Origin of the sequence: Filomicrobium sp. (genome assembly GCF_025698805.1) — a bacterium.
GTDB classification, from domain to species: Bacteria; Pseudomonadota; Alphaproteobacteria; order Rhizobiales; family Hyphomicrobiaceae; genus Filomicrobium; species Filomicrobium insigne.
Genome location: NZ_JAILWT010000001.1, coordinates 657,672 through 715,342, shown reverse-complemented (window position 1 = coordinate 715,342; position 57,671 = coordinate 657,672). Strand labels below are relative to the sequence as shown.

52 protein-coding genes and 2 tRNA genes (2 of these 54 cut by a window edge) are annotated in these 57,671 nt (G+C 58.4%); 33 read left to right on the top strand and 21 right to left on the bottom strand.

Features of this window, described 5'->3' with window-relative positions; translation table 11 throughout:
* From K5845_RS03195 to K5845_RS03170, 6 genes are all read right to left on the bottom strand, one after another.
* Positions 1-972 carry the 5' end (the start) of a molybdopterin-containing oxidoreductase family protein gene (locus K5845_RS03195; RefSeq protein ID WP_287958379.1) on the bottom strand. 1,164 nt of this gene lie to the left of the window's left edge, so 972 of the gene's 2,136 nt are visible here — the first part of the coding sequence; its start codon is at positions 970-972; its stop codon lies beyond the left edge, outside the window.
* An 82-nt stretch (positions 973-1,054) separates the two neighbouring features.
* Positions 1,055-1,834 (bottom strand): TonB family protein, encoded by a 780-nt coding sequence (locus K5845_RS03190; RefSeq protein WP_090226994.1) that lies wholly within the window; start codon positions 1,832-1,834, stop codon positions 1,055-1,057.
* Between the two features lie 9 nt (positions 1,835-1,843).
* Positions 1,844-2,341, bottom strand: a complete 498-nt coding sequence (locus K5845_RS03185; protein WP_046477272.1) for an ExbD/TolR family protein — start codon at positions 2,339-2,341, stop codon at positions 1,844-1,846.
* Positions 2,341-3,036, bottom strand: coding sequence for a MotA/TolQ/ExbB proton channel family protein (locus K5845_RS03180; RefSeq protein ID WP_046480001.1), 696 nt, complete (start codon positions 3,034-3,036; stop codon positions 2,341-2,343). The genes K5845_RS03185 and K5845_RS03180 overlap by 1 nt, the downstream gene beginning before the upstream one ends.
* A gap of 13 nt (positions 3,037-3,049) precedes the next feature.
* On the bottom strand, positions 3,050-3,577 hold the full coding sequence (locus K5845_RS03175) for a hypothetical protein (protein ID WP_052743720.1): 528 nt from the start codon (positions 3,575-3,577) through the stop codon (positions 3,050-3,052).
* A 752-nt stretch (positions 3,578-4,329) separates the two neighbouring features.
* Positions 4,330-5,232, bottom strand: a complete 903-nt coding sequence (locus K5845_RS03170; RefSeq protein WP_052743721.1) for an SDR family NAD(P)-dependent oxidoreductase — start codon at positions 5,230-5,232, stop codon at positions 4,330-4,332.
* Between the two features lie 198 nt (positions 5,233-5,430).
* On the opposite strand from K5845_RS03170, the gene K5845_RS03165 reads away from it, so the two are divergent.
* Positions 5,431-7,062, top strand: a complete 1,632-nt coding sequence (locus tag K5845_RS03165) for an FMN-binding glutamate synthase family protein (RefSeq protein ID WP_046477273.1) — start codon at positions 5,431-5,433, stop codon at positions 7,060-7,062.
* 8 nt (positions 7,063-7,070) lie between these two features.
* On the opposite strand, the gene K5845_RS03160 is transcribed toward K5845_RS03165, so the two are convergent.
* The gene (locus K5845_RS03160) at positions 7,071-8,105 is read right to left on the bottom strand and encodes a LysR family transcriptional regulator (RefSeq protein WP_287958378.1); all 1,035 of its coding nucleotides are present in this window, start codon (positions 8,103-8,105) and stop codon (positions 7,071-7,073) included.
* 40 nt (positions 8,106-8,145) lie between these two features.
* On the opposite strand from K5845_RS03160, the gene K5845_RS03155 reads away from it, so the two are divergent.
* The 11 genes from K5845_RS03155 (at position 8,146) to K5845_RS03105 (ending at position 22,258) form a co-directional block, all read left to right on the top strand.
* Entirely contained in the window at positions 8,146-9,408 is a 1,263-nt protein-coding gene (locus K5845_RS03155) for a sarcosine oxidase subunit beta family protein (RefSeq protein ID WP_046480004.1), read from the top strand.
* 26 nt (positions 9,409-9,434) lie between these two features.
* Positions 9,435-9,734, top strand: a complete 300-nt coding sequence (locus K5845_RS03150) for a sarcosine oxidase subunit delta (protein ID WP_287958377.1) — start codon at positions 9,435-9,437, stop codon at positions 9,732-9,734.
* Positions 9,734-12,739, top strand: a complete 3,006-nt coding sequence (locus K5845_RS03145; RefSeq protein ID WP_502814117.1) for a sarcosine oxidase subunit alpha family protein — start codon at positions 9,734-9,736, stop codon at positions 12,737-12,739. Before K5845_RS03150 ends, K5845_RS03145 begins: the two co-directional genes overlap by 1 nt.
* A complete protein-coding gene (locus tag K5845_RS03140; RefSeq protein ID WP_052743722.1) occupies positions 12,732-13,319 on the top strand; it encodes a sarcosine oxidase subunit gamma in 588 nt (195 codons plus the stop codon). The genes K5845_RS03145 and K5845_RS03140 overlap by 8 nt, the downstream gene beginning before the upstream one ends.
* Positions 13,320-13,414: 95 nt before the next feature.
* On the top strand, positions 13,415-14,098 hold the full coding sequence (locus K5845_RS03135; protein WP_046477279.1) for a helix-turn-helix domain-containing protein: 684 nt from the start codon (positions 13,415-13,417) through the stop codon (positions 14,096-14,098).
* A 94-nt stretch (positions 14,099-14,192) separates the two neighbouring features.
* A complete protein-coding gene (locus tag K5845_RS03130; protein WP_287958376.1) occupies positions 14,193-15,092 on the top strand; it encodes a class II glutamine amidotransferase in 900 nt (299 codons plus the stop codon).
* 36 nt (positions 15,093-15,128) lie between these two features.
* Positions 15,129-15,872 (top strand): GltB/FmdC/FwdC-like GXGXG domain-containing protein, encoded by a 744-nt coding sequence (locus K5845_RS03125; RefSeq protein ID WP_090226978.1) that lies wholly within the window; start codon positions 15,129-15,131, stop codon positions 15,870-15,872.
* Positions 15,796-17,217, top strand: coding sequence for an FMN-binding glutamate synthase family protein (locus tag K5845_RS03120; protein ID WP_210184000.1), 1,422 nt, complete (start codon positions 15,796-15,798; stop codon positions 17,215-17,217). Before K5845_RS03125 ends, K5845_RS03120 begins: the two co-directional genes overlap by 77 nt.
* Positions 17,218-17,298: 81 nt before the next feature.
* Positions 17,299-18,594 (top strand): type III glutamate--ammonia ligase, encoded by a 1,296-nt coding sequence (gene glnT, locus K5845_RS03115; protein ID WP_090227432.1) that lies wholly within the window; start codon positions 17,299-17,301, stop codon positions 18,592-18,594.
* 310 nt (positions 18,595-18,904) lie between these two features.
* Entirely contained in the window at positions 18,905-20,788 is a 1,884-nt protein-coding gene (locus K5845_RS03110; RefSeq protein ID WP_046477283.1) for a J domain-containing protein, read from the top strand.
* Positions 20,789-21,202: 414 nt separating this feature from the next.
* Positions 21,203-22,258 (top strand): PAS domain-containing HWE histidine kinase family protein, encoded by a 1,056-nt coding sequence (locus K5845_RS03105; protein ID WP_287958375.1) that lies wholly within the window; start codon positions 21,203-21,205, stop codon positions 22,256-22,258.
* A gap of 65 nt (positions 22,259-22,323) precedes the next feature.
* Here K5845_RS03105 and K5845_RS03100 read toward each other — a convergent pair.
* From K5845_RS03100 to hemC, 5 genes are all read right to left on the bottom strand, one after another.
* Positions 22,324-22,399: transfer RNA gene (locus tag K5845_RS03100), tRNA-Thr, on the bottom strand.
* Between the two features lie 188 nt (positions 22,400-22,587).
* Positions 22,588-24,357, bottom strand: a complete 1,770-nt coding sequence (locus K5845_RS03095) for a heme biosynthesis protein HemY (protein ID WP_287958374.1) — start codon at positions 24,355-24,357, stop codon at positions 22,588-22,590.
* Between the two features lie 14 nt (positions 24,358-24,371).
* Positions 24,372-26,153, bottom strand: a complete 1,782-nt coding sequence (locus tag K5845_RS03090; RefSeq protein WP_287958373.1) for a hypothetical protein — start codon at positions 26,151-26,153, stop codon at positions 24,372-24,374.
* Between the two features lie 112 nt (positions 26,154-26,265).
* The gene (locus tag K5845_RS03085; protein ID WP_287958372.1) at positions 26,266-27,000 is read right to left on the bottom strand and encodes a uroporphyrinogen-III synthase; all 735 of its coding nucleotides are present in this window, start codon (positions 26,998-27,000) and stop codon (positions 26,266-26,268) included.
* 6 nt (positions 27,001-27,006) lie between these two features.
* Entirely contained in the window at positions 27,007-27,945 is a 939-nt protein-coding gene (gene hemC, locus K5845_RS03080; protein WP_090226966.1) for a hydroxymethylbilane synthase, read from the bottom strand.
* Positions 27,946-28,111: 166 nt separating this feature from the next.
* On the opposite strand from hemC, the gene tsaD reads away from it, so the two are divergent.
* From tsaD to acs, 6 genes are all read left to right on the top strand, one after another.
* On the top strand, positions 28,112-29,173 hold the full coding sequence (gene tsaD / locus K5845_RS03075; RefSeq protein WP_287958421.1) for a tRNA (adenosine(37)-N6)-threonylcarbamoyltransferase complex transferase subunit TsaD: 1,062 nt from the start codon (positions 28,112-28,114) through the stop codon (positions 29,171-29,173).
* 87 nt (positions 29,174-29,260) lie between these two features.
* Complete coding sequence (locus K5845_RS03070; RefSeq protein ID WP_090226963.1) at positions 29,261-30,256, top strand: NAD(P)H-dependent glycerol-3-phosphate dehydrogenase; 996 nt, start codon at positions 29,261-29,263, stop codon at positions 30,254-30,256.
* Positions 30,257-30,421: 165 nt separating this feature from the next.
* Positions 30,422-30,859, top strand: coding sequence for an EVE domain-containing protein (locus tag K5845_RS03065; protein ID WP_090227426.1), 438 nt, complete (start codon positions 30,422-30,424; stop codon positions 30,857-30,859).
* Positions 30,860-30,907: 48 nt separating this feature from the next.
* Positions 30,908-31,573 carry a class I SAM-dependent methyltransferase gene (locus tag K5845_RS03060; protein ID WP_287958371.1) on the top strand — a complete coding sequence of 222 codons (666 nt, stop codon included), beginning with the start codon at positions 30,908-30,910 and terminating at the stop codon, positions 31,571-31,573.
* Positions 31,574-31,628: 55 nt separating this feature from the next.
* Positions 31,629-32,048 (top strand): DUF1761 domain-containing protein, encoded by a 420-nt coding sequence (locus K5845_RS03055; RefSeq protein WP_046477292.1) that lies wholly within the window; start codon positions 31,629-31,631, stop codon positions 32,046-32,048.
* Between the two features lie 117 nt (positions 32,049-32,165).
* Entirely contained in the window at positions 32,166-34,118 is a 1,953-nt protein-coding gene (gene acs / locus K5845_RS03050) for an acetate--CoA ligase (RefSeq protein WP_090226960.1), read from the top strand.
* A 127-nt stretch (positions 34,119-34,245) separates the two neighbouring features.
* Here the strand turns inward: acs and K5845_RS03045 are convergent, their stop codons facing one another.
* Entirely contained in the window at positions 34,246-35,487 is a 1,242-nt protein-coding gene (locus K5845_RS03045; protein WP_090226957.1) for a pilus assembly protein, read from the bottom strand.
* Between the two features lie 228 nt (positions 35,488-35,715).
* Positions 35,716-35,892, bottom strand: a complete 177-nt coding sequence (locus K5845_RS03040; RefSeq protein ID WP_046480010.1) for a DUF1674 domain-containing protein — start codon at positions 35,890-35,892, stop codon at positions 35,716-35,718.
* Positions 35,893-36,091: 199 nt separating this feature from the next.
* Here K5845_RS03040 and htpX point away from each other — a divergent pair, with 199 nt between their 5' ends.
* The 5 genes from htpX (at position 36,092) to K5845_RS03015 (ending at position 42,727) form a co-directional block, all read left to right on the top strand.
* Entirely contained in the window at positions 36,092-37,066 is a 975-nt protein-coding gene (gene htpX / locus K5845_RS03035; RefSeq protein ID WP_046480011.1) for a zinc metalloprotease HtpX, read from the top strand.
* 5 nt (positions 37,067-37,071) lie between these two features.
* Complete coding sequence (locus K5845_RS03030) at positions 37,072-38,526, top strand: RsmB/NOP family class I SAM-dependent RNA methyltransferase (protein WP_287958370.1); 1,455 nt, start codon at positions 37,072-37,074, stop codon at positions 38,524-38,526.
* A 164-nt stretch (positions 38,527-38,690) separates the two neighbouring features.
* Positions 38,691-40,472 (top strand): heparinase II/III family protein, encoded by a 1,782-nt coding sequence (locus tag K5845_RS03025; RefSeq protein ID WP_046477295.1) that lies wholly within the window; start codon positions 38,691-38,693, stop codon positions 40,470-40,472.
* Positions 40,473-40,567: 95 nt separating this feature from the next.
* Positions 40,568-42,160, top strand: a complete 1,593-nt coding sequence (gene purH / locus K5845_RS03020) for a bifunctional phosphoribosylaminoimidazolecarboxamide formyltransferase/IMP cyclohydrolase (RefSeq protein WP_287958369.1) — start codon at positions 40,568-40,570, stop codon at positions 42,158-42,160.
* 33 nt (positions 42,161-42,193) lie between these two features.
* Positions 42,194-42,727, top strand: a complete 534-nt coding sequence (locus K5845_RS03015; protein WP_052743723.1) for a GNAT family N-acetyltransferase — start codon at positions 42,194-42,196, stop codon at positions 42,725-42,727.
* 75 nt (positions 42,728-42,802) lie between these two features.
* Here K5845_RS03015 and pqqA read toward each other — a convergent pair whose 3' ends face one another.
* The gene (pqqA, locus tag K5845_RS03010) at positions 42,803-42,892 is read right to left on the bottom strand and encodes a pyrroloquinoline quinone precursor peptide PqqA (protein ID WP_046477297.1); all 90 of its coding nucleotides are present in this window, start codon (positions 42,890-42,892) and stop codon (positions 42,803-42,805) included.
* Positions 42,893-43,383: 491 nt separating this feature from the next.
* Between pqqA and K5845_RS03005 the strand changes: the two genes are divergently transcribed.
* On the top strand, positions 43,384-44,295 hold the full coding sequence (locus K5845_RS03005; protein WP_287958368.1) for a ParA family protein: 912 nt from the start codon (positions 43,384-43,386) through the stop codon (positions 44,293-44,295).
* Between the two features lie 9 nt (positions 44,296-44,304).
* Here K5845_RS03005 and K5845_RS03000 read toward each other — a convergent pair whose 3' ends face one another.
* Both K5845_RS03000 and K5845_RS02995 read right to left on the bottom strand, forming a co-directional pair.
* Positions 44,305-44,736 (bottom strand): SAM-dependent methyltransferase, encoded by a 432-nt coding sequence (locus K5845_RS03000; RefSeq protein ID WP_090226950.1) that lies wholly within the window; start codon positions 44,734-44,736, stop codon positions 44,305-44,307.
* Positions 44,737-44,876: 140 nt separating this feature from the next.
* Positions 44,877-44,951, bottom strand: a tRNA-Gly gene (locus tag K5845_RS02995).
* A 169-nt stretch (positions 44,952-45,120) separates the two neighbouring features.
* Between K5845_RS02995 and K5845_RS02990 the strand changes: the two genes are divergently transcribed.
* From K5845_RS02990 to pyrE, 7 genes are all read left to right on the top strand, one after another.
* Entirely contained in the window at positions 45,121-45,645 is a 525-nt protein-coding gene (locus K5845_RS02990) for a prolyl-tRNA synthetase associated domain-containing protein (RefSeq protein WP_046477299.1), read from the top strand.
* Positions 45,646-45,741: 96 nt separating this feature from the next.
* A complete protein-coding gene (gene trxA, locus K5845_RS02985; RefSeq protein WP_046480015.1) occupies positions 45,742-46,659 on the top strand; it encodes a thioredoxin in 918 nt (305 codons plus the stop codon).
* A 51-nt stretch (positions 46,660-46,710) separates the two neighbouring features.
* The gene (locus K5845_RS02980; protein WP_046477300.1) at positions 46,711-47,391 is read left to right on the top strand and encodes an LON peptidase substrate-binding domain-containing protein; all 681 of its coding nucleotides are present in this window, start codon (positions 46,711-46,713) and stop codon (positions 47,389-47,391) included.
* Between the two features lie 29 nt (positions 47,392-47,420).
* Positions 47,421-47,651: a Trm112 family protein gene (locus K5845_RS02975; RefSeq protein WP_046477301.1), complete on the top strand. Its 231-nt coding sequence runs from the start codon at positions 47,421-47,423 to the stop codon at positions 47,649-47,651.
* Positions 47,652-47,813: 162 nt separating this feature from the next.
* On the top strand, positions 47,814-50,249 hold the full coding sequence (locus K5845_RS02970; protein ID WP_152024959.1) for an ATP-binding protein: 2,436 nt from the start codon (positions 47,814-47,816) through the stop codon (positions 50,247-50,249).
* 350 nt (positions 50,250-50,599) lie between these two features.
* Positions 50,600-51,523: a l-ornithine N(alpha)-acyltransferase gene (olsB, locus tag K5845_RS02965; RefSeq protein WP_046480017.1), complete on the top strand. Its 924-nt coding sequence runs from the start codon at positions 50,600-50,602 to the stop codon at positions 51,521-51,523.
* 23 nt (positions 51,524-51,546) lie between these two features.
* Positions 51,547-52,119, top strand: coding sequence for an orotate phosphoribosyltransferase (pyrE, locus tag K5845_RS02960; RefSeq protein WP_046477302.1), 573 nt, complete (start codon positions 51,547-51,549; stop codon positions 52,117-52,119).
* Positions 52,120-52,142: 23 nt separating this feature from the next.
* Here the strand turns inward: pyrE and cysK are convergent, their stop codons facing one another.
* The 3 genes from cysK to coaBC form a co-directional block, all read right to left on the bottom strand.
* Positions 52,143-53,156, bottom strand: coding sequence for a cysteine synthase A (cysK, locus tag K5845_RS02955; RefSeq protein WP_046480018.1), 1,014 nt, complete (start codon positions 53,154-53,156; stop codon positions 52,143-52,145).
* Between the two features lie 111 nt (positions 53,157-53,267).
* The gene (dut, locus tag K5845_RS02950; RefSeq protein ID WP_046477303.1) at positions 53,268-53,891 is read right to left on the bottom strand and encodes a dUTP diphosphatase; all 624 of its coding nucleotides are present in this window, start codon (positions 53,889-53,891) and stop codon (positions 53,268-53,270) included.
* A gap of 22 nt (positions 53,892-53,913) precedes the next feature.
* The gene (coaBC, locus tag K5845_RS02945; RefSeq protein WP_287958367.1) at positions 53,914-55,137 is read right to left on the bottom strand and encodes a bifunctional phosphopantothenoylcysteine decarboxylase/phosphopantothenate--cysteine ligase CoaBC; all 1,224 of its coding nucleotides are present in this window, start codon (positions 55,135-55,137) and stop codon (positions 53,914-53,916) included.
* A gap of 189 nt (positions 55,138-55,326) precedes the next feature.
* Here coaBC and K5845_RS02940 point away from each other — a divergent pair, with 189 nt between their 5' ends.
* Positions 55,327-55,971, top strand: a complete 645-nt coding sequence (locus K5845_RS02940; RefSeq protein ID WP_139165289.1) for a tetratricopeptide repeat protein — start codon at positions 55,327-55,329, stop codon at positions 55,969-55,971.
* 76 nt (positions 55,972-56,047) lie between these two features.
* Here K5845_RS02940 and K5845_RS02935 read toward each other — a convergent pair whose 3' ends face one another.
* A complete protein-coding gene (locus K5845_RS02935) occupies positions 56,048-57,025 on the bottom strand; it encodes a shikimate kinase (RefSeq protein ID WP_052743725.1) in 978 nt (325 codons plus the stop codon).
* A gap of 464 nt (positions 57,026-57,489) precedes the next feature.
* Here K5845_RS02935 and K5845_RS02930 point away from each other — a divergent pair, with 464 nt between their 5' ends.
* Positions 57,490-57,671, top strand: partial view of an HpcH/HpaI aldolase family protein gene (locus K5845_RS02930; RefSeq protein ID WP_046477305.1) — the 5' end (the start) only. 604 nt of this gene lie beyond the right edge of the window; 182 of the gene's 786 nt are visible here — the first part of the coding sequence; the start codon lies at positions 57,490-57,492; its stop codon lies off the right edge, out of view.

The following is a 57,671-nucleotide window of genomic DNA, read 5'->3' as shown; positions in this document are numbered from 1 at the left end:
TGAACCGGCCAGCGCCGGAATAGCACATACGGCGCGGATGGTTTGGCCCCCGCCGTGATGACGTTCCAGAGCGACGCCCATGCGAATGACAGAAGGCTGCGCCGTTGCGAATTCCCGCGCGAATGTTGAGATGTCGGCTGCGCTGACACCGGTAATCCGCTCGACATACTCCGGCGTGAAATCACGCGCACGATCCTTCAGCTCGGGAAAGCCGACGGTATACTTGTCCACCCAGTCTTGATCGACGAGGTCTTGTTCAATCATCGCGTTGATGATGCCCATGGCCAATGCGCCGTCTGTGCCTGGCTTGGGACAGATATGCCAATCGGCGGCCTTGGCAGTTCGCGAGCGATAGGCGTCGATCACGACAACCTTCGCACCCTTCTTCTGTGCTTCTAAAACGAAGGGCCAGTGATGCAGATTGGTGGAGATCGAATTGCACGCCCAGATGACGATGTACTTGGCGTGCACAAAGCTTTCTGGATCTACGCCGCCCGTGGGCCCGACGGTGAGCAGCCAAGCCGTGGATGATCCCGAGGCGCAAAACGTCTTCTCGCAAACGCTGCTACCTAGCCGATTGAAGAACGCATCGCCTGATGTAAGTCCCTGGACGAGCCCTTCGTTGCCGAGATAGCTGTACGGCAGGATTGCCTGAGATCCGTACTTGGCAATGATATCGTCCCAGCGAGATTTAATTTCACTGAGCGCTTCGTCCCATGAGATCTGCTCATAAGCGCCACTGCCCTTTGGTCCTGTACGGCGCAAGGGATGAAGCACGCGATCGGGATTGTAGTGGTGGTCGTGATAGTCCTTAAGCTTGACGCAGAGGCCGCCGCGCGTCATCGGGTGGCTCTTGTTGCCGCGGACATCGACGAGACGGTCATTCACGACCTCGTAGATCATCGCGCAGGTATCGGGACAATCGTGGGGGCAACCGCCGAAAAAGACCTTCCCCTTGGGCAGTTCATTCATCGTACGACCTCCGTGAGGATCATGAATTTTAATTCACGGTGGACAGTACACGAGCGACATTTCCGCGCAAGAGACGAAGAAATTATCGGGTCAGGAATCGAAAGGGAACGGAAACGGCCAGTTCCCGATTCACGACGCCCTTTGGAAACGGCGGGAACGGCGCAGCTTTATCGAGGGCTGCAAGGGCCGCTTTGTCGAGCTGCTCGGAGCCAGAGCTTTTTGTAATTTCGCGCGACAGCAATTGCCCTGTCGGAGAGACTGTAAAGCGTACGATCACCGTGCCGCGCCGATTTGTACGCGGATTGACCTTGTGCGCACTGATGTGTCTTTGAAGCTTACCGAGGTAAGCAGTGCGAGCGCTCGCATCCCCACCTTCTTGTGCCTGCGCGGCGGCCTTTAGCTCCTTGACCGATATCTCTTCGACACTTGCCGCGGCCGCGATTTGTTGAGGCTTGATTTCTTTAATGGGCTCTGGCCGCACCTCTTCGGTCACGACCGATTCCTCAACCTGTTCGGCCTTCGCGGTGATGACGTCGGTCAGCTCAGGAACGTCTTTGACTTCGGGCTGATCTGGTGGCGGTTCTTCCTGTGGCGGCTCTTCCGGCTTCAGTTCTTCGATGGTCTCGGGAACCGCTTGCGATGCAACCGCAGTTTGCCCCTCGATCGCTTCGACGTTCTGAGCGTCCATTCCGGTTTGGGCAACCCCTTCCAAGGCAAGCCCCTGCTCGATCTTTAAAAGATCGGCGCCGACACCTTCTTCAAAAGCAGATTGATCTCCGCCGGCCCAGGTAAGGAACGGCAATGCTAGGGCGGCATGCAGCGCCAACGAAATTGCCCACGTTGCAAGTCTCAATCCGCCCATACATCAATCTCAATTCTGCGTAGCGGCATCGTTCCCGGGTGCACTCGCCGGTGCATCCAGCACGCGGCTACCGGTCGATGGCGATGGCTGAGACAGCAATGAAACGCGTTGGTAGCCGCTTTCTCCGACGCGGCCGAGCAACTGCATCACATCCCCATAGGCGCGCGATTTGTCCGCCCGAACGTAAACGACAGTGTCGCCTTCCTGCGCGCGGAGCTGTTCGAGCTGGCTCACAAGTCGTTCCGGTGCGACGGGATCCTCTCGGATATAGAGCGCTCCCTCCGCGTCCAGGGTGACGATCATTGGAGTTTTGGGCTGGCTCAAGCGAGCCGCCGAGGTGTTTGGCAGCTCAACCGGAACACCGGCAACCATCAGTGGCGCAGCAACCATGAAGATGATCAGCAACACGAGCATAACGTCGACCATCGGCGTTATGTTGATCTCGGCGAGGGGCCGATAGGCAGCCTCATCATCGTCGTTAGAAATCGGGTTGATTGAAGCTCCCATTAGGCAGCCTCCTCCCGCGCTCCGGGTCTCTGTCCACGCCGTGCCATTTTCTTGGCGAGAACCGCGATCGAAATGCTTAGTTTTTCCGACGCGCCTCCAAGCCCCACCGCGAACTGGTTATAGGCCATGACGGCGGGAATAGCGGCAGCGAGACCGAGCGCCGTTGCAAATAGCGCCTCCGCAATGCCAGGCGCCACCACAGCAAGGCTGGTGTCCTTTTGCTGGGCGATAGCGGTGAAGCTGTTCATGATGCCCCATACCGTGCCGAACAGACCGATGAAGGGTGCAGCCGAGCCGATCGTAGCGAGGAACGGCAAACCGCCTTCGATGCGCTTCAATTCACTTCTCATCGCGGTTCGCATCGCGCGCTCAAGGCGTGCGCGACGGTCGTTCTGGCTCTCATCCGGCGCAGCACCCTCAGTTGCTTCCGCATAAGCGGCAGCATGGATCGCCCGTGCGATCCGGCTACGCTCATGTCCGGTGAAGCCTTCGCCCTTCGCAGCGGCTTCGAGCTCCCGGCGTGCGCGGCGCACAGACGACATGCGGATGATTTTCTCGAAAATGATTGCCCAGCAAGCGATGGAGGCCAGGACGAGACCGGCCATGACCGACTGAACGACGATATCCGCGTTCAGGACCAAACCGATTATTGAGAGATCGTGAGCAGCCGCGGAAGTTTCACCCACCTGCTTTATCCTCTTTGACGCGTTACTTGGAGAGTTTGGCTTTAGCGAGCGAGGACACCGACATGCGCGATAGGCAGTTGTCGACGCTTTCCGTCGTGTTGCGGCATTCCACGACGTCGTTGACGAGGAAGCTGCCAATGTCGTTGCATGCAACTTTGCTGAGTTCGAACAGCTTTACGATCCGCTTTTCTTTGCGCAGTGGCGCAAGGTCGACAAAGAACCTCTGGTCGACAATTCCGTCCGTGCGGAACAACACGAGATCGAGTTTCAAGGTCTTGAACTCGGTATCCGATTTGTTGTTGACCACAACGTAGATACGGCAGCCGGTGTCAATCGTTTCGAGCTTGTTGAGCTCAACTTCAATTTGACCGTTTTCCGTAGAGGGCGCGGCCTTCGCAGGCTCTTGTTGGTCCTGTGCCATCGTTGAAAGTGGTGCGAAGGCCGTCAGGCACGCGGCCAGTGCGCTCAAGAACGCAAGACGCCAAGATCCCGAATCCGCGACGTTGCGCAGGAATGAACGAACGTCACATTGAAACTGCTTGTGGCTCACTCTGATCCTCCCTTCGTGGGCTCGCTTGGGCGCGGGCGCCGGTGAACATAGATTTTTTCAAGTAATTCGAACCGACTGACCGGAACGAGCGCAACTAATCGATAGCCCGAGTGTTCTGTAGAGCGCAACATAGATGCCGCCTATTTCAGAGCACATCAATAACCGTAAACATCCTTTGCGGGTGCCGTGTCCCATCCTCATGCCTATGAAGTTGGGCATAGTTGGAGCAATTAACCGAGCGCTGAATTGCGTCAGCGAACAACCGCTTGTCGGCTTAAGAGCCCGATTCTGCAAACCAATTGATCCCGACGGAGGGGACGAGAAGCTACGAGCTCAACGAAGCTTAACATCTCCAGAGCAGTCGTAACGCACATCGAATATATGAAGCAATTCAACTTGATCGCCGCTGTGCGGGTTGGGAAATATTCCCAACCATATATGGGAAATATTCCCTAATGATCGCTGCTGCTGATGCAATCCGAGACATGGACCCTCGGCAAGATGCGCGTTGATAAGGGCAATCCGACTCGCGCGGCTCCATGCCAAAACCAAAAAAGGCCGCTTAAGAGCGGCCCTTTACGGGAAGCGGCATTGACACCCTGGCCACGAAGCCCGGCAGCATACGCACCTCAACGTTGGCACCCGATACGCAATACCTAACTCATGGTGCTGAGGCAGTTTACGCCAATAATCGTTGCGGTTTTGCGAAAAAGGCCAAAAAAATTGCCTGAAAAGCCCGTTTGTTAAGTGAATCACTTGGAATCCGGTTTGTCCGTTGGGCTTTCGACGTCTCTTTCTCCGGGCCACAAAAGCCAACTCATGACCGGTGCAATGACAGGATAAGGAAACACCCCGATCACTGCCGCGAGCGCCCGGTTGAGTAGCCCTGGCACGATAAGCCGATGCCCCATGCTGTAACCGCGATAGATACTGGCTGCTACGGCGTCAGCCGACATCGACATGGGCAGCCGCCGGTAGAGCGCGTTCTCAGCTCCCATGTCGGCATGAAAATCCGTATCGACCGGGCCGGGGGCTACAGCCGTGATGCGGACACCGGTCCCGGCTTCCTCTTGCGCCAGCGATTGGCTGAGCGAAATGACGAACGCTTTGCTGGCGTAGTACATCGCCTGATAAGGACCCGGAACGAACCCTGCAAAAGACGCGACGTTGATAATGCCACCCCGCCCGCGAGGTGACATGCTACCCACCGCATGATGCGTCAGGCGCGTTAGGGTTGAAATGTTCAATGCAATGAGGCGTTCGATATCCGCCGTCTCTTGCTCTGCGAACCGGCCCGACAAGCCCATGCCAGCGCAGTTGACGAGAATGTCGAGGTATAGGTCTGCCGCTAAGAGCGCTTTATCGATCTGAGCGCCTGAATCCTCAACGGTGATATCGAGTGGTATCGCAAGGGGCCGTTGGCCGGTTGCTGCTGCGATTTCGTCGACAGCCAACGACAGAGCTTCAGCGCCCCGTGCCACAATGGCCACGGGCTTGCCGGTTTTCGCAAACCGCTTTGCCAGAGCGAGGCCTATACCTTTCGACCCGCCGGTAATGACGACGGCTGGGGTGAGGCCGCGCACCGCCGCGACAGCCTCAAGGGAAACACGCGCACGATGCGCCAGTCTGACATCAACAATCCCAGGTAATCTCATTCAAATTGCCTAGCTGTTGTGGCTAACGGACGTCAGGTCCGCACCCGCGTCTGGTGTTATCGAGGAGTGCTTCACGAACCTGACAAGCGGCATCGGGTATAGGTGTCGTTGTTGAGATAGACAGGGGTTGGACATCCGCTCGTGAGCACGTGCTCGCTGATCATGGACTCAGGACCTGAAATTTTAAGAGCTGAACACATGCAATTACTTCTGCAACCATTTGCTCCTCGATATCTCGCGCTCACTTTAACGCTCTTCTTGTCCGTCCTGTTCGCCATTCTTGCGTATTTCGCAGCGGATTGGCGTGCAATTTTGATTGTACCTCTGGCGGGCTTTGCGGCTCTTTCGCTCATCGGACTGCGTGATATCACCCAGACGCGCCACGCGATTTTGCGAAACTATCCTCTTCTCGCGCACCTGCGCTTCATTTTCGAAGAGATACGGCCGGAGATGCGCCAGTACTTCTTCGAGGGTGAGAAAGACGGCCGACCCTTCAGCCGCGATCAGCGCGCCATCGTCTACCAGCGCGCCAAGAGCGCGCTCGACAAGCGCCCCTTCGGAACCCAGTACAACGTGTACGAGGACAGTTACGAATGGCTGACGCATTCGATGGTGCCCAAGGACGTTAGCGCGGAATCGTTGCGCGTGCTCGTTGGCGGCCCTGATTGCGCTCAACCTTACTCGGCGTCTGTGCTGAACATCTCGGGCATGAGCTTTGGCGCTCTCAGCCCCAATGCCATCCGCGCTCTGAACCGAGGTGCGGAACTCGGAAATTTCGCGCACACCACCGGCGAGGGCTCCGTCAGCAGATACCATTGTGAGAATAAGGGCGATCTCGTTTGGCAGATCGGCTCAGGGTACTTCGGATGCCGGGACGAACACGGTAATTTTTGCCCCGAGCGTTTCGCCGATACAGCCGCTCTTGATCAGATCAAAATGATTGAAGTGAAGCTAAGCCAAGGCGCGAAGCCAGGCCACGGCGGCGTTCTCCCGGCAGCGAAAGTCAGCGAAGAGATTTCCGAAGCTCGCGGAATCCCGATGGGGTTTGATTGCATTTCGCCAGCGTACCACAGTGCCTTTTCAACGCCGATCGAACTGATGCTTTTCCTAGCTGAGCTTCGCCGCCTCTCAGGTGGAAAGCCCGTCGGGATAAAACTATGCTTGGGTCATCCCTGGGAGTTTCTGGCGCTCGTAAAAGCAATGTTGGAAACCGGTGCGCCGCCCGACTTCATTGTTATCGACGGAAAGGAAGGGGGTACCGGGGCCGCACCATTGGAGTTCGTCGATCACATCGGCATGCCGCTGCGCGATGGATTGTCTTTTGCGCATAACGCGCTTGTCGGTGTCGGATTCCGCCAGCGTGTGAAACTGGGGGCCAGCGGTAAAATCATCAGTGGCTTCGATATGGCGCGGGCGATGTCGCTTGGTGCCGACTGGTGCAATTCCGCGCGCGGATTCATGTTTGCCGTCGGCTGTATCCAGGCTCAGGCGTGCCATACCGATAAGTGTCCGGTCGGAGTGACGAGCCAGGATCCTGCACGTTGGCGCGCGGTTGTCGTTCCGGACAAAGCGGAACGCGTACGCAGATTCCAGGACGCAACTGTGAAGGCTTTGGCAGAGCTGGTTGGTGCAGCCGGGTTGACGCACTCGCAGCAGCTCTCTGCCCATCATTTCTATCGGCGCGTCTCACAGCGGGAATACATCACCTTTTCCCAGCTGTACCCGACCTTAAAGAACGGCGAGCTATTGGACGGAACAGACGATCCAAGATTCCGCGAGGCCTGGAACATGTCGCGACCCGATCGGTTTGACCAGCATCCCGCGGGATAGTTGGCAAGCTATTCAGCGTAAGTATGGAACTGATCAGCGAGCCACGTCATCTGCGCGCTCAGACGCGGAATGGTCTTCTTCGCAAGCGTGGCTCTGGCCTTGAGGGCAAGGTCCTGAGGGATTCGTCCCAACTCACGGCGCCGCGCAATCAGGGTGATCGTCCTCTGGAACTTGGGGCCGGGCAGTGACGCGGCCTGCACTGAAGCCGCAAGGCCCGACTCAGCCAGACATAAAGGCGTCGTGATCGCAAACCCTGCGTCCGCGCCGACACGCGCGGAAACGCCATACGGAGCGTCGAATTCGATATGGCGCGCCGGATGAATTCCGAGGCGCCGCAGATGCCGTTCTATTTCAATGCCGGTTTTCGAGCGTCCGCTGTAGCGAATGAGCGGACGCGTTTGCGCGAGTTCAACGAGGCCAGCGAGAGTGTTCGGGATAGGATCCCCTCGTGGCATCAGGAGAATGTAGGGCTCGGTAAACAAAGGCCAGCGCTCAAGACCATCGACCTCTTCCATATCATCGACGCCGCAGAAAATATCGAGGTGGCGTGTCAGAAGGGCGATGCTGTGATTGGCTGTGAGCCCTGAAAGGATTGAGACATCATCGGCCCGGCTGCTCAGCGTATCCGCAATAACGCCAGTGAGTTCCCGCGATATCGAATCGACCAGCCCGATCCTCAGCCGCGGCAATCGCTTTTTCACCGCTTCGTTTAACAGCGGGGCGATCTCGCGGGCATCAGTCAGGAGCATAACTGCGCGGTCGCGCAGCACGGAACCGGCAGAGGTGAGCGCCAGGGGTCGGACGCTGCGATCGAATAATTTCAGCCCCATACGCTCTTCAAGATCGCCGACAGCCAAAGAAACCGCAGGCTGTGTGAGCGATAGCGCGCGCGCTGCCGCCGCCATCGTGCCTGTTTCACAGACAGCCAGGAAAATTTCGAGTGAACGCAAGTCAAACGGTAGCGTGCCAAGTCTTGGAGCCATGCGCATACTATAAGTAACGCTTATATCGCGCGCAAATGCTTGCGGGGATATGAAGTTCAAGAAAGCTCCACACAACCGCGCAGTCATAAAGAGACGTCCGATGACGACGAACGATCGCTATTCGATTTTTTCGATCCTACGACAGGCCTGGCGCGGAAACACCGGTTGGAAGCCCGTTTGGCGCGACGTTGCCCCCAAGCCTGCATACGATGTCGTAATTGTCGGCGGTGGCGGACATGGTCTCGCAACGGCGTACTATCTGGCGAGCCAGTACGGCAGACGCCGCATTGCCGTCGTCGAAAAGGGCTGGATTGGCTCTGGGAACGTCGGCCGTAATACGACGATCATCCGCTCGAACTATTTGCTGCCCGGTAACGTCCCCTTCTACGAACTCTCCATGAAGCTCTGGGAAGGGCTCGAGCAGGATATCAACTACAACGCGATGGTGAGCCAGCGCGGTGTGCTCAACCTTTATCATTCTGATGCACAACGCGATGCGTATGCGCGGCGGGGCAACGCTATGCGGCTGCATGGTGTGGACGCCGAACTGCTGGACGCCGCTAAAGTACGTCGGCTCGTGCCCTTCTTGGATTTTGAGAACGCGCGTTTCCCGATACGCGGAGGGCTTCTGCAGCGCCGAGGTGGAACTGTCCGCCACGACGCCGTGGCATGGGGCTATGCACGTGCCGCCGATCGATTAGGTGTCGACATCATTCAGAACTGCGAAGTCATCGGTATTCGCGTGGACGGCGGCCGGGCGATGGGGCTCGACACCAGCCGCGGCTATATCGGCGCGCGCCAAATCGGTGTTTCCGTTGCGGGAAGCTCTTCGCGTGTCGCAGCGATGGCAGGTTTACGTCTGCCAATCGAAAGTCATGTGCTGCAGGCATTTGTTAGCGAGGCGGTCAAGCCGTTCGTAGGTGGCGTCGTAACGTTCGGCGCTGGGCACTTCTATATCAGCCAATCTGACAAGGGTGGCCTCGTCTTCGGGGGCGATATCGATGGCTACAATAGCTACGCCCAACGCGGAAATCTCCCTGTCATGGAGGACGTCTGTGAAGGAGGCATGGCATTGATGCCGCGGCTCGGTCGCGTACGCATGCTCCGGCAATGGGGCGGTCTGGTGGACATGTCGATGGATGGCAGTCCGATCATCGACCGTACGCCTGTTGAGGGGCTCTATCTCAATGCCGGCTGGTGCTATGGCGGGTTCAAAGCAACCCCTGCTGCCGGTTTATGTTTTGCCCACCTCCTGTCGTGTGACGAACCCCATGACGTTGCGCGCGGCTATCGGCTCGATCGCTTTGCCACTGGTCATGCCATCGATGAGAAGGGCATGGGCCCCTATCCAAATCTTCACTAGGCGAAATTCACGAGGAAGGCGCAGCCATGCGGATCAATTGCCCCTGCTGCGGGGAGCGTAGCCTTGATGAGTTTGTTTACTACGGTGACGCTGACCTTCGCCGGCCTGACCCGCAGGACGAGGAGGCTGCCGCGAAGTTCATCGCCTACGTTTACGAGCGCACGAACCCGAGCGGTTTCCACCGCGAACTCTGGTATCACGGCCTGGGATGCCGCACCTGGATTGTCGCTGAGCGCGATACCCGAACCCACGAGATATATGCAACGTGCCGCGCCGTTGACGGCGGTGCGCCCGAGGGGGCAGCCGCTGATGGGGAGCGGTCCTGATGTCGGAGCGTGATGCTAGCAAGGAGGCGTCGCAATCGTTTCGCGTCCCGGGCATGGGATCGATCGATACCACGCGTACAATTACCTTCACATTCGACGGGCGCATCTACGAAGGCCATCCTGGCGATACGCTAGCCTCGGCATTGCTTGCGAACGGTGTTCGGCTTGTTGGCCGCTCGTTCAAGTATCATCGCCCGCGGGGAATTCTGTCAGCCGGTTCGGAGGAGCCGAACGCACTGGTTGAGCTACGGACTGGCAACCGACGCGAACCCAACACCAAGGCAACGACGGTGGAGCTGTACGATGGCCTGGAGGCATCGAGCCAGAACCGTTGGCCGTCGCTCGCTTTCGACGTCTTGTCCATCAACCAGCTCGCCGGTTCGGTCCTGTCCGCTGGGTTCTATTACAAGACCTTTATGTGGCCGGCCGCGTTTTGGGAGAAACTATATGAGCCGGTGATCCGGCGTGCTGCAGGCTTGGGCCGCGCCGCGAGCGAGGCTGACCCTGACAGCTACGACAAGGTCACGGCGCATTGCGATGTGCTCGTGATCGGCGGTGGCCCTGCTGGACTGGCCGCAGCTTTGTCTGCGGCGAGCGCGGGGGCGCGCGTCATCATCGCAGACGAAAACCCCGAACTCGGCGGTCGCTGCCTGGCCGAAAAACGCACCATCGACGAGATGCCGTCAGCGGTGTGGGCGAAACACGCCCAAGAGAAGCTGCGTTCGACCAACGAAGTCCGGGTGCTGACCCGCACCACTGTCTTCGGCGTTTACGATGGCCGAACCTATGGTGCGCTGGAGCGCGTCAGCGATCATCTTCCGGTCCCGCCGCAACACCAACCTCGGCAACGTTTGTGGCGGATCATTGCCAAGCGTGTCGTCCTCGCATCCGGCGCTACTGAGCGGCCAATGGTGTTCGGCGAAAACGACCGACCCGGCGTCATGTTGGCAGGAGCCGTGCGCACCTACATCAACCGGTTTGGTGTCGTTCCAGGGCGCCGTGCGGCTGTTTTTGCCAACAACGATGACGCGATCACAACGATTGCGGACATTCAGCGCGCAGGTGCGGAGGTCGTCGCCTATGTCGACTCGCGCAAAGAGCTGTCTCCCGCCGTTCTGGCGGTACTCTCCGAAGCCGGCGTTGACGCGATACTCGGTGGACATGTTGAGACCACCACCGGCACGCGCCACATCACCGGCGCAACGGTGAGAACGGCCGACGGCGAAATTCGCAACCTGCCTTGCGATCTGATCGCCATGTCAGGGGGGTGGAATCCCAATCTCCAACTGGCAACACATCTCAACGCGCGTCCGCATTGGAACGAAACGATAGCCGCGTTCGTACCGAGCGCGTTGCCGCCGGGAATGGCCGTCGCAGGCGCGGCGAACGGATTGCTCACCTTGGCCGAAGCGCTCGCTTCTGGCGCGCAACTCGGAATCGAAGCGGCCCATGAAGCCGGACGTCCCGCCGTTGAAGCACGATCCTATTCCACGACACCCGAAGCCTCGAGCATTGCACCGCTATGGCGCGTGCCTGAAACGAAGGGCAAAGCCTTCGTTGATTTTCAGCATGACGTCACAACAGACGATGTCGTGTTGGCGCATCGGGAAGGCTTCGCGGCGGTCGAACACCTCAAGCGATACACCACCCTCGGCATGGGGACGGACCAGGGTAAGACGTCCAACGTAAACGCTCTGGCAATCATGGCGGCATTGACTGAGAGCACCATACCGGCGGTCGGCACGACGACGGCGCGTCCACCCTATACGCCTGTCGCAATAGGAGCTTTGGGCGGCGCGCATCGAGGTCGGGATTTTAAGCCGGAGCGTCTGCCGCCGTCCTACCAATGGGCGCGCGAACAAGGCGCCGTCTTCACGCAGGCTGGCCTATGGCTCCGCCCCCAGTACTTTCCGAGACCCGGAGAAAGAGACTGGCAGGAAACGGTCTTTCGTGAAGTGGACACCACGCGAAACGCCGTTGGCATCTGTGATGTCTCGACGCTCGGCAAAATCGATGTCCAGGGACGCGACGCCATAAAGTTTTTGGAGAGCGTCTACATCAATAACTGGGGCTCGCTCGCTGTAGGCCGAGCGCGCTACGGCGTCATGCTGCGCGAAGACGGTATGGTTCTGGATGATGGCACCACCGCGCGGTTGGGCGAGCATCACTTCCTTATGACCACGACAACAGGCAACGCGGCCAAGGTTCTTCAGCATCTTGAGTTCTGCCGTCAGTGCCTGTGGCCGGACTTGGATGTTCAGCTAGCACCCGTTACTGACCAGTGGGCCCAGTTCTCTATGGCGGGACCAAAGTCTCGTGACCTGCTGCGTAAGATTGTCGATTCCGAATTCGATATTTCCGATGCCGCGTTCCCTTACATGGCTGCGGTCGAGGTGGCCATTTGCGGAGGCCTCAAGGCGCGTTTGTTTAGACTCTCGTTTTCCGGCGAGCGCGCTTACGAGATCGCAGTGCCAAGCCGATACGGCGATGCCCTCATCCGTCGGCTCATGACGGCCACCGAAGAGTTCGACGGAACCGCCTATGGCACCGAAGCCATGGGCGTCATGCGCATTGAGAAAGGCCATCTCGGCGCGGCAGAAATGAACGGCACGACCACAGCATACGATCTAGGTCTGGGGCGCATGATGTCGGACCGTAAGGATTTTATTGGCCGCACGCTGGGCAGCCGGAGTGGTCTTATGGATCCTGATCGCCCCAGGCTTGTCGGGTTGCGCCCCATCAATCCCAAACACAAAATTTCTGCTGGTGCACATCTTCTGCCGCAGAAGGCGCACCGAACGGCTGCAAACGATGAAGGCCACGTCACCTCAGCCGCGTTTTCCCCCATACTGGGGCACACAATCGCACTCGGCCTGTTGAAGAGGGGCCCTGAACGAGTGGGAGAGATTGTCGGCGTTTGTGATCCCCTGCGTGGGCGTGACATCCTGGCCAAGGTCGTCTCCCCGGAGTTTTTCGATCCCAGTGGAGAGAAGCTGCGTGGTTGATCAATTGATAACTTTGCCCGCGTTCCCCGCGCCGTCTATCGAGCGTGCGGATCAGGTTAGGATCGTCGCGCGTGAGAACGTGCAGATCGTTGGGATAACGGCTCGGGAAAGAGAAACGGAATCGCTCGTTTTGGCGTTTCGCGCGGTCTACGGCCTGGATCTGCCGATGAAGCCGGCTCGCGTCGAAAAAGATGGCTTAGCTGTCGTGTGGGCCGGTCGGCACCAATGGTTGTTGATGTCCGACGTCGCGGCTGTTCCTGATCTGGAACAAATCATGCGGGCCGACTTTGGTGGCTATGCTGCCGTCGTCGACCACAGCGATGCTCGCGCTATAGTTGCGGTGTCTGGACGTCGCGCACGCGACCTTCTGGCCAAGGGTGTCTCTATCGATCTGCATCCGCGCGTGTTTACGACTGGTGACGCCGCCGCGACGGCGATTTCACATGTCGGTATGCACATTTGGCAAACGGATGAGAAGCCGACCTTTGAACTGGCGGTCCCCCGCACCTATGCAGATAGCCTGTGGCGCTGGATGGAGCGTGCAAGCGCTGAGTATCAAAATAGTGATAGTTTATTGTAGGCTCAAAAAACCGCAAAGCTGCGGTAAGTCTTGCGAAATACTGAGCGTTGCCCTAACCAGACGTACTGGAATTGTTCTCCATCGGGCTGGATTTAATGGCGAAAGTAAAGGGAACGGTAAAAACAGACGACACGACACTTGAGAGTGCGACGAACACGCCGCTCGAGGTCGATGGCCTTAAAACGGCGTCAGGCGCGCCGACGCAATCTGTGCGGACCCTCGAAAAGTCGATCGGGAGCCAGGTACGCCGAAATCGCAAAATCTCTGACTTGACGGTTGCCGAACTTTCGAGCGCTGCCGGCATCTCAACAGGGATGCTCTCGAAGATCGAGAATGGCCAGATTTCGCCGTCCCTTTCCTCGCTGCAGTCGATTGCAAACGCCCTGAACATGCCGTTGTCGTCATTATTTTCCTCGCACGACGAACAGCGCGAGTGCTCATTTGTCCAGGCAGGCAAAGGCGTCGCGATTCAGCGTCGAGGCACAAAGATCGGCCATCACTACGAACTTCTCGGCAGATCCCCAGCGGGCGACACGGTCGTAGAGCCCTACTTTATACGGCTTAGCGCGGGCGCCGAACCCTATACGGGGTTTGAGCATGAAGGCGTGGAATTCATCTACATGTTGACTGGTGAAGTGATCTACGCACACGCGGATCGCACCTATCACCTGAAACCCGGCGATTCCATCTTGTTTGACTCTGGTGCCCTCCATGGTCCGCAAGATTTGCTGGCTCCAGACATCACCTATCTATCCATCATCATCTACAGTCGACGTTGATGGATGTTTCCCCTAAAGAACAAAAAGTTCTCAGGGATTGACTGTAAGTGCAATCCCATATACTGTGTATGCGCATAATTTCAAAGGTACGCGCATGTGTGGAATTGTTGGTCTCTTTCTGAAGGCACCAAGGCTAGAGCCTGAGTTCGGCGCGCTACTCGCCAATATGCTTGAGACAATGACGGATCGTGGACCGGATTCTGCGGGGTTCGCTGTCTACGGTTCGCCGCAGGCGCACGCTATCAAGCTGACACTCCGCGCGCCCGTCGGAACAGATTTCATAGCTATCGCGACCTCCTTGAAGGACGCAGGGCTAGAAGTCCGCGAAATGATCCCCCGTGATACCCATGCAGTCCTGACGGTTTCCAAAAACGAGCAAAGCAAAGTGGTGGAGGTGCTCGCGCGTGTCGCGCCTGAAGTAAAGGTCGTCGGTACAGGGCATCGTATGGAGATTTACAAAGAAGTCGGATTACCGGCGGACGTCGCACGGCGTTTTTCGCTTAAGGAAATGAGAGGAACGCATGGCATTGGCCATACGCGCATGGCAACCGAAAGTGCAGTGACGACCGCAGGAGCACATCCCTTCACGACAGGCGTCGATCAATGCCTCGTCCATAACGGTTCGTTGTCCAACCATTGCGGACTACGAAGACAATTGGGCCTCAAAGGTATTTCGTTCGCGACGCAAAATGATACCGAAGTCGCCGCGGCTTACATTTCAAACCGCCTCAGCGAAGGTGACACATTGGGACAGGCTCTTGAGGCCGGCCTCGGCGACCTGGATGGGTTCTACACTTTTGTCGTCGGCACCGAGAGCGGCTTTGGCGTTCTGCGTGACCCTATCGCTTGCAAGCCCGCCGTCATGGCAGAGACTGACGATTACGTCGCATTCGGTTCGGAATACCGGGTGCTCGTTGATTTGCCCGATATCGAGAAGGCCCACGTCTGGGAACCTAAGCCCGCGCACGCCTATTTCTGGCAACGAGGGAACTAGGCAAGGCGACGCAACCGCCAGACGGAGAAGCCTGTTATGCAATCATCACTGGCCGTTGCGCCCAACCGAGCGGAATCGACCTTGGACAGCGAGCGTGTTTTCGATCTGAGAACATCAACCGTAAGAGAGCTGAATCAGAAGCTGCATTCTCTAAGCGAGGATACCAACGAGAAGTTCTGGAGGGTTGAGAATCCGCGCGGGCGCCATGCCATAGCAGTCGGCCTCGATCTACCGATCTCCGTCACGATAAACGGCCACGTCGGCTACTATTGCGCGGGGATGAACAAGCGCGCTGACGTGACAGTGCAAGGCAATGCGGGTGTCGGCGTCGCCGAAAATATCGTCTCTGGCCGTGTTCATGTCCGTGGTGACGTGAGCCAGTCCGCCGGAGCCACCGGCATAGGTGGAAACCTCATTATTGACGGCAACGCATCGGCGCGATGCGGAATTTCAATGAAAGGCGTCAATATCCTCGTTAAGGGTTCTGTTGGGCACATGTCGGCTTTCATGGCTCAGGCCGGAACGTTGACGGTGCTTGGCGATGCCGGCGAAGCATTGGGTGACTCCATCTACGAGGCGCGTTTGTATGTGCGCGGCAGTGTTGCGAGCCTCGGCGCCGACTGCATGGAGAAAGAAATGCGCGACGAGCACAAGGCGCAGTTGTTCAAAGAGCTCGAAAGCGCTGGGATCGCCGGGGAAGTGGATGTCTCATCGTTCCGGCGATACGGATCGGCGCGCCAACTCTATCATTTCCATATCGACAATATTTCCAGTTATTGAGGACCGGGTCGTGAACGAACATTTCAGGATCCCACGCACGGTTCCGCGAAAGTCGGCGACGTTCGACGACGCTTCTATCGCTGAAATTCGCAGAGCGGCGGCCACCGGCATCTACGATATTCGCGGTGCTGGCGCGAAACGCAGGGTCCCGAATTTTGATGATCTGCTCTTTCTCGGCGCGTCCATCAGTCGATATCCATTGGAAGGCTATCGTGAGAAGTGTGGGACCGAGGTTGTGCTCGGAACCCGCTTTGCAAAGAAGCCTATCGAACTCAAGATTCCCGTCACGATCGCCGGCATGAGCTTCGGCTCTTTATCTGGGCCGGCGAAAGAGGCGCTGGGACGCGGCGCCTCTGCGGTCGGCACATCTACGACCACGGGCGACGGCGGCATGACCCCCGAAGAGCGCGGTCACTCCGACATACTCGTCTATCAATATTTGCCGTCTCGCTACGGCATGAATCCGGACGACTTACGTAAAGCCGACGCCATAGAAGTCGTGATTGGCCAAGGCGCGAAGCCCGGCGGCGGTGGTATGCTCTTGGGACAGAAGATCTCGCCGCGCGTAGCGCAGATGCGGACACTCCCCGAAGGAATTGATCAGCGCTCAGCTTGCCGTCATCCGGATTGGACAGGTCCAGATGATCTTGAGATCAAGATCGAAGAATTGCGTGAGATCACGGATTGGCAGAAACCAATCTACGTAAAGGTCGGCGCCTCACGACCGTATTATGACACCGCGCTGGCTGTAAAGTCTGGAGCCGATGTCGTTGTTGTCGATGGCATGCAGGGAGGCACTGCAGCGACGCAGGAAGTTTTTATCGAACACGTTGGAATCCCTACCCTGGCCGCTATCCGTCAATCCGTGCGCGCACTCCAGGAACTCGGGCAGCATCGCAAGGTGCAGCTGATCGTATCAGGTGGCATCAGATCCGGTGCGGACGTTGCGAAAGCGCTCGCACTCGGTGCCGATGCCGTCGCGATCGGAACGGCAGCGCTCATCGCCATCGGCGATAACGATCCAGCGCTTGAGGCTGAATACCAAAAGCTAGGGACAACTGCCGGTGCTTACGACGATTGGCATGAGGGACGCGATCCCGCAGGGATTACAACCCAAGAGCCCGAGCTGATGCAGCGTCTCGATCCGGTTAGGGCTGGACAACAGCTCGCGAACTACCTTTCCGTCCTGACGATGGAAACGCAGATCATTGCCCGCGCGTGTGGCAAGAGTCACATCCATAATCTTGAACCTGAGGACCTTGTTGCTCTTACTGTGGAATCGGCCGCAATGGCTGGCGTACCCCTTGCGGGCACGGACTGGATTCCCGGCGTTGAGGGGCGGTGAAGATGTCGACGTGAATTTAGCTCGGAGGAGAGTTAGATGCTGCATTCATTGACGGGTAAATCGCCGCCTGCGTCCGACGCGATGGCTCTTTCTAAGAAAGCCGAAGTGCTGGGCATCGAGTATTTTCTAGTTTCTTTCACTGATCTTTTTGGAGCGCAACGCGCGAAGCTCGTCCCTGCTGCTGCCATCGATGAAATGGCAAAAAACGGTGCGGGCTTTGCAGGTTTCGCTACATGGCTTGATATGAGCCCTGCTGATGCTGACTTGTTCGCGGTGCCAGATCCATCGACGCTCGTACAGCTGCCCTGGAAACCACAGGTTGGCTGGTTAGCCGCCAACCTCAAGATGAACGAAAAGTCCGTCGAACAGGCTCCACGCAACATCCTCTGCAGGCTGCTTAAAGAAGCTCAAGACGCAGGCTACCGGATAAAGACGGGCGTTGAATGCGAGTTCTTTGTCGTCAATCCAGACGGCGACACGATCGCAGACGGCGGCGATATTCAGGACAAACCTTGTTACGATCAAATGGCGCTCATGCGTCGCTACGAGGTCGTGACGGAAATCTGCAATGCGATGTTGTCCCTTGGCTGGCAGCCGTATCAGAACGATCATGAAGATGCCAATGGCCAGTTTGAAATGAACTGGCAGTTCGATGACGCGCTCAAGACTGCAGACCGTCATGTGTTCTTCAAGTACATGGTCAAATCGATCGCTGAAAAGTACGGGCTACGCGCGACGTTCATGCCCAAGCCCTTTGCGAATTTGACGGGCAGCGGCTGCCACACACACGTCTCGCTGTGGCGAGACGGCAAAAATCTCTTTTTTGACTCGTCAGATGAGCTCGGCCTGTCGCGCCTCGGCTATCATTTCATCGGCGGTGTGATCCATCATGCCGACGCGATCTGTGCGATCACCAATCCCACGGTGAACTCATATAAGCGGATCAATGCGCCGCGCACGACATCCGGCGCAACTTGGGCGCCCAATTCGGTCACCTATACCGGCAACAACCGCACGCACATGATCCGCATTCCGGAGCCCGGACGGTTTGAGCTGCGTCTCGCCGATGGAGCTGCCAATCCTTACCTGTTGCAGGCTGCCGTGCTGGCCGCCGGACTGGATGGCATCAAGCACGAGCGCGACCCCGGCACGCGTTGTGATTTCAATATGTATACGGATGGTCATCTCGTGGGGGATGTTAAGCGGCTACCGCTCAATCTGCTTGATGCCCTGCGTGCGTTGGAGTCCTCAGAACTCGTCGCAAAGACCCTCGGCCCGGAATTTGTGACCGCTTATACAAAATTGCGCGCCGCCGAGTGGAACGCATACACCAGCCAGTTAACCGACTGGGAGCGTCGGAACACGCTGGATTGTTGAGGGCACAAACCGCCGTTTCGGAAAATTAATTTGACTATTCCAAGGCATTAAACTCGTCCTGACGAAATCGTTAGACGTACCCTTTTAGCCGCAAATTCAGTCTGCAGACTCCGAGTAACATATTGTTACTCATGAGTTTAATGAGGCGCAAAGCCCTGAGGTTCGGGGCTTTTTTTGAAAGTGCCAAAAGTTTAGCGCGCATCTTCTCCCGCACGGTCACAAAGCTGCCAACGTCAGGGTCGAATTGAGTCGAACTACGCACCATTGTGGCGATTGGCTGGAAAGTCATATTCGATCGGGATCTGAAATAATGCGGGCTCTGAAAACAGGCGGTCTTTGTCTGCTCGTCACCGCTGCGCTTGCCGTCGCTGCGACAGCCGCGCGCGCCAGCGAGCTGTTGGTGATGCCCTATCGGTGTTCAGTGATCGGCGGCGAGGTGGTTCTCAGACCCTCCGCAGACGAGGGCCATCGTATTCTCTCTCGTCGTGAGCAACGCAACTTCACCGCCTGCTCCCCGGCTGACTCCTCGCAATGCCGCAGATGGCAGATCCATCGTTTTGACGTCGATTGTGGCGGTGACCGCGTACCGTGGACCGAGGTCGTCGCAGCAGCCGATCGCGAAAGAAACGCGTGGGTGGAAAACGGCACACTGAAGATCCGCATGCCGAGTTGGTGGAGTATGTCGCCGGACGACCCATGCGCGTGGCGCCCCGAAGATGGCCGCCCGTTTGGTGGTCGTGGTCCGTTCTGCGCTCGCAAACGCGCTCAGTTGCCGCCAGCCATCGTGAGCATGCCCTATGGTTTCGCGCCGAAGTTCGGGCTCGATGCCATCTTTGTCGCCGATGATCGCGGTCCCGCCATGGCGGGACGGGAACCGCAGGTGGGCGGCTACGAGGCTCGTCGCGCTGAAAGAGACCTGCCACCGGTTCTTGCCGAAGGCCCGCGCAGTGCTGCGCGTCCCACAAGGTCAAGGCCGGACGACATTCCTTTCAAGGTCGCACCGCCAGCGGAAGGTTTGAGCCTGGAGCCGTCTGAGCCTTCGGATAGCGCACGCACCACAACGCAGAGCGAACCTCAGATCACGTGGGCCGAACCGCCGCCCCTGCCGCCACGTCTTGACGCCTCCGAACGGCGCGCGAGAGCGCAAAATACAAACGGCCAAGAGCCGGAGCGAATTGATCTGGCTGAGGCCCCGCCGGTGCTGGTCGCCCCTCCTTCACCAGCCAAGCCCGCCGGGACGGCGAACGCGCCGACCATCATAAACCGGCCGGCATCGAGTTCCGAACCCTCCGCACTGAAGGCGACGAAATCAGCGGCTACTGAGACGCAGGCCCCGGGTATGCAACCCGCGGCTCCGGCAACTGGACAATCGACCGATGGCAACGCGACTGCGAAATCCGAAAGTCCAACCGCGACCGCCTCGAAGCCAGAACCCGTTCTGCCGGAAACGACCACCACCGCGACACCTCAAACCTCTACGCGCGCGCCTCTGGATCCTGTAGAGACAACGCCGGAAGCCGCACCCGCTGGACTGCTCGCCCGCGTCTTTCAGGGTGAGCCTGGCGCGTTGGCTGTTGTTGTTATCTCGGTAGGGCTACTGGCGATCCTTATGGTTGGACTCACGATGTCTCGCCGGAGCGGTAGTACTAGGCCGGAGGAAATGTCCCACGATTTATCTTCGGTGTCGTTGGAAAAGGGCGTAGCGCCCGAACCGGGCTTGGGAACACCGGAACCGACGTTGAGTGCCCCTCCGCGGCAACCTCCGGTCCCGCCAGCGCCTGGAATGCCGGGCGTGAGCGCGCCAGCGCGAAGTGAGCCGACGTTGGCTGAGCCGTCAGCGTTGACCGCTCCGATCCCCGAACAGCGATCAGCACGCCGTCCCGCTTCGGCACCGCGCCGCGCGACACAGGCCGCAGCTCCGGCCTGGGGGAACGCGATCCCGCAGTCGCACGCCGACGCGCTTCGTGTCTTAGGCATGGGGGTACGAGGCGACTCGAGCCCGGCCTCGATCAAGAAAATCGTCGATGGTCTGCGTATGAGCTGGCACCCTGACCATGCCGAGAATGAGGCAGATCGCAAGGAGCGCGAACTGCGCCTCAAGCAGATCAATGCCGCCTGGGAGATCATCTCTGGCCGCCGCCCTGCCGCCCCCGATACCCAGGACCTGCGCCGTCCCGAGACGCTGCAGCTTTGAGATCGCGGCGTGTTGGTCGCGATCAGATGGCCAAAACCGCGGGCCCGCGAACTTCCTCTTAAGCCGCGCTTCCCAAGGGTGGCGGGCGCGACCTCCCTCGGAGGCGCAAGAGAAGAGCATATACAAATCGTGATCGGAATGAAAGATCCTCAGCTCAAATCCTAAGTTGGAAACTTAGCAGATGCCGCCTACGACCGCGGAAAGACCCTGGGAACCAAAGGCAGATAAAAATGCTTGTACTCGGGTGTGCCTATGGCAAATGACGCTCATGTTCGCTAGCTGAAGCAACCTCTATCCGCCATTTGTCGGTCTCAATGAGAGTGAGACCCCGGCTTAGCTACGATGTCCGAGGTGATGTGTGAGGAACCAGTGGTTCAGGAGAGACGTTGCGCGTTTTCAAGGCCGAACAGCCCAATGGCGTCTCTCATACAATCGTTTGATTGGAGTAAAACCGAACTTGGGCCGATGGAATCCTGGCCGACGGCACTAAAAATTGCCGTCGGAATGATGATTCATTCGGACTTTCCCAAATGCATCGCTTGGGGATCTCAGCTCACGACAATTTATAACGACGCCTTCAAGCCCATCCTTGGCGACAAGCCGGAAGCTCTCGGGAGATCTTTTCGCGAAGTTTGGGCCGAGGTCTGGGAAAATATCCAACCGATTTGCGATAAAGCCTTTCAGGGCGAGTCGACGTTTATCGAGGATTTTCCACTCGTAATCGATCGTTTTGGTTATCCCGAGCAGTGTTACTTTACGTTTTGTTATAGCCCGATCCTGGATGAGGCCGGCCACGTCGTCGGCATGCTTGACACTGTCATCGAGACGACAGGCAAGGTTGAAGCAGAGCGACTTGCCGATGTTCGCAATTCTGAGCTGGCGCACCGTATCCGAAATTCGCTCGCGATGGTCTCTGCGATTGCCGGGCAAACTCTTCGCAACAGCGACTCGCTCGAAACTGCGGCACGATCACTCTCTAACCGGCTGCAGGCGCTGGCCAAGACGCATAGTCTTTTAACGTCAACAACGAACCCATCTGCGACCGTCAGTGACATCATCTGGACCGCGCTGGAACCCCACGTTCCAGATCGAGAGCGCTTCGAAGTATCTGGCCCTCTCGTCAAACTTCCCGAACGGCAGGCACTTTCGATGGCCCTCGCTGTAAATGAGCTCGCGACGAATGCCGTAAAGCATGGGGCGCTATCGACAGACAGCGGCAGGGTTCTGATTTCTTGGGCCCTAGAGCAAGATGTGGCCGAAGGACGGATGTTTCATTTCCACTGGGCGGAAGCCGACGGACCTCCTTGTCGTGCACCTTCCCGCAAGAGTTTCGGCACGGTCCTTCTGGAAACTGTCGTGCCAGCGGACTTTCAGGGCCAAGCGCGCCTCGACTATGGGGCTGAGTGCTTCCAGTATACTCTGATCTCAAACTTGGATCGCTTTGACGATGTGATCTCTGCCAGACCGTAGCCCCAGCGCGCAGCAGCTTTAAAGCTTGCGACGGCTCTCCAAGTCATCGATTTTTGGAAATTAAATGGTGCCGCTTAGGTGACTTGAACACCTGACCCCATCATTACGAATGATGTGCTCTACCAGCTGAGCTAAAGCGGCTTACCATGTATCAGCGTGGCGCTCGACATAGCGCCATTGCGTCCGGTTTGCAAGTTCCGAAACGACCTTTTGTACCGGCATCTGAGAACGATCGGCCTTGTCCATCAAGCGCATAGCCCGTGGCCAAAGTGACAGACGCGGCTAAAAGCGTTGCTTTGCCGCGCCTGACGGCGACCAAGACGCGCCACTCAATTGAGACGGCGCGCCGTGGCCTCCTTCTCTGGAGGCGGACCGGGATCGTCCGGCGCACGCGGCGAAACGAAGATGTTGGGCTCCGCCTGGGCCCCCGACGCCGAATTGCCAGCCGTCGGTTGCCGAGCCGTTGTTACTTTCACCGAGGCTTCTTCGCTGTGGACCGCCGCTGACATCTTTGCGTCGCGCGGCTTGACGTCAGCTGTCTTGGAGGGATCGGTCGCGGGCGGAGTGGCGGACGACGGCGCACTGGCGGCCCCGGAGGAGCTCTGAGAGCCAGCGGGCGCGGTAGCAGTCTTGCCGGTGCGCGCGTCGCCGTCATCTTCGATCACGTCAGCATCCGCGACCGGGCTCGTCTTAGCGGGAGCAACTGGCGCAGGTGTGGTTGGCACCGGTACAGCGGCAGCTGGCTGAACGGGGGTAGCCCCCAGCGCGACCAGCTCTTCGAGCTTTTGCGCAAGAAGTTCTTCGCTCGCTTTGTCGACCGTCTCGACGGGCACCCGCCACTGGAAGGCGTCAAGCGCGCCGGTCACCGGCGACACGGGCGCCCAGTTGTCGGACACAACGCCGTCGGCCGTCCAGGCCGGATCACGTTGCGCGTTCACCGCCCGGGCCAGCCATTCGCGTACGCGGCCCTTATCGCCGTGCTGCTCGCCTTCGATCTTCGCCATGAGAGTGCAGACGCGTTGCGTCAGCCGGTTTTCAAGCAGCGGCTCGAGGGCCTGACGGGCCGAGTCGTAATCTTTGGCCTCGATCGCAGCGACCGCGACGGCTATCGGACTTTCCAGAGAATAAGGATTGAGCGCGGCCAGCTTCTTCACACGGTCAAGCCGGTCGCGCGGACTGTCGCCGAGCCGCGCGTAGGCGTAGGCGGTCGCGAGATCAGGATGGGGCGCTTTCTGCCAGGTCGTTTGGATAACCTTGGTGGCACGGGGTGTGTTGCCGCGTGATGCTAGGAGCCGACCCGCGATAGCCGCGGCGGGCACAAGATTGGGGGCTAGGCTATGCGCTTCCAACGCCCACGCCAAAGCGCGTTCTGGATCGCCGTCTTCGGCCTTCTGCGCCTGCGCTGTGAGCAGAACGGCACGGCGTCGGTTGGCGCTGGCCTTCTCGATTTGTCCGTTCTTGCGCGCGATCGCCAGCGTTTCAAGCGCGCCCGCCCAGTCCGCATCCTTGCACTGCAGATCGAAGAGAGCATCGACCGGCCAGCTCAGCGCGGCGTTGAGATGCACGGCGCGTTCCGCGAACTGCTTGGCGGCTTCCGTCTCGCCTTCCCGTTCGGCCTCCAAAAAGAGACCACGAAGTCCGAGCTGCTCGGTGTCTGGCGAACCGAGCATCGCTTCGTAGATGCGACGCGCTGTGGCGCGGTCGCCGGAAAGCTGCGCCGCCTGCGCCCGCAAGAGATGCGTGAGCGGTTCGCTCGGAAGCGACTTGCGCGCCTGGATCGCATAGCGCGTGGCCATGGCACGGTCGCCCGCACCGATAGCGATCATGCCGCTCGACAGCGCATCAAGCCCGCGCTTTTGACGCCGGCGATTGAGGAAACTGCCCAGCGCTGCCGGGCTTCCCCAGAGATTGCGGAGCAATGACCAAGCGAACAACACGAGGCCGATGAGGAGTGCAAGCAGCACTACGGCGCGAAACACGCTCGTCTCGATCAAGTAGCCTTGCCAGTTGATGACGAGATTGCCTGGCCGGTCAGCGAGCCAGGCAAGACCTGTCGCAATGACCACCACAACGCCCAGAAACAAAAACAAACGCACCATGAGCGAAACGACCTCTAGTTGGCGTTAGCGTCAGAGGGCGCGGAAGCCCCACTGATCGAAGCCTTGAGCTGGCCTTCAATGACGCCGAGCGCCTGATCGACGGCGTGTCGGGCCTCGACGGTCTTGATCCATTCAGCGGCGCGGTCATGCGCGGGATCGGGCAACTTGGCAGCTTCCTTCAACACTTCCCCAAGCCGACCGGCCGAGAGCGCCGTGCTGATGCGGCCCACAATCGCTTCGACGCTTTGATCGCTGGGGTCATGATTGACCTTACGGACGCGCACGACGGAGCGGGCCCCGGCAATGAGCTGATCAAGGACCGAACCGTCTTCGGGAACGGCGGCGGCGTCGATGATATCGTTTGCGACCGGCCGGAACGTATCCTCAAGTTCTTTGAGCGTCGGAACACCAGCCGTCTCGTAGGGTTCAAGGGCTTTCAGGTCGAGAACCCCTGTCGAAGCCTTGCGGACTTCCGCCAGCTCGCCAGCATAACCTTCACCACGGTCAACGGCCCGTTTCAGGTTGGCAAGCTCGAGCGATAGTACAATCCGCTGCGCATTCGCCTGGCGATCCTTCTCAGCTGAAACCACACCGGAGACTTTGTCGGAAAGGTTTGAGATCTGAGCTTCAACAGGTTTGATTGCCGAGGAAACGTCCTCGGCCGTCGTCAGCTTGGAAAGCTTCTGATTCACGTCGCCGGTAAATGCATCGAGCTGACTGCGGATAGCGCCCGTCTCTTCCTGGACAACCCGCAGCGTATCGCTGATCCGGGTGTTATCGGCTTTCAACGCTTCAAGACGCTGGCCCAGTCGTGCGGCTTCGGTGGTAACCGTTGCGACCTGCCTATCCAGTCGTTGCGTTCCAGACCGGGCCGACTCGCTGGCTTCAGCAATGCCCGCGACACGTTTGTCGACGTCCTGGCCTACGCTTTCCCGGAGAGCCGCGATCTGATTGCCGAGGCTCGACTCGAGATCTGAAAGGCGGCCCGAGAGTGCAGCGAGCTGTGGCAGCCCATTGGTGTTGCCGTCTCCTGCCGACGACACGAGCGTATCAAGCTGCTGCTCAAGTTTTGTGAGCCGCGCTTCTGGAACGGTGCCTTCCGGAGCAGCCTGCAGTTTCGCATCGAGCGCTTCGGCCTTCTGCGCCAATCCACTCTGCGTTTCCTGCAGAGCACTGACGGACTTCTTCAAATCTTCCAGAGCATCGATCCGGCTGTCCGTCGCGGCGAGGCGTGACGTAACGTCTTCGCTCTTCGTTGCCTTCTCAAGAGCGGCCAAGCGACGCTCAATTTCGGCAGTTGTCTCGGACGTTTTGTGCGCCGCGCTCGGCAGCCCGAGCTTATCCGCGATTGGCGGAATCTGCGGCCCGAGCATGTCAGCACCAAGAAGAGCCAAAAAGCCGCCGACGATACCGGCTGTCAGATGCGAAAGAAATCCGCCGCCAGACCGGGGCCGTTCTGTGCGCGTCTCGTTCGGCTTGCTCTCTTTAGCGTCCGGCTTCTTTGCGTCGGAAGGCGGTACGCTCTTGCCGCTGCTGGCGGTCTCAGTGGGCTTCGCGCCGCCGGACGATGGGCCTGCGCTTGAAGACGCCGTCGCACTGGCAGTTGTCTTGTCTGGCGATGGCTTCTCCGAAGAGGCCTTGGCGTCCGCAGGCTTCGCACCTTCGGCCGATGTTTGGCTCTTGCTGCCGCCGACCTCAGTCGCCTTCAGATCAATAGTCGCGACAGGCTTCTTACCGCCAGCCGTTTCACCAGGCCGGATGGGATCCTTGCCTGGTTCATCTTTCTTCGTAGTCATGGAACGAACGAACCTCCAACGCATCGACCGCCCGCGTCGAATGCCGGCCCGGGACGCTCCCCGCCGACAACCGCATATTTTCTTCGTCCGCGAGTTTAAGGGGCTTTGCTTGTTACTGCTGGAATTGTGCCGCTATCCGGTTAACGAGTGCAAGCACTTCTTGGTTATTCGGCTTTGCCGCGACGTGCGTGCATGACCAACCTTCATCCACCAGGAACTTGCAGGTCGCCTCCGAAATACAGGCATAAGACAGCGAGCGTGCTTCCACCTCCAACCCGGTCGATTTGATCAATCTCACGAAAGTGTTCGCCGTTTGCGGCGACAACAATGTGACGAGATCGATTTGTCCTTGCCGAATTGCCTCTTCGGCTTCGGCTGTGAACCCTGTAGCGGGCTCAGACCGGTAACATCGTATGGTTTCCGCCCGGTAACCGAGTTCGGAAAAAGCCTGAGCAAAATTAAACGCGAGTTTATTGCCGGCCAAATGCACGATCCGTCCGTCCGCTGGAAGACCGTGATCCTTGAGAAGTTCGGCCAGTTCGGCGCCTGTTCCGGGACCCTCGATAATATGCCGAAATCCCAGTTCACGGGCCATCGCGAACGTCCGCGGTCCGACGACGAACGTCTTCACACTGGTGAGGTGCTCCAGCTGAGGATTGCCGGCAAGCGCTCTTAGTGCGTTTTGGCTCGTGATGACGAGCGCCGCGATGTTATCGGCGCGAATATCTGGAATTGGCTCGGATAGGATAGTGAGAAGAGGTGAAATGACGATAGAGTGCCCTGCCGCCGTCAGAACCCGCCGCATGTCTTCACAATCTGCCTCAGGCCGCGTCACGAGAATACGCATTGCGTGTCACGTCGCCGATGCTGGGGACGAACTGAGAAATCCAGGCCCCGCGCGATCAAGCAGTTCCCGCGCCGCGTCCTCGCCGAGCCGAATAGCGCTTGCGGGCGACCCGGATTTGACCGTCGAGAACTCCCGAGCCCCATCCGGCGACAGGATTTGTCCGCGTAAGCGCAAAACATCCCCGTCGAATTCAGCGAGACCCGCGATAGGCGTGCGGCACGATCCGTCCAGGATCCTTAGAAACGCGCGTTCGGCGGTCACACAAAGAGCCGTCCGCTCATCATTGAGAACGCCCGTAAGCGCATTGTTGTCTTCGTCGCCAGCCCGGATTTCGATGCCGATGGCAGCCTGCGCCACGGCAGGGAGCATAACGTCCGTCTCAATCGATGCCGTGATCTGATCTGTCAGGCCCAACCGCCTTAAACCGGCACAGGCAAGAAACGTCGCGTCGGCGACACCATCGGCGAGCTTCTTCAGGCGTGTTTGCACGTTGCCACGAAAGCCGATGACCTCAAGATCCGGCCGCCGGAGCTTGACCTGAGCTTGTCGCCGTAACGACGAGGTTCCGATACGCCCGCCGGCGGGCACGGCGTCCAGAGACGGGTAGGCCAAACTGATAAATGCGTCGCGAACATCCTCGCGCGGAAGCATGGCCGAAATCGTCAAGCCGGCTGGGAGAGTGGTGGCCATGTCCTTCATGGAGTGCACGGCAAGATCGATCTCCTCACCGAGAAGAGCTTCTTCGATCTCCTTGGTAAATAACCCCTTGCCGCCGACATCAGCCAGTGAGCCGACGATCTGATCGCCCGAAGTTTTAATGACGACGATTGCGAATTGGTCTTCCGCCAGACCATGAGCGGCCATCAAGCGAGCCCGTACCTCATGCGCTTGCGCCAAAGCAAGCGGCGACCCGCGGGTCCCGATTTTGATTGTCTTTTGTTGCAAGTGCGCGCTCCCCAGTGATAGGCGGAGGTGGAAGACGAAATGGCGCGACAGTATTGGCGCGCTAAGCACGCCAACGCAAATATGTGCATGGGCCAAGCCTCGATAATGCATGAATTAGTCAGGAAAAAAACGCATGTCGCCCAGTGAGATGGCACATGAGACAATAATACTCGGGATCGAAACGAGCTGTGATGAGACAGCGGCGGCTGTCGTTGCGCGCGATTCCGCGGGTCGCGGTCGCATCTTATCGAGCATTGTCCGTTCGCAGTGGGATAGTCATCGCCCGTTCGGGGGCGTTGTTCCAGAAATCGCGGCGCGGGCCCATGCGGAATGTTTGGATGAGTTGATCCGCGATGCTATGGCGGAAGCAGGTATCGGCTTTGAGCGCATCGATGCCGTGTCCGCTGCTGCGGGCCCAGGGCTTATCGGGGGCCTCATAGTCGGTGTCGTCACGGCAAAAACGATTGCTTTGGTTCGAGGCATCCCGCTCGTTGCTGTCAATCACCTCGAAGCCCATGCGCTCACTGTCGGTCTGACGGATGGATTGGACCCGCCCTATCTTCTCTTGCTCGTCTCTGGTGGGCATACGCAGTTGCTGCTGGTTCATGGTGTCGACCACTACACGCGTCTCGGCACAACCATCGACGACGCGCTGGGTGAGGCGTTCGACAAGACGGCGAAACTCTTGGGCCTACCTCAGCCGGGCGGCCCCTCCGTGGAAAAGGCGGCGAAGCAAGGAGACGCATCACGTTTCGTCATGCCGCGCCCTATGCTCGGGCGCGAGGAAGCGCATTTTTCCTTCGCGGGCCTCAAAACAGCGGTGCGCCAGCGCGCACTTCAACATGCTCCATTGAGCGACAACGACGTCAACGACCTTTGCGCCGGATTTGAAGCAGCGGTATTGGCAAGCGTCGCCGACCGTTGCGGTCGCGCCTTCGATCTGGCGGCTGAGATGCTAGGCGAACCGGTCGCGGACTTTGTCGTGGCCGGGGGCGTGGCTGCAAACCAGGCCTTGCGTCAGACACTCCGGGATCTGGCCGAAAGTCGCGGCAGCCGTTTTCATGTTCCTCCCGTAGAACTTTGCGGCGACAATGCCGCGATGATCGCATGGGCGGGCGCGGAGCGTTTGGCTCGCGGACTAGCCTCACCGCTAGATGCCAAGGTACATCCGCGCTGGCCGCTGGATGCGACGGCACCGCGTGCGATTGGGGCTGGCGTCAAGGCGTGATTGCCGTGCCGCGGCATGATAGACCTGCCCGGTCACAGTTTTGGTGGAGATCCGAATGCGATCACGCCGTACTTTTAAGGAGAGCTTATGCAAGTCTCGAGCGTGGGCATCGTCGGAGGCGGCGCCTGGGGAACGGCGCTGGCGCAAACCCTGGCTTTAGCAGGACGCAACGTCGTCCTATGGGCCTATGAACCCGACACCATTCGCGAGATCAACGAGCACCATCTGAATCGGAATTATCTTCCCGGCGTAAGTTTGGAGCCCGGGATCCGCGCGACGGGCAAGATGGCCGATATCGCCGCCCAGGACGTCGTGCTGCTCGTACCGCCCGCACAAAATCTCCGTGCCGTTGCGAGCGAACTCAGCCCGCATTTTTCTGCAGGCCGCCCGGCTGTGATCTGTGCCAAGGGTATTGAGCGCAGCAGTGGCAAGTTGATGGGCGACGTTTTGGCCGAAGCTCTGCCCGGTGCGTTGCCTGCAATCCTTTCCGGTCCAAGCTTCGCCGCAGATGTCGCGCGGGGACTGCCCGCGGCGGTGACCCTGGCCTGTGCGGACGAGGAGATCGGCCGCTCCCTCGCCGAAGGCTTGGGCTATCGCAACCTGCGCATCTATTGGTCGTCCGATGCCATTGGTGTGCAGCTCGGCGGGGCCATCAAAAATGTTCTGGCCATTGCAGCCGGCATCGTCGATGGCAAACAGCTTGGCGCCAGCGCGCATGCCGCGCTGATCGCGCGTGGTTTCGCTGAGTTGCGCCGCCTGGGCGAAGCGATGGGTGCTCGGTCCGAAACACTCATGGGCTTGTCGGGGCTTGGCGACCTGATCCTCACCTGCGGAAGTCCAAAGTCACGCAACATGTCCTTGGGACGGGCGCTGGGCGAAGGCCAAAATCTTGAGGCCATCCTCGGTCAACGTCGCGCCGTCACCGAAGGCATCTACACCGCCGAGGCCGTCAGTCGGTTGGCAAGCAAATTCGATGTGCAAATGCCGATCTGCCAAGCCGTACTCGATATTGTATCGGGCGAGATAACAATCGATGCTGCAATCGAATCATTGCTGACCCGCCCGATGAAATCAGAGATTTAGGACCGAAGGGGTAGTTCCGGCGGGAGGCTGCAAGAATTTGAGGAGCACGAGCACATGAAGAAAGTGGCGGGCAGCAAGTCGACGACCTCCAAGGCAGCCGCTAAACCTGCCCCTAAGAAAAAAGCTCCAGCGAAGCCGGCCGCGGGGAAAACGAGCACAGAGGGTATCGACCGTTGGCTGTTTAAATCGGAACCGGACGTCTTCTCCTGGGACATGCTCAAAAAGTGCGGTCGCAAAGGCGAACCTTGGGATGGGGTCCGTAACTTTCTTGCGCGCAACAACATGCGGGCAATGAAGAAAGGCGATCTCGGCTTCTTCTATCACTCAAATGAAGGCAAAGAGATCGTCGGCATCGTGGAGGTCATCAAGGAAGCGCATCCTGACCCCAAAGACGATACCGGCAAATGGCAGTGCGTGACGGTGGCGGCTGTCGCCGACCTGCCCAAACCTGTAACGCTTGCAGACGCGAAAGCGAACGATAAGCTGTCCAAAATGAGCCTCGTCACTTCAATGCGACTGTCAGTGCAACCTGTCACCACCGCGGAATGGAACGAGGTCTTACGTATGGGCGGCTTGGACCCAAAAGCGCTCAGCAAGAAATAAAACCATTTTTTGCCGACGAGCGCTTTTCCTCCGGCACATGAGACCCAAATGGCTGCGGCCGAATCATCACGCTCTGCTGCCTTCATCCGGAAAAATACAGTACCACTGAGCCCTCCGCTGGTTCCGGAAATTAGACTGCATCTGGCAGAAGAATCCCTCCCCATTTGGCTAAAGACCGAAGAGGAACTGCAGCAACATAATATTGATCCGCCCTACTGGGCATTCGCTTGGGCGGGGGGACAGGCACTCGCGCGCTACGTGTTGGATAACCCTACGCTTGTCCGCGGAAAGCGGGTTCTGGATTTAGGATCAGGCTCCGGGCTTGTGGCGATTGCAGCGTGCCGCGCCGGAGCGGCCTCCGCACTGGCTGCTGATGTCGATCAGCTTGCCTCGGTAGCTGCCGAGGTCAACGCCGCGCTGAACAGCGTCACGCTGACGACGACGGCAAACGATATGCTCGTAACAGGGGCTGGGAAATTCGACGTGGTTCTGGTGGGAGATCTGTTCTACGAGGCCCAGCTCGCGAAAAAGGTTCTGACATTTATTGAGGTCAACGTTTCGGCAGGCGTCATTGTACTCGTTGGAGATCCACGCCGTAGCTATTTTCCTTTGGACCGGTTCGAGAAGCTGACCGAATATACAGTCCCCGTCACCCGCCAGCTGGAAGACGCAGAGATCAAGCGAACCGCCATCTGGCGCTACAAGCCAGGCTAACGACAAGCATATTTTCTAATATTCACGCGTGTACGCATCAAAGGTAAGGCTGAGAATGGCATTCGCAGGCATGAACTACATGGCGATCGTTGTCGCCGCGGTTTTCGGCTTTCTGTTCGGAGCTATTTGGTACGGAGCATTCGGCAAAGCTTGGCTCTCTGCACTAGGTAAAACAAAGGAACAACTGGCTGCGAGCGGAAGTCAAAAGATCGTTCCTTTCATAGTTTCATTCTTTTGTTTGCTGGTCATGGCGTTTGTACTTGCCGGCACGATTGGTCATCTTGGCCCAGGTCAGGTCACACCCAGAAATGGCGCCATATCCGGAGCCTTCGTCTGGGCAGGCTTCATTCTGACCACGACACTGACGAACAACGCATTTGAACGCGCGAAGCCGTCACTGACACTGATCAATGCGGGTCATTGGCTGGGTGTTTTATTGATCCAGGGCCTTATCATCGGCTGGATGGGCGTCTGAACGATCCAGCCGATCCGTTAAGGACGTGCCTTTCTAAGACCAACGGTGAGGCTTGTGGCCGTACGACCTGCGGCACATAATGCAGGCCAACAAAATTCGATACCGGGAGGAACTTCGATGTCTGAAAACGTGTACCCCGTATCCCCAGAATGGGCTGCGCGAGCATGGCTCGACGAAGCGAAATACAAGGAAATGTACAAGCGTTCCATTGATGATCCCAATGGATTCTGGGGCGAAATGGGTCAGCGTCTGGACTGGATCAAGCCTTATACCAAGGTGAAGAATACGTCTTACGATCCCCACGACGTACGCATCCGCTGGTATGAGGATGGCAGTCTCAACGTCTGCTACAATTGCGTAGATCGGCACTTGCCGACACGCGCGGATCAGAACGCCATCATCTGGGAAGGCGATGATCCAACCGAAGACGAGCAGATCACCTACCGCCAGCTGCATGAGCGCGTCTGCAAATTCGCCAACGTCCTCAAAGCCAACGGCGTCAAGAAAGGTGACCGGGTCACCATCTATCTGCCGATGATCCCCGAAGCGGCCTACGCCATGCTGGCGTGCGCGCGCATTGGTGCGATCCACTCCGTAGTGTTCGGCGGCTTTTCGCCCGATAGCTTGATGAACCGGATCGCCGATGCGGATTCGAAGTTTGTTATTACGTCGGATGAAGGTGTCCGCGGCGGTCGCGCCATCCCTCTGAAGAAGAACACAGACGATGCAATTACCGCCGGAAACCTGAGCGACATGAAGGTCCTCGTCGTTCGCCGCACAGGTGGTGCCGTCGATATGGTGCCGGGACGCGATCTCTGGCTGCACGAAGAGCTGGTGAAGGTTTCCGCTGACTGCCCGATTGAAGAAATGAATGCGGAAGATCCGCTGTTCATTCTCTATACGTCAGGCTCCACCGGTCAGCCCAAGGGTGTCGTGCACACCTCCGGCGGCTATCTGCTGTTTGCAGGACTGACCCATCAATACATCTTCGATTATCACGACGGCGATATCTACTGGTGTACGGCAGATGTCGGCTGGGTCACCGGCCACAGCTACATCATCTATGGACCGCTTTCCAACGGCGCGACGACCTTGATGTTCGAGGGCGTGCCGAACTATCCGACAGCGTCTCGCTTCTGGCACGTCGTCGATAAGTGGCAGGTCAATATTTTCTACACCGCGCCGACCGCCATTCGCGCGCTCATGGGAGCGGGCGACGATTTCGTCAATCGTACAGATCGCTCGTCGCTGAGGCTGCTCGGCTCCGTGGGTGAGCCCATCAACCCGGAAGCCTGGATCTGGTATTATCGCGTTGTCGGCAACAGCCGCTGCCCGATCGTGGATACGTGGTGGCAGACGGAAACGGGCGGCATTCTCATTTCACCGCTGCCGGGCGCCATGGCCTTGAAGCCTGGCTCAGCAACGCTTCCGTTTTTCGGTGTCCAGCCGGCGCTCGTCGATGAACACGGCAATGAACTCGAAGGCGCGGTCAACGGCAATCTGATCATCAAGGATAGCTGGCCCGGCCAGATGCGCACCGTGTTCCGCGATCATGATCGCTTCGTTCAGACCTATTTCTCCACGTACAAGGGGAACTACTTCACGGGCGATGGCGCACGTCGCGACGAAGACGGCTATTGGTGGATCACGGGACGCGTCGATGACGTGTTGAACGTATCCGGTCACCGCATGGGAACGGCCGAAGTGGAAAGCGCTCTGGTCGCGCATCCGAAGGTGTCGGAAGCAGCCGTTGTCGGCTATCCGCACGCGATCAAGGGGCAAGGCATCTATTGCTATGTCACGCTGAATGCCGGCGAAGCAGTCACCGATGAGCTGAAAGCGGAACTGGTCAAGCACGTTCGGGCCGAGATCGGTCCCATTGCTTCTCCGGACCTCATTCAATTCTCCGGCGGTTTGCCGAAGACGCGTTCCGGCAAGATCATGCGTCGCATCCTGCGGAAGATTGCCGAGGATGATTTCTCCAATCTGGGAGACACGTCGACCTTGGCTGATCCGCTGGTCGTTGAGGACCTTATTGGCAACCGCCAGAATCGTAAGGTGACGGGCTAAACGATCCATCGTTGACCGATGTATGGATCAAACTCCCGGGGCTTGCCCCGGGAGCCGGACTCGTCTCTTCGGCCTCACGTTAGCTTCCGGCGACTAGGTGCCAGACTGCCCGCGAGGATCGGCGAAATCAGTTCGTCAGACGTAGATTGTTCAACTGTGTCGCAATGCGCGTGAACGCGGTGCGTAACGCCTCATCGTCTGAAGCATCGAAATACCGGTCGGGACTGCCCGCACAATCGAGCAGCATCTGCTTTGTGCTGGTTGAGTTTAGCTGGAAGGCAACGGTGTAAACCAGGATTGAGTTGGAGCGCATGTTGCGGCAGATCTCGACGGCCGTGTCTTGGCTCTCTTTAGTATTCCGCCAGGATTGGGTTCCGCCGATCGTGTTGAACTCACCATCGGTCATGAAAACCATAGCCTTGACCGTTTTACGATCCCCATAGGCTACGGGCACGCTATCGCCTCCGAAGACGCCCCCCCAATTGGGCGAAAGCAAAAAATAACCCCACAGCGCGCCGAGATGCCCGGCCGTGGCCCCGTTGGCGCTGTAACGGGAAACCTCGCGCTTCAACAGCGCTTTATCCTTGGTCAACGGAATAACCTTCGCGCTAGGACATGTAGGTCTTTTTGCTATCCCGTCATCCCCTTGGACCTTGAGGTAGTTGTTTGGCCCGGGCGACTGATCACCGGTTGGGCTCGAGCCTTCGCGCTCGAATGTACAGCTTTGCTTCTTTTGACCCGTTGCAGCTTGTACGTAGTCACCGGCATTGACGCCGGATGAATAAGGGGCAAGCGCCACGCGCACCTCGTTCTCGGTGTCACCGCCCGGGTCCGGAAGCATAATGTCGATCAGCGCGTTCGTGGCTGACTTCAGCGCAGCGATCTTGGAGCCGCCCATTGAACCGGTAATGTCGAGCCCCATCGACAGTTCGATGTCGCGATCATCAAAACGGCTGGAAGCTGTTGCGGGCACATTCACATTGGTAAAACCGGCAATCTTGGTGAGCGTCATGGGGACGTTCGCGTCTGCCGTGACGTGAACTTCGCCGGTCTCACGGACAATTTGGATGACGGGCCGGCCCACGGTTCCGAAACCCGACCTTTCACCCAGGTTCGTATCGAAATAGCGCGTCGCGATCTCTTCGACGTCGCTATTCGACAGCCGGCCGTCAAGCAATGCGCGGCCCGCGGCAAGGGCCGCAGCATCTACAGCTTGCGCCAGCCGGGTCTTCGTATGCACAACGCGACCATAATCGACGGCCATCCCAGCGGCAAACAGGACCCCCAAAAGGACGAGCCCGAACATCACAGCGACGCCGCCGTTCTCGTCGGTTAGGAAAGCCTTGGGAAAGCGGGAACGACGGAGCATGCAATTTCTCCCTGGACGGTACGCAAACTCTGATCCGGCAAGAGGGTGCGGCGCCCCGGAGCCGGTCCAGACCCCGCCACGCGTAGCAATATTCGGTGTAGATCGCGTTAAATGGCAGCAGCCCTGCGACAAGTCGGAAAAATTGTCCGCGCCGAATGGTAAAAATTATAGAAATCAGATGAGTTATCGTTCGTTACGATAGAGGATTTCGGCCAGTGTTAAGGACGGCTAAAAGTCGGAAATGATCCCGCCCTTTTCCCAATCTCCATAGCGAACGGGGTCTGGCCCATCGCGGCCGCCCAACTCACGCGCACCCGGTTTAGCCTCGGCTTCCGCTGCGCGCCTCCGTTCTTCTGCTTCGCGCAAAGCCCGCTGGGCAGCGGGGGAGAGGTCTCGTTTCTCCAGCGCAGCATTTTCATCTGTACGAGCCGGACTTTCATCTAATCCTGCCCGGTCAGATCCATCGTTCACGGATTTTCTCCTTATCGTTTGCCATTCAGGCTAGTCGAGGTCGAAAGACTAACCCATATAGAGCCCAGCATCTATGCCGGTAGCGTAATATACGACCGGCGCTATTGACCGTTGTGGAGTGATCTGAATGCCGATGAACTACGTCAAGACAGCCATGCTTCTGGCGTTCCTGACTGCAATATTCGTCATGATGGGCTACCTGATCGGAGGCAGCACCGGCATGGTCATCGCGTTTATTGTGGCCCTGGTCATGAACGGATTCAGTTTCTGGAACTCCGACAAAATGGTGCTTCGGATGTATCAGGCTCAGGAGGTCTCCGAGGCCAATGCTCCGGAATACTACCGCTTGGTGCAAGGTTTGGCGGCTAATGCCGATTTGCCCATGCCGAAAGTCTATATTCTTCCGTCTCCGCAGCCCAACGCGTTTGCCACGGGGCGCGATCCGCATCACTCAGCGGTCGCTGCTTCTACCGGGCTGCTCGATATCAGTTCACGTGAAGAGCTGGCGGGCGTCATTGCACACGAACTCGCGCACATCAAAAACCGGGATACGTTGACCATGACGATTGCCGCCACCATCGGCGGCGCCATCTCCATGCTGGCTCAGTACCTTCAGTTTAGCGCCATGTTCGGCGGTGGCAGCGATGAAAACAGATCCAGCCCACTCGGTTGGATCGGCGTGCTCGGTGCGGCACTTTTGGCGCCCTTTGCAGCGATGCTTGTTCAAATGGCGATCAGCCGTTCACGCGAGTATCAAGCCGACCGGATGGGCGCCATGATCTGTGGCAATCCTCTGTGGTTGGCGTCCGCGCTGGGTAAGATCGAGCGCTATGCACGTGGTACGGTCAACGAAGAGGCCGAACATGCTCCAGCGACCGCGCACATGTTCATCATCAACCCGCTCAACGGTCGTGGCGTCGACAATTGGTTCTCCACCCATCCAGCGACTGGCAATCGCATCGCCGCGCTTGAAGCCTTGGCACGCGAGATGAACATCACGCAGTCGTCTTCGGCCCCCGCCTATACGGAAGAACCGGCGCGACAGCCGGGAGGGCCATGGTCACGCACTGCGCGCGACACCGATGGCGGCCGCGGACCTTGGGGCTGAACCGGGTGAACCAAAAGCAATCGAAAGCAAATCCCCGGCGCGGTAAGCGGCGGCCGGCGACGTCGGGCCCCGTCGCAAAAGCGGATCAGCGGATAGGCGTGCCAAAATCCACCGGGAAGAATACACCTCCCGGCCTTGTAGCAAGAGAGTTGGCTGTCGATCTGGTCGTCGCCGTCCTCACTCAGAACCGCGCTTTTGACGAGGCTCTGACCGCGGCCTTTGCCGCACCGCGTTACGCAGATCTGGAAGCGCGCGATCGCGGCTTAGCACGGCAGATCGCGGCGACGACGCTACGCTATGCGCGTCCCTTGCAAGCAAGGCTTGATAGCCGTTTGGACAAGCCGTTATCGGCGCGATACGCCCGGATTGGAGCGATACTTTTGACGGCTGCTGCGCAGTTATGCCGGCTGGCGATCCCACCACACGCGGTTATCAGTCTTGCGGTTGATCAGACGCGCTACGCGCGCGCGGGCAGCCACCTGGACAAGCTCGTGAACGCGGTGCTGAGAGGGCTGGTTCGCGACGGTGTATCCGTCTCTTCTGATCGTGAAACCATACGTGAGACCCTTCCAGATTGGATGTGGCTCCGATGGGTCAAAAACTACGGTGAAGCGACGGCCCAAGACATCGCAGAAGCCTCCTTACAGGAGGCTGCGCTCGATCTCAGCGTGAAGTCCGCTCCACCGCAGTGGGCGGAGCGGCTAAACGGTGCAGCGTTGGCCACAGACACGGTGCGCCTTGTTCCTGGCGGACGCATTGAAGATTTGGAAGGCTTTGCTTCGGGTGACTGGTGGGTACAGGATGCTGCCGCTGCGTTACCGGCTCGCTTAGCAAGCTTGACCGTCGGACCTGCCGCCGAAGTTGCCGATCTCTGTGCGGCACCCGGCGGTAAGACGGCGCTGCTCGCTGCCACAGGGGCCCGCGTCACCGCCGTTGAGATTTCGGCCGATCGGCTCCAACGCCTCGCAGCAAACCTGGACCGGCTCGGGCTCTCCGCAGAACTCGTTGAGGCAGATATCGCGACGTGGAACCCCGCACGTCAGTTCGACGCCGTTTTGCTCGATGCACCCTGTACGGCAACCGGCACAATTCGCCGCCATCCCGACATCATTCATTTGAAACGGGAATCCGATGTCGCACGTCTCGCGACAATTCAGGCAAGCTTGCTGGAAAATGCCGTGAACCTCGTTCGGCCTGGAGGCTGCCTTGTCTATTGCACGTGCTCGCTCGAGCCCGAAGAGGGCGAACAGCAGATGTCTGCTTTTCTCGTATCCCACCCGGAATTTGAGGTAATGCCGATTGAACCCGGACTGGCTGGGATCGAAGCGAGCTGGATCACTCCTGAAGGGTATTTACGAACGCTCCCGGCCTTCACGCCAACGATCGTTGCAGAGGGAGACGGCGTCTCCGTTCCAAGGGGCATGGATGGCTTCTTTGCGGCCCGCTTGCGTCGGCTCTGACGGAAAACTTCAGCGGAAGTGGCTTTAGGGCTGCGGGCAAAAACCGCACATCCATTTGTGCACATCGTAGCGCCCGCCATGGAAGTGCTGCGATCTGATATAATGTAGCGGGAGCCAGATTTGCATTCATGCCAATCTGGAGCGTGGGAGTTTCGGGGAACGACATGGCGCGATTAAGCCTGTCCGAGCAATATCGCGTGTCTAAGCTGGCAGCGGGACGTGCCCGGCGCCGTATGCTGGCGCGCGCCCTCTATTCTCCCGCTCTGCGCTGGCGTTATGGCTCCAACGTCGCGGATCAGTTGCTCATTGTTCCGCAGGATCTCCATACCGCCGATCCGAGCTTTTTTCATGAAATTCAGGTTGGCCAGTTCGGCCTAGCGGGGTCTTTGGCAACACTCGATGGCCGCTCGCCGTTCGACCTGAAAGCGCAGAATCTCGCATGGAATAGGGAACTGCATGGTTTCGGCTGGCTACGCCATCTCGATGCCGCCGAGGAGCCGGAAGCACGGGATGTCGCGCGTAAACTCGCCGTCGATTGGGCGACGCGCCATCATCATTCATCCGGAGTGGCTTGGGAGCCGGCAGTCATCGCGCGCCGTATGATTTCCTGGATTACGCATGCCAGCCTCTTGCTGGAAGACGCTGACCCAAAAACCTTCGATATTGTGGCCGAGAGCCTCGGTTATCAATTAGTCCGTCTCTCTGCGACATGGCGCATGGCGCCAGTAGGTTCGCCGAGATTGCTGACGTTGATCGCCATTGTCTTGGCTGACCTGTCGATAGCAGGACACGAACGCCAACTGCGTGATGCGGAAGCCAAACTCGCTGGGGAGCTTTCACGTCAGATCTTGGAAGACGGTGGCCACGTCAGCCGTAATCCGGCCCTGCTTATTGATTTGATGCTCGATCTGTTGCCGCTCAGTCAGTGCTTCGTCGCGCGGGGCCGCAAACCGCCAGCCGAGGTGACGAGCGCCATCCACCGAATGCTCACGATGCTTCGGTACATGCGCATGGGGGATGGTTGTTTGGCGCGCTTCAATGGTGTGAGTGTTCCAGCCCCGGCCCACCTCGCAACAGTTCTCGCTTATGATGATCTGGGCGGCCAAGCTCAGACTATGAGCGCGGGACCATCGAGGTACGCGCGAATATCGCGAGAAGCCGCGATCCTCGTCGCGGACGTCGGCGGTCCACCGCCGCTCGAATATGCGGGAATAGCACACGCAGGGAGCCTGTCTTTCGAATTGAGCGTGGGCCGCCAGATGGTTCTGGCCAACGGCGGTGCACCAGGCTCCGCGGACGGAGAATGGCTGCATCGTGCCCGTGCCACGGTCAGTCACAACACGCTATGTCTCGGCGAGAAATCTTCATCGAAGATGGTGCGCCATCCGTTCTTGGAAGAATTGGCGGGTGCGCCACCGATCCGCTATCCCGACAACGTCACACATTCGCTAAGCGATGCGACAGGCCTTGATGCCAGCATTTCCGCCAGCCATGATGGGTATGTCCGTCGTTTTGGCCTCATTCATCATCGCCAACTAACGCTTTCGGCCGATGGCCGCTGCCTGAGCGGCATTGACCGTATATCGGGGCCGAAAAAAGTCGTGCGGCTCAATCGCGATATACCCTTCTCAATCCATTTCCACCTGCACCCGGAAATCGTCGTAGCCCAGTCGGCCAACAAGACGGGAACGGTCGCGATTGAATTGCCAGACCGATCGATCTGGCGCTTCTCGGCGTATGGTGGAGATGTCAGCGTCGAAGAAAGCGTGCACTTTGCGGATTCGGCCGGCCCGACAAGCTCCCTGCAGATCGTCGTTCGTGGGTCAACGAACGGGGGCAGCGAAGTCGAATGGCAACTCGTAGCGGACGACAAGGTCAATGCACCGCAGAGCCCGCCACCGCTCCCGGCTGTCACGACAAGCAATGAGAGTGAGTCGAAACGCTGATTTCGCTTCCGGCCGGTATCGTGCTAACGGCGTGAGCCAAACGGGCCCGCATTGCGTCGGCCCCGGCCACGAAGATCAAAAACAAGAGGCAGATAATGACCGACAGCATCCGGCGGATTACGCGCGCTCTCATTTCGGTTTCCGATAAGAGCGGGCTTGTGCCGTTTGCGGAAGCGCTTGCGGCCGCGGGCGTCGAGATCGTTTCGACGGGTGGCACAGCCGCGGCGCTGGCCGCCGCTGGATTGCCGGTTCGCGATGTCGCCGAGCTGACCGGGTTTCCCGAAATGATGGATGGTCGGGTCAAGACCCTGCATCCCGCTGTACATGGCGGCCTGTTGGCCATAAGGGACAGCGCTGAACATCAAAACTCAGCCAAGCAGCATGGGATCGAGCCCATCGATCTCCTCGTGGTGTCCCTCTACCCGTTCGAGGCAACCATCGCTTCTGGAGCGGATTTCGATACGTCCATAGAGAATATCGATATTGGCGGGCCGGCAATGATCCGCGCCGCAGCTAAGAATTTCGATGGCGTCGCCGTGGTCGTCGATCCTGATGATTATGAACGTGTGCTCGCAGAGATGCGCGCCAACGCGAGTGGCACGACTATTGAGCTGCGCCGGAGGCTTGCCGCGAAGGCTTATGCCCGCACCGCAGCCTACGATGCCGCGATAAGCCGGTGGTTTGCTGAGGTGGTTAAGGAGGATGTTCCGACCTGGCGCAGTTTCGGCGGCCGCCTGGCTCAGCCGCTGCGCTATGGCGAGAACCCACACCAGACCGCAGCCTTTTATCACATGGCCCCTTCGCGCGCCGGCGTCGCGACGGCGCATCAGCATCAGGGCAAGGAACTGTCCTATAACAATCTCAACGACACAGACGCAGCCTTCGAGTTGGTCGCGGAATTCGACCCGTCGAAAACGGCTGCCGTGGCGATCATAAAGCACGCCAACCCTTGCGGCGTTGCCACCGGCGCGACGTTGAAGGACGCCTATGAGAAGGCATTGCGTTGCGATCCGGTCAGTGCGTTTGGCGGCATCATTGCTTTGAATGGCGAGATTGATGCCGAAGCGGCCGAAGCCATGACGCAGATCTTTACGGAAGTCGTTATTGCCCCCGGAGCCAGCGACGCTGCCCGTGAAATTTTTGCGGCCAAGAAGAACCTGCGTCTTCTCACAACCAATATGCTTCCTGATCCGCGTGCCCCGGGCTTGCTGGTCCGGTCGCTGGCCGGCGGATTGCTCGTGCAATCGCGGGACGACGCCGTCGTGGAGGATTTCGACCTCAAGGTGGTGACGAAACGTCAGCCCACCGAAGCTGAGTTCGCCGACATGCGCTTTGCATTCAAAGTGGCGAAGCACGTCAAATCAAATGCCATCGTTTACGCCCGTCAGGGCGCAACCGTCGGCATCGGTGCCGGCCAGATGAGCCGCGTGGATTCGACGCGTATTGCGGCTTGGAAGGCTGGTGAAGCCGCTAAAACCGCTGAAATCGCAGAGCCTCTGACACGCGGTTCGGTCGTTGCCTCCGATGCATTTTTCCCCTTCGCGGACGGCTTGATTGCCGCCGCAGATGCTGGGGCGACCGCCGTTATCCAACCCGGCGGATCGATGCGGGATGAGGAAGTGATCGCAGCCGCTGACGCGCGTAATCTGGCAATGGTATTTACGGGGATCCGGCACTTCCGCCACTAGCTTACCAAGGCGCGATCGGCGCATGTTGAACAGATGTCGAGGCGCGAACAAGAAGGCCCAACCGTTCGCCTGCGTCCCGCCACGCAGGCTGATTGGCCGTTGATCCAGTCGTGGCTCAAGATGCCTCAAGTCGCGGAGTGGTGGGGGAGCCAGTCCGCGGCTCAGGCTGAAATCCGCCTCGTGTTTGAAACACCGTCAGCACTTGCACGTATCATCGAAATCGACGGCCAGCCCATCGGCTATACGCACGCCATTGACGCGACGTTTTGGGGGGAGACGCTTCCGGACGGGCTGCCACCCGGCGCTTGGGATGTGGAAGTGTTCGTGGCGGCACCCGAACATCGAGGGCGCGGCATAGGTGGCACTGCGCTCGACCTGCTCGCCGATGAAGTTTTCTCGACGACGCTGTCGGTCGCGCTGTGTGTGTTTGTCTCTGTGCGAAATGAACATGCGGTCCGCGCTTATGAAAGCGCTGGCTTTGCCTGGGTGCAGGTCTGGAATGATCCGATCTTTGGGGCGTCCTGGTTGATGGTTCGCCACCGGCCGCAACGAACGTCGGCCCACTAAAACAAAACGGCGACCGCTCTTGCGGTCGCCGCAATGTCTTCATCCCAACCATCAGGATGGGATAAACTGAAAACCTTAGATAACGTCGATTTCAGCCGGCAGATAGCTGGTGACTTCAAGACCAACTTCCTGCTCGCGAACCTGCGGCTTGTTCCAGATCTTCATTATAAATTCCTCCAATGTTTCGGGAGTGCCGTAGCAAATCCCGAACAGACATATAGTTCAACACATCCGCCGCAACCAATCGTATTTTAGCTCGCGTATTATAAGGCAGGCTAATCGGCGTAACGTTATTCCATAAGATATGTTATGTTATTTCGTTCGGTTTAGTTGGCTTTTTTTGCAGCCTTTCTCGTGTCTCGGATTGCCGGCCTTAAAACCGCGTGAGGGCGGTTAACCGTATGTCAGCATGTCCCGGTAACGATAGCGGCCGCGAACCGACAAAATTGGCCAATTGTTGGGCTTTCGAAGGCTTATCTCCCCGAGACCGCCATATTCCCCAAGCAAACCCAAAGAGGGAGCGATTTGCGAATTTGGCGCTGCGTCTGGCCTTCGCGCCGGGCGGCCTGTAGATCATATGCGGGGCGTGAGTTCATTTTCGAAAATTGCCGGGCAAGCGGCCGGGTACGGAAATACGCAAAGGGGCGATCTGGGTAATGCGTAATACGATTGCGGTGATGAACACCAAGGGTGGGGTCGGTAAATCAACGATCGTTGCCGCACTAGCCGAAACGCTATCGTCAGAGCACGGCAAGAATGTTCTCGTAATCGACAGTGATGCTCAAGCGTCTGTCTCCAGCATGCTGATGACGGTGACCGATCTGTTCGGCTTGCAGCGTGATGGACTTACAATTGTCGATTATCTGGTCGCGACGGTCCTGCGCGAAAATCAAATCGAATGGGCGGACTTTGTTGTCCGTAATGTTTCTGACGTCGACGATGCCCGATCCGTCTATTTGATACCGAGCGACATGCAACTCACGCTATTTGAGCGCGAGGTCTCCAAGGAGTCCCTGCATGCCAGCTTGCGCAACACAATCGCTGATGTGCTTCGTAAGGTCCGGCCCGTTTTCGACATTATCCTGATCGACTGCCCGCCCGGTCTCTCGGTCTTGACCGAAAGCTGGCTGCGCGAAGCTGATTTCCACCTCTCTCCCACGAAAGCCGATTATGTGTCGGTGTGCGGTCTCGAAGTTTTCCGCCGGTTTAAGTCGCTCAATCCGGAAATGGGATTTGCTGAAAATCTTGGTGTCCTCGTTAACATGCGCGATCTCGCGTCGCCTGTGGACACGGAATATGTGAACTGGCTCCGGTCAAATCCGGAAAATCGTTGTTTCGAATCGTCAATTCCGCGCGTGAACGCGCTTCAGGATGCGGCTCGTTTCCAGCCGCAGCAGCGCTCCTATGGAGCCAAATATCCAGGGCAGGTCGGCCAAGCAATCAAAACGCTGTCCCGGGAGGTTCTAGTGCGCCTCGAAGCGGCCAACCGGCCCTTGGCAGCCCCGCCGTCGCCCGAGCCCGTCCGTAGCGAGGCGACGTCCGAAGCTGAAGCGCACCCCGCGGGTTGATGGGGTAACTCAGTCGCGAAGCCGAACCTCCCGCAATGGATTGCCACTATCGATATACAGCTGTCCTCGCGACGTGAGCGCGTCGGCTACGCGGCGCAAGGCACGACGTTCCAATTCGGGATGCCGGCCATCTAAGGCTCCGACGCGAATGGCAACCGCTATGTCGTAGGGCGCCTCATGAGCGTGCAATTCGAAGTCTTCAATCGCGGCTTGACGCAATGTGAGGCGGCCGCTTGAGAGTTCCGCTTGTGAAGCCGACTTGGCTTGCTCGATCGCCTTTGCGGACCGGTCTATAGCGAGAACGTGTCCATCCCCGATACGCATAGCAATCGCGCGGGCCAACGCCCCGGGGCCGCAGCCGATTTCCAGCACGCGAAGGCCCTCACGCAGCGGCAAAGCGTTCAGAACTGCTGCAAGGCGCGCTGATAGATCGTTCGCCATCCAACTTTCCGGCAAAGAAACCCAATAATCGGGGTGCCCCCGAATGCGCACAATAAATCATGGAGAGGCAAGGCGCGATCGTCGCGCGCAGCCACTGCCGCATAGAGGCAATATATATATTTGAATCTAATGAGAGAAATTGGAGCGGATGACGCGATTCGAACGCGCGACCCTCACCTTGGCAAGGTGATGCTCTACCCCTGAGCTACATCCGCAATCCTGGGCCACGCACCGAGTGATCGGTGCGAGCCCCGTCTTATGACGCAAGTGCCGAACGATTGCAATAGTGTCTGCGCGCGTCCATATCGATAGGCGGATAACGTGGGCCTTCGTCCCGTTTTTACGCCCTTAGACACACGCTTGGAACGGAAACCCTGCCCCACCATGACTATTGACGCTGCGAGCCCGCCCGCCACCCGCCAAGAGTTATTCAATCGGTTGGCTGAACTCGATATTCGCGTCCAGACGATCGAACACCCAGCCGTCTTCACCGTTGCTGAAAGTGAGGCGTTGGAGCGCGACATCGCTGGTGGCCATACTAAGAATTTGTTTCTTAAAGACGCCAAGGGACGATTGTTCTTGATAATTGCCCATGCGCAAACTGGTATTGACCTCAAGTCGTTGCATAAGCGTCTGGGTGCGGCCCGCTTCAGTTTTGGCAAGGCCGACCTCATGAAGACTGTTCTGGGCGTGTCCCCGGGCTCGGTTACGGCATTTGCTTTGATTAATGATCCAACGGGGCGCGTCAGCGTTGTAATCGATCAGGCGCTCATGGAATTCGATACGATCAATTGTCATCCGTTGGAGAACACAGCGACAACAAGCATTGCGCGAGAGGACCTTTTGCGGTTCATTCGCGCATGCGGACATACGCCAAGCGTCACGGATCTGACGTCTACTGTTGAGTAGACTGAATTTTACACGGGATTTCCGTTCATCCCGTCGCTTCCGGGGATGAATGAATATTGGCCGATCTGGGTGATCGGTCCAAAGGAGAACACAACAATGCTATTCGGTTCGGGCAAAGACGCGGCAGGCGATCCTACGAACGCGGCCGATGTCGTGATGGACACCACGACCGCCCAATTCGGCAAGGACGTTATCGAAGCCTCGCAGCACGTGCCTGTGATTGTCGATTTCTGGGCTCCGTGGTGCGGACCTTGTAAGCAGCTTGCACCGGTGCTGGAAAAGGTCGTGCGCAGCTACGGCGGCAAGGTGCGCCTGGTAAAAGTCAATACGGATGAGAACGCGGCCCTTGCCGGACAGCTGCGCATCCAGTCCCTGCCAACCGTTTATGCATTCCGCGATGGCCGCCCCCTTGATGGTTTCATGGGTGTGCAGCCGGAAAGCACGGTGCGCGCATTCGTTGACCGCCTGCTTACAGACGAAGCCGAAGACGATGTTGCCGCTGTTTTGGAAGCTGCGCAGCAGGCCTTCGATGCAGGGGATCTGCAAGGGGCGGCCGGAATCTATGCTGAAATTCTTCGTGCGGATCAACATAATGCGCCCGCGCTTGCAGGTCTCTCTCAATGCTATTTGAAAAGCGGTGACAGCACCCGCGCGGAACAGACCATTGAACTTGTGCCGCCTGATCAACGCGAAGACCCTGCCGTGCAATCCGTTCTTGCAGCATTAGCGCTGGTCAAGAAGGCGGGAAGCTCCGGCCCGCCCGCAGAGCTGGAAGCCCGCGTCGCCAGCGACCCCACGGATCATGAGGCGCGATTCGACCTAGCTGTCGCCTTGGCCGCTTCGGGCGACAAGACGGCTGCAGTCGATCATTTACTTGAAATCATCGCACGCAACCGCGGCTGGAACGAAGACGCGGCCCGCAAGCAGCTCGTTGAGTTTTTCGAGGCTTGGGGCCCTAAAGACCCTGCGACAATGGCGGGTCGGCGTCGTTTGTCTTCACTGTTGTTCTCATAATTGGCCTGCCGCGAAGCGTGCGTCGCATCGCCAATCACAAGGATACCGCCCTTGGCAATGACCGACCTGTATCGACGGCCTGCAGATCTGCCGCCGCAGATTCCGGTTTTCCCGCTGCGTGGAGCTATTCTGCTGCCCCGCGCAACGCTCCCATTGAATGTCTTTGAACCGCGCTATCTCGCCATGGTCGAAGCCGCCATGAGTGGAAACCGCGTTATCGGGATCATTCAACCGGATGGCGGCGTGCAGGAAGAGGAGAGCCCTTCCGACAAAAGCTGCGATCTGCGTGCGGTTGGCTGCGTAGGCCGGATAACCACGTACCAAGAGCTTGACGATGGCCGCTACGTCATCACGTTGACCGGTGTGGCGCGCTTCGATGTGGAAAACGAAGTGCATTCGGATACGCCGTACCGGATCATGCAGGTCAACTACAACCGATACGCTGATGACTTCCAGGCTGGCCTTGGAGAAGAGGAGGTTGATCGCGAAAACCTTCTCCGCGTTCTTCGTAGTTATTTGGATGCCAACAGCCTTAAAGCTGATTGGAGTGCTATCTTGCGCGCGTCCAACGAAGTGTTGATCAATGCTCTATCCGTCATGAGCCCCTATGGCCCAGAGGAGAAGCAAGCACTTCTTGAGGCCGCCGATTTGAAGTCGCGCGCTGATGTGCTGGTTGCCTTAGCGGAAATGGAGCTCGCTTCTGGCGGCGCAGACGGCGGTACCCTACAGTAAGTTAAGTGTCCTTGAGGACTGAGCCCGCCATGACAGACGTGAAAGGCGAGAGCAATCGGCAGGATAAACCGGCTTCGGAGGCAGAAATCCCCGATCCGAAGCTGCTAGAGCTTCTCGTGTGTCCGCTGACCAAAAAGCCCCTCGTTTATGACCCGAAGCGTCACGAGCTGGTGAGTAAGGCCGCAAAACTGGCTTTTCCCATTAAGAGCGGAATTCCACTGATGACGCTCGAAGCAGCGCGTCATCTGGATGACGAGTGACCCTCAAGGGCTCCCAAAAGCTCTTGGTTTGAATTCCGCTGACCGCAGGGATGCGGGAACAAAGTGCCCGGAATTAAACCGTTAACCATAGTGCTTCAGATTTTATTGAACACGATATGATTGTCTGTCCGCAGCGTGTGTGTGTTGCGTAAGGCATGAGTCGTGAAGCGGTGGGGACTGGAGGAACTTCGGAATTGGGTTGAGCTGAATGTGCTCGATCCGCTGGCGCGCAGGCAAACACCTGGCGGGCAGACGAGGCGCAAGCCAACCGAGATTGTCCAATTCCTTAGCCGTTACGACCGATATGTTAATGTTCTCGGCCTTGCGCTTATGCTTGCTGGCGCCGTGCTCGCACCCGCCGTTTTTACAGATTATCAAATTCTGATCATGTTGGGCGCAAGCCTGATCGCTCTGATGCTTTTGCTTCGTGGGCGAGCAGAACCCGCCGTGGATCGCAGCGCCCAGGCCGAACATCCTCTGGATGATCCGCTGAACAACATCGAGCGCATGTACGATCTGCGCTGGGAACTGTCGGAAAATCACGCGCGCTATCGGGATCTCCTTGATGCCCAGGACGATATCATCCTGCGTCGGGATGCCGAGGAGCGCTTGACCTTCGCCAACAAATCCTTCTTTCGGCTTTTCGGACTCGAGCCCAGAGATGCATTCGGTAAGGTCTTTACGCCAACGGTATTGGAAACCGATTCCGCCACCTCGACTGACGGTCGCACTCCGCACCTGATGCAATGTCTCGCAACCCTCGAAGGCCCACGCTGGATCGCGTGGGAACGCCACGAACTTCCCCCTGACGAGTCGGGTGTGCGCGAAGTTCAGTTGGTGGGGCGCGACGTAACCGAGGAGCGCAAGACGGCCGAGGAGCTCTACGAGGCACGCGACCAGGCAGAGGCTGCCAACCGGGCAAAATCACGCTTCCTCGCAGCCATGAGCCATGAAATCCGAACGCCGATGAACGGTATACTCGGCATGGCAAACCTCCTCTCGGACACGGAACAAACACCTGAGCAGCGCACTTACACGGCCGCAATCAGTCGGTCTGCGCGCACGCTTATGGCGCTGATCGATGAGATCCTCGACTTTTCGAAGATCGAAGCCGGCAAGCTGGTGATCGACAAGAGTCCCTTCAATCTTGCTGATTGCGTTCAGAGCAGCGTCGAGCTGATGGCGCCGCGAGCATTCGAAAAGAATATCGAACTCGCCTGGACCATGGACCCGGACCTGGCAGGTGATGTCATTGGCGATGAGATCCGCATTCGGCAGATTCTGCTCAATCTGATTTCGAATGCCGTCAAATTCACCGACACGGGCGGCGTGATCATTTCGGTTGTGAAGCGAGGCCCTGAGCCGTCCGCGCCACCGTCGGAGGCAACGCCCAGTTTTAGCTTCAGCATAGAAGTTCGCGATACCGGCATTGGCCTGTCGCCGCGAGACCTTGCGGCTTTGTTCCAGGAATTCGAGCAGGCTGATGCCGCGCGTCAGCGCGGAAGCGGCGGAACAGGTCTTGGATTGGCAATTTCAAAGCGCCTCGCAAGAGCGATGGGCGGTGATATCCGCGTGGAAACGGCACCGGGCTACGGAACGAGCTTTATCGTGGACCTGTCCCTTCCGGTTTCCACGATGAAAACGCAGCGCACGTGGGCTTCCGCTAAATCTGTCACGAGTTACGAGGGGAAAGTGCTCCTCGCTTTCGATAAAAGGTTGGAGCGCGGCGCGCTCGCCAATCTCCTGCGCTATTACAGTGTCTCAGTTTTGGAGAGCGATTTCGACGAAGCATGCGACGCGATCAGATCTGCCCAGTCGGCGAATGCACCATTTACGCGCGTTGTCGTTGACGCGAACCGCGTACCCGAGCATGCAGCAAAAATCCTTACTACAGCGCGCGAATGTGCTGCCGACGCGAAAGGGCTCGTCCTTATCGATGCCATGAGCCGTTCAGATTTTGCGAACTATCGCAACGTCGGTTTCGATGCGTATCTGATCCGGCCTGTGCGCCCGGAAGCGGTCCTTCGGCAACTTGTGACGCCGGGGGCCGGATGGGATCAGAATTTGTCGGTTCTCGAGCAAACGCACGATCATCCAAATTCGGACCAATCCCGTGAACGTGAGAAGGGGAAAGCGGCCGTCGATAGCCCACCGTTTGTGCTTCTCGCAGAAGACAACGAAATCAATCAACTTGTCGCCACGCGCGTACTTGAGAAGGCCGGATTTGAGGTTGCGAGCGTATCCGACGGCGCGAAGGCAGTTGAATATATCGCCGACGCGCTGGCCGCGAATACTGCGGTCCCCGATGTTATCTTGATGGATCTCTTTATGCCCGGCATGGACGGCGATGAAGCGACCAGCCGCATCCACGCCCTGTTTTCGGGGGCAGCGGGCAACACGAATTTACGCAGCCCTCCCATAATTGCGTTGACGGCTCACGCCTTCACGGAAGATCGCCGGAGATGTCTGGAGGCTGGTTTCGACGACTATTTGGCCAAGCCATTTGAGCCCGATGCATTGATCGGTACGCTTCAGCGTGTGCTTGACGACTGGCATGAAGCCGGACGGAACGAATCGGTTCGGCTCGCCGGCAAATAGGGCAAGCACCCCACATCTTCGGGCGGTTGACAGCCGCTACCTCATCCCCACAATTTTAGTTACAACGGTGCATTCTGGCCGTAAAAGCGGCGAGAGGGGTGGAATATCGTTGTATGGAATGAACGGCGTAAGGCGAGCTAAGTCGCTCTAGGCCTACAGAGTTTTCGGTGCACAAGTAGCGTGTTCGCAAGACACGACAGACTACCGAATCTAGCCGTTTCCAGCGTATGATTAAGAACAGGGTGGTCCGATGGCCTGGGGCGATGGCCGTCGAACGAGAATGACGATACCGGTCCGTCTTAAGCGACCGGCCCGGGATGATCCGGGTGAGGGGAGACAGTCGCTCTATGATGGAGACGAAAAAGGCTCCGATACGCAGGGCATTTGACGCAGGCCGATCCGCCGCGTTCCTTATGCCTCGTCGTCAGATTCCGCGCATTTATGGCCGCGTCGGCTCTCTTGAGGTGCGCCTTGCACAATCGCGCGCGGATCTGCGCCGCGCCCAAAACCTACGCTATCGTGTGTTCTACGAAGAGATGTCAGCCGTCCCAAGTCTGCTGAGCCAGATGCGCCGTCGCGATGAGGATGACTATGATGCCATCTGCGATCACTTGCTTGTGGTGGATGTCGATGCCAAACCCGCGGGCGGGCATGGTTGGACGTCAGGCCGCCGTCCCGAAGTCGTCGGCACATATCGCGTTCTTCGACAGGAGCAGGCGGAGCGCGCGCAAGGGTTCTATACGCAGAGCGAATACGACATTGCACCACTGGTCGAGGCGCGGCGTTCGAACTACAAGTTCATGGAACTTGGTCGGTCCTGCGTTCTCAAGCCTTATCGCAACAAGCGCACAGTTGAGCTGCTCTGGCACGGTCTCTGGACCTACGTGCGCGAGCACAAGGTCGACGTAATGATTGGCTGCGCGAGCTTCGCCGGTACGGATCCGGATGCGCATGCGATGGCCCTGAGCTTCCTTCATCATCATGCTCTCGCGTCGCCCGAATGGCGGTGTCGTGCCCACGATCATCTGCACGTGCCTATGGACCGTATCCCAATTGAGAATATCGATGCCAAAGCTGCGCTGAAGGCGCTCCCGCCTTTGATCAAGGGCTACCTCCGCTTAGGCGCGACCGTTGGCGACGGTGCGGTCATAGACCATCAGTTTGGCACGACTGACGTGCTTATCGTCTTGCCCGTCGAGAATATCGATCCGCGTTATTTTGAGCACTTCGGTGCGCCGGAAGAAGTCCGCAGTCGCATTGCCGTCGACGCATAAGGGAGCCATCAAGGTAATTGTTCATGACGTCTGATCTCGCCGCCGCCCGCGCGCGCGCATTCGAAATTATCAAGAAGAAGTCGTTCGTCCGGGGCGAGATCACGTTGGCGTCGGGTGCCAAAAGCGACCACTACTTCAACATGAAGCCGACGATGCTCGATCCCGAAGGCGCGAAGGCACTGTCCGAGTTAATTTTGGATCGCCTGAAAGATGTTGAGGTGGACTATATCGGCGGGCTTGAAATGGGCGCAGTGCCGTTGATCGGCCCCTTGGCATTGGTAAGTGGTCTTCAGGGGCGACCTATTCCGGGGTTTTTCGTGCGCAAGGCTGTGAAGGGACATGGCACGCGTCAACGCATCGAAGGCGTAAGCGACCTCAGCGGTAAGCGCGTCGTTGTGGTCGAGGACGTAACGACAACGGGCGGCTCTGCGATGTCAGCGATCGAAGCGCTGCGCGAGGTTGGAGCCGAGATTTCCTTAGTGATCTCGATCCTGGATCGCCAGTCAGGCGCGACGGAGCTTTATCGCGACGCAACCATCCCCTTCGCATCACTTTTCACGTCCGCCGAGTTCTTGAAAGAAGCGTCATCTTCTTAAGTCGTCGACCCGGCGAAGCTGTCTCAACCGCTTGTGGCAGCTCCTTCAGCAGTTTGCGCGAACAGATCGCTCGACAGGTAACGCTCAGCACTTGAAGGTGCGAAGGTCACGATCGTCTTTCCCGACATGGATGAGCGTCCAGCGACGGTGAGTGCTGCCGCCAGATTGGCGCCCGTCGAAATCCCACCCGGAATACCCTCGATCCGCGCAAGCATACGGGCGGCTTCAAAGGCCATGTCGTCCGGTACGGTAATGACTTCATCGATCAGCGAGCGATCGAGAATAGAAGGGATAAAGCCAGCGCCAATGCCCTGAATTTTGTGCGGCCCCTTTTCCCCTTTGGACAAGATGGGGCTAGCCGACGGCTCGACCGCAATTACCTTCAGGTCCGGCTTGCGCGCTTTGAGGACGCGGCCGCAGCCCGTCAGAGTGCCTCCGGTCCCAACTCCGATCACCAGCGCATCGACGTTGCCACCTGTATCCGACCAGATTTCTTCTGCCGTTGTTTTGGCGTGGATCGCCGGGTTGGCCGGATTGTCGAACTGAGCGGGAATAACAGCGCCAGGGATGGCACTGGCTAATTCGTTGGCCTTCTCGATCGCCGCAGCCATGCCCCCGCTCGCGGGCGTCAGCACAAGTTCGGCGCCGAGATGGGCAAGGATCTTGCGTCGCTCCAGCGACATCGATTCCGGCATGATCAGAATGATGCGATATCCACGCGCGGCTGCAATGAATGCCAGCGCAATACCCGTGTTGCCAGAGGTCGGCTCGATGAGCACGCTCCGCCCTGGGGTGATGCGCCCGTCAGCCTCCAACGCGTCGATCATCGCCAGGCCAATGCGATCCTTGACCGAAGACAGCGGATTGAAAAATTCCAGCTTCATGAGCACGTCGGCGACCGAGCGCGCCGCCGCTATAACTTTGCCAAGCCGAACCAGAGGCGTATGGCCGATCGTCTCGGATATGTTCCCATAGACGCGGCCCCGTCCCCAACTCTGGCTGGCCGTAGCCGCAATCGTATCCGGAGAGTCTGTCATGGTTTGTGTCCTCTGATCAGCCGTTGGCGCTTTGATAGGGCCACCACATCCAAGAAGCGAGCCTCGCGCGGCCGGAACAATATTGTAATTGCTAAAGGGCTTTGATTTCATTCAGCCCTTATTGACGGTGGCCTTCTTCGTTTTCGACTTAGATCGCGAAGCTTTGGCAGCTTTAGGGGGAGATTTGCGCGTAGCAGCCTTTTTGGCCTTGGGTGCCGCAGGCTTCTCAGCTTTGGGTGGTTCTGCTCTGGCGCTTTCCCGTCCAGTAGAGCCGAAGCCGCCGCTTCCACGTTCCGTCTCCGTAAGCTCGGCGACTTCAACGAGTTCGACACGCGTCACCGGCGCGATAACCAGTTGCGCGATCCGTTCGCCGCGCCGGATTTCAAAGGGAACACCACTGAGGTTGGCCAGAAGAACGCTGACTTCGCCGCGATAGTCCGCATCGATTGTACCGGGACTGTTGAGAACGGTAACGCCGTGCCTCAGCGCAAGCCCGGACCGCGGTCGCACTTGGGCTTCGAACCCGATGGGGAGCTCAAGTACGAGTCCAGTTGGAATGAGTGCCCGTGCGCCCGGGGTGAGGGTTAAGGGATGATCCCACTCCAGCGCAGCGATGAGGTCGAGCCCTGCTGCAGCCTCAGATTGATAGGCCGGCAAAGGTAGGTCCTTGCCATGCGCCAAACGCAGGACGCTAACCTTTGCGCCGTCGGCCCCTAGACTGGTTCTTGTGGTCATACGACTTATCGCTTTCTACGCGCTACACCCTGCGGGCCTTGTCATGCAAAAGGGCGCTGATGCGCGCAATCAAGGTCTCGGCAACTTCGCGTTTTGACATTTCGGGCCAGCTGTCGACACCGGTTTCGGTGATGAGATGTACGCGGTTGCGATCCCCACCCATAACGCCGGTGTGCGTAGAAACGTCGTTGGCGACAGTCCAGTCCGCACCCTTGTTGCGCCGCTTCCTCGTTGCGAAGGCAATGACGTTTTCCGTTTCGGCAGCAAAGCCGACAATGAGGTTTGGCCGACCGGTCTTCATATGGGCAATGGTTTTTAGAATATCGGGGTTTTCGACAAGTTCGAGCTGCGGCTTCTCGCCATCGCCCGTCTTCTTGATCTTTTCATCAGCTGGGGACGCTGCGCGCCAGTCGGCGACAGCGGCGCAAAATATTGCGACGTCGGCCGGCAGGGCAGCACGTACGGCATTGAGCATTTCCTCAGCCGTTTGCACCTGGACCGTCGTCGCGCCAGCAGGGGCTCCCAAGGTGACAGGACCGGAAACGAGCGTTACACGAGCGCCAGCTGCAATCGCAGCCGCAGCAATTGCATGCCCTTGCTTGCCCGACGAACGATTGGCGATGTAGCGCACTGGATCGATGGGTTCGTGCGTCGGTCCACTCGTGATGAGCACATGCCGGCCCGCAAGGCTGCCGCTTGACGAAGGATGGAGCCGCGCTTCGATTGCAGCCAATAACTCGGCAGGTTCGACGAGGCGCCCTGGCCCGGCCTCTCCCGACTCTGCCATTTCGCCCACCGCCGGACCGATGAATGAGATCCCGTCCGCTTCAAGTTGGCGAACATTGCGTTGCGTCGCCGGATTGAGCCACATCTTTGGGTTCATCGCTGGAGCCATCAGAATCGGCTTGTCGCTGGCAAGGAGTACAGCGCTTGCAAGATCGTCGGCGTGCCCGTTTGCCGCTTTAGCGATCAGATCGGCCGTCGCTGGCGCCACGACGATAAGGTCGCAAAGTCTGGATAGCCGGATGTGGCCAATCTCACGTTCATCATCGAGATCGAATAAATCAGTGAAGACCCGATCATTCGACAATGCGGAAACGCTGAGAGGAGTTACGAATTGTTGGGCTGCGCGTGTCATGACAACCCGAACGTCTACGCCGCGCTCTCGTAGGCGGCGAATGAGGTCTAGACACTTGTAGGCGGCGATCCCGCCACCCATGATGAGAACGATGCGCTTGGCTTCCACTGGTTTTCACATCTCCTGCGCCGTGCGAAGGTGGCGAACCTAGCACAGCTGCCCTAGCGTCACAGTTAACTGTGCTCTGCCTCAATTGCGCTGCGATAATGCGGTTAATCCGGCAGGAATCAGGCGACGGAAACCGGAACCGGGAACGCCACCTAGCGCATTTCACCAAAATTGTCTTTGGAGGTCGGTTTGCGGCACATCTTCAGAGTACTGGGTCTCACAATGGTGATCGCTACCGTTACGGTCGGGGTATCGTTCGCATCGACGGAAGATCATTCGGTCGATTGCTTCGGGCAGGACAACGAACGCAGGATCTCGGGCTGCACCGAACTCCTTCAGACCCCCCTACCGCCCGGCGAACGCAGCCAGGCTTTGGCGATGCGCGCTTTGGCCTACTCACTCAAAGGGCTCTATGATCTGGCTATTCCAGACTACGATGCAGCGATCGAAATTTCTCCGGATTTCGCCATCGCGCTGAACAACCGGGCCTGGGCGTATTTCAAGTCCGGCAAGCCCGTTGAAGGGGCAGCCGACGTTGAGCGAGCTCTGGCGTTGACGCCGCAAAGTCCCCACGCACTTGATACGCGCGCGCACATTCGTCAAGCCAGCGGCGACATTGAGGGCGCACTGCGCGACTATACCCAGGCTATGCGTTATGGCGGCAACCGCATCGTCCGGCTCTATCAATGCGGACTTCAAGCGGCCGGTCTGTACGACGGGTTTCTGGACGGTATTTTCTCGGACAAGCTGCGTGGCGCGCTTGAGACCTGCGTCCGGAACACGGGTTGTGATCCGCTGCCTGCCGATGAAGAATGCCGGAAGCTGACGTCCTAAACAAAATCAGCGCCCGTTTCCGGACGCTGATCTTAATGCTCATGATCGTTATTCAAGTCAGGGGAGTTGCCAGAGTTTAGCTGGCACACTCGATGTCGCGGCGATCCTCTTTGAGGCGATCAAGCGTCGTGCTGCGCGCCTGAGTTGCGTTCTCACGAGGTTGCGCAGCCTGCACGATCCGCAGAAGCTCGCTAAGCGCCTCGTCGACGCTCTTGCCGGTCGTATCAATCACTGCATCTGCGCGGGCATAGAGAGGCTCACGCTCGGCCAGCGCTGCCTCTAAAACGGCCTTAGCGTGGCGTCCGGAACCGTTGATAGGCAGAGCTGCGCTTCCGCGTGCACGCGCAAACAATTCGTTGGACGATGCCGTGATCCAGATGACGAAGCAGCCTGAGAACATGAGGTCCATGGTCTCGGGCTCAAGCACGATGCCACCGCCCGTTTTGATAACGGCGCGGGGAACCGTTTCGACCACGGTCGCAAGGCAATTGCGTTCAAGGCGCCGATAGACGGCCTCGCCGTGCACGGCAAGGACGTCGGCGACTTCCATGCCGCTAGCGCGCTCGATTTCCCGGTCAAGGGCGATGCACGGTACGCCGATGGCCTTGGCCAGGGCGTGTCCGAGCGTGGTTTTTCCGGCTCCGCGAAGGCCGACCAATGCGATCCGACCGAGCGGCGTGCCGTTGGTGTTCCAACGGCGAACCGGCTTCTGCGGTGACGCGTCGCTTGGGCTCAGTTGCTCTAGCTGATCGAAGCCGAGGCTGGTGTCGACGGCTTGATCATCCTGCTCGCTGGCAAGATCTTCGATCCGCGCTCCGAGCGCGCTGGCAATATTCCGTAGAACGAGCAGAGAGGCATTGCCTGTGCCGCGTTCAAGCTCGGCGAGATAGCGTTCGGAAACGCCGGAAGCCTGCGAAAGAGCTTTTCGGGCCATGCCGAGCTGTGCACGTAAATTTCGCACCCGTTCTCCAACAAGCCTCAGGTACGCCTCGTTTTCGCGGGCGTCACCACGCCGAGGTTCGGACGGTTGCAGGTTATTCTCTTGCTTGCGCATATCCTCCGACCTTTCCAAGTCATGTCCGCAAGAACATTCGCGATCGGCTACATGGCCCTTCGGAAACGCCGTCCGAGCGCCCCTCTTGTGCATATCGCACCTTTGGTAGCTGGGTCTTGGCGTGTCAGCCGGATGGAAGGCTGACGACCGGCCGTGCGCGTGCGGTGCGTCATCATTGCAAGTTGCACCGCAATATTTTTTCTGCGCCGCAGCGAGATGTCAAGCGTTGCGTTCTTACTTGTAGGTAATCCTAACCCCTCGAAGGCCGGTAAAGGCTACCGACCGCGGCAAAGATATAGCGTTAATTCAATCGGTTGTAAGGTACCCCCGGCGTACCATTGTGTCGCGGGGGATGGGCCGACCGTATACCATATTGAGTACTAAAAAAGTATACTTAATGCCTTTAAACCGCTTTTTGCGTGAGTCCGGTACACTTCGCTCAATCGTGGGAGTTCACAGATTTTATGCGCAAGAATAATGTTAGGGCCAAGCTGCAAGCCGGCGATCCGGTCATTAACGCTTGGTGCTCGCTCCCGTGTGCCTATGCTGCGGAGATCATGGCCCACCAAGGCTACGACAGCGTAACGATCGATCTGCAACACGGAGCAATGGGCTTTGAGGCGGCATTCGCCATGCTGCAAGCCAT

What these genes read in the sequence shown, in the direction of transcription:
- K5845_RS03190 (WP_090226994.1), bottom strand. Translation starts at nt 1,834, where the DNA reads ATGGGCGGATTGAGACTTGCAACGTGGGCAATTTCGTTGGCGCTGCAT.
- K5845_RS03185 (WP_046477272.1), bottom strand. Translation starts at nt 2,341, where the DNA reads ATGGGAGCTTCAATCAACCCGATTTCTAACGACGATGATGAGGCTGCC.
- K5845_RS03170 (WP_052743721.1), bottom strand. Translation starts at nt 5,232, where the DNA reads ATGAGATTACCTGGGATTGTTGATGTCAGACTGGCGCATCGTGCGCGT.
- K5845_RS03165 (WP_046477273.1), top strand. Translation starts at nt 5,431, where the DNA reads ATGCAATTACTTCTGCAACCATTTGCTCCTCGATATCTCGCGCTCACT.
- K5845_RS03155 (WP_046480004.1), top strand. Translation starts at nt 8,146, where the DNA reads ATGACGACGAACGATCGCTATTCGATTTTTTCGATCCTACGACAGGCC.
- K5845_RS03150 (WP_287958377.1), top strand. Translation starts at nt 9,435, where the DNA reads ATGCGGATCAATTGCCCCTGCTGCGGGGAGCGTAGCCTTGATGAGTTT.
- K5845_RS03145 (WP_502814117.1), top strand. Translation starts at nt 9,734, where the DNA reads ATGTCGGAGCGTGATGCTAGCAAGGAGGCGTCGCAATCGTTTCGCGTC.
- K5845_RS03135 (WP_046477279.1), top strand. Translation starts at nt 13,415, where the DNA reads ATGGCGAAAGTAAAGGGAACGGTAAAAACAGACGACACGACACTTGAG.
- K5845_RS03130 (WP_287958376.1), top strand. Translation starts at nt 14,193, where the DNA reads ATGTGTGGAATTGTTGGTCTCTTTCTGAAGGCACCAAGGCTAGAGCCT.
- K5845_RS03125 (WP_090226978.1), top strand. Translation starts at nt 15,129, where the DNA reads ATGCAATCATCACTGGCCGTTGCGCCCAACCGAGCGGAATCGACCTTG.
- K5845_RS03120 (WP_210184000.1), top strand. Translation starts at nt 15,796, where the DNA reads ATGTCTCATCGTTCCGGCGATACGGATCGGCGCGCCAACTCTATCATT.
- glnT (WP_090227432.1), top strand. Translation starts at nt 17,299, where the DNA reads ATGGCTCTTTCTAAGAAAGCCGAAGTGCTGGGCATCGAGTATTTTCTA.
- K5845_RS03110 (WP_046477283.1), top strand. Translation starts at nt 18,905, where the DNA reads ATGCGGGCTCTGAAAACAGGCGGTCTTTGTCTGCTCGTCACCGCTGCG.
- K5845_RS03105 (WP_287958375.1), top strand. Translation starts at nt 21,203, where the DNA reads ATGGCGTCTCTCATACAATCGTTTGATTGGAGTAAAACCGAACTTGGG.
- K5845_RS03095 (WP_287958374.1), bottom strand. Translation starts at nt 24,357, where the DNA reads ATGGTGCGTTTGTTTTTGTTTCTGGGCGTTGTGGTGGTCATTGCGACA.
- K5845_RS03090 (WP_287958373.1), bottom strand. Translation starts at nt 26,153, where the DNA reads ATGACTACGAAGAAAGATGAACCAGGCAAGGATCCCATCCGGCCTGGT.
- K5845_RS03085 (WP_287958372.1), bottom strand. Translation starts at nt 27,000, where the DNA reads ATGCGTATTCTCGTGACGCGGCCTGAGGCAGATTGTGAAGACATGCGG.
- K5845_RS03070 (WP_090226963.1), top strand. Translation starts at nt 29,261, where the DNA reads ATGCAAGTCTCGAGCGTGGGCATCGTCGGAGGCGGCGCCTGGGGAACG.
- K5845_RS03060 (WP_287958371.1), top strand. Translation starts at nt 30,908, where the DNA reads ATGGCTGCGGCCGAATCATCACGCTCTGCTGCCTTCATCCGGAAAAAT.
- K5845_RS03055 (WP_046477292.1), top strand. Translation starts at nt 31,629, where the DNA reads ATGGCATTCGCAGGCATGAACTACATGGCGATCGTTGTCGCCGCGGTT.
- acs (WP_090226960.1), top strand. Translation starts at nt 32,166, where the DNA reads ATGTCTGAAAACGTGTACCCCGTATCCCCAGAATGGGCTGCGCGAGCA.
- K5845_RS03045 (WP_090226957.1), bottom strand. Translation starts at nt 35,487, where the DNA reads ATGCTCCGTCGTTCCCGCTTTCCCAAGGCTTTCCTAACCGACGAGAAC.
- htpX (WP_046480011.1), top strand. Translation starts at nt 36,092, where the DNA reads ATGAACTACGTCAAGACAGCCATGCTTCTGGCGTTCCTGACTGCAATA.
- K5845_RS03025 (WP_046477295.1), top strand. Translation starts at nt 38,691, where the DNA reads ATGGCGCGATTAAGCCTGTCCGAGCAATATCGCGTGTCTAAGCTGGCA.
- purH (WP_287958369.1), top strand. Translation starts at nt 40,568, where the DNA reads ATGACCGACAGCATCCGGCGGATTACGCGCGCTCTCATTTCGGTTTCC.
- K5845_RS03015 (WP_052743723.1), top strand. Translation starts at nt 42,194, where the DNA reads ATGTCGAGGCGCGAACAAGAAGGCCCAACCGTTCGCCTGCGTCCCGCC.
- pqqA (WP_046477297.1), bottom strand. Translation starts at nt 42,892, where the DNA reads ATGAAGATCTGGAACAAGCCGCAGGTTCGCGAGCAGGAAGTTGGTCTT.
- K5845_RS03005 (WP_287958368.1), top strand. Translation starts at nt 43,384, where the DNA reads ATGCGTAATACGATTGCGGTGATGAACACCAAGGGTGGGGTCGGTAAA.
- K5845_RS03000 (WP_090226950.1), bottom strand. Translation starts at nt 44,736, where the DNA reads ATGGCGAACGATCTATCAGCGCGCCTTGCAGCAGTTCTGAACGCTTTG.
- K5845_RS02990 (WP_046477299.1), top strand. Translation starts at nt 45,121, where the DNA reads ATGACTATTGACGCTGCGAGCCCGCCCGCCACCCGCCAAGAGTTATTC.
- trxA (WP_046480015.1), top strand. Translation starts at nt 45,742, where the DNA reads ATGCTATTCGGTTCGGGCAAAGACGCGGCAGGCGATCCTACGAACGCG.
- K5845_RS02975 (WP_046477301.1), top strand. Translation starts at nt 47,421, where the DNA reads ATGACAGACGTGAAAGGCGAGAGCAATCGGCAGGATAAACCGGCTTCG.
- olsB (WP_046480017.1), top strand. Translation starts at nt 50,600, where the DNA reads ATGGAGACGAAAAAGGCTCCGATACGCAGGGCATTTGACGCAGGCCGA.
- pyrE (WP_046477302.1), top strand. Translation starts at nt 51,547, where the DNA reads ATGACGTCTGATCTCGCCGCCGCCCGCGCGCGCGCATTCGAAATTATC.
- cysK (WP_046480018.1), bottom strand. Translation starts at nt 53,156, where the DNA reads ATGACAGACTCTCCGGATACGATTGCGGCTACGGCCAGCCAGAGTTGG.
- dut (WP_046477303.1), bottom strand. Translation starts at nt 53,891, where the DNA reads ATGACCACAAGAACCAGTCTAGGGGCCGACGGCGCAAAGGTTAGCGTC.
- K5845_RS02935 (WP_052743725.1), bottom strand. Translation starts at nt 57,025, where the DNA reads ATGCGCAAGCAAGAGAATAACCTGCAACCGTCCGAACCTCGGCGTGGT.